Annotated in this window: 56 protein-coding genes and 2 pseudogenes (2 of these 58 cut by a window edge); 30 read left to right on the top strand and 28 right to left on the bottom strand. The window is 71.1% G+C overall.

The window, feature by feature from the left end; all coding sequences use genetic code 11:
• From ABD269_RS33840 to ABD269_RS33890, 11 genes are all read right to left on the bottom strand, one after another.
• Positions 1–1,113 carry the 5' portion of an ATP-grasp domain-containing protein gene (locus ABD269_RS33840; protein ID WP_344124268.1) on the bottom strand. 135 nt of this gene lie to the left of the window's left edge, so 1,113 of the gene's 1,248 nt are visible here — the first part of the coding sequence; its start codon is at positions 1,111–1,113; the stop codon falls past the left edge of the window.
• Between the two features lie 44 nt (positions 1,114–1,157).
• Complete coding sequence (locus tag ABD269_RS33845) at positions 1,158–2,168, bottom strand: isopenicillin N synthase family dioxygenase (protein ID WP_344124270.1); 1,011 nt, start codon at positions 2,166–2,168, stop codon at positions 1,158–1,160.
• Positions 2,169–2,242: 74 nt separating this feature from the next.
• Positions 2,243–2,836, bottom strand: coding sequence for a GTP cyclohydrolase I (gene folE / locus ABD269_RS33850; RefSeq protein ID WP_344124272.1), 594 nt, complete (start codon positions 2,834–2,836; stop codon positions 2,243–2,245).
• 3 nt (positions 2,837–2,839) lie between these two features.
• The gene (locus ABD269_RS33855; RefSeq protein WP_344124445.1) at positions 2,840–3,490 is read right to left on the bottom strand and encodes a 7-carboxy-7-deazaguanine synthase QueE; all 651 of its coding nucleotides are present in this window, start codon (positions 3,488–3,490) and stop codon (positions 2,840–2,842) included.
• A 128-nt stretch (positions 3,491–3,618) separates the two neighbouring features.
• On the bottom strand, positions 3,619–3,984 hold the full coding sequence (locus ABD269_RS33860; protein ID WP_344124274.1) for a 6-pyruvoyl trahydropterin synthase family protein: 366 nt from the start codon (positions 3,982–3,984) through the stop codon (positions 3,619–3,621).
• Entirely contained in the window at positions 3,981–4,676 is a 696-nt protein-coding gene (locus ABD269_RS33865; RefSeq protein WP_344124276.1) for a 7-cyano-7-deazaguanine synthase, read from the bottom strand. The genes ABD269_RS33860 and ABD269_RS33865 overlap by 4 nt, the downstream gene beginning before the upstream one ends.
• Positions 4,677–4,714: 38 nt before the next feature.
• Positions 4,715–5,953: an ATP-grasp domain-containing protein gene (locus tag ABD269_RS33870; RefSeq protein ID WP_344124278.1), complete on the bottom strand. Its 1,239-nt coding sequence runs from the start codon at positions 5,951–5,953 to the stop codon at positions 4,715–4,717.
• A gap of 88 nt (positions 5,954–6,041) precedes the next feature.
• Positions 6,042–7,268 (bottom strand): ATP-grasp domain-containing protein, encoded by a 1,227-nt coding sequence (locus ABD269_RS33875; RefSeq protein ID WP_344124280.1) that lies wholly within the window; start codon positions 7,266–7,268, stop codon positions 6,042–6,044.
• The gene (locus tag ABD269_RS33880; protein WP_344124282.1) at positions 7,265–8,593 is read right to left on the bottom strand and encodes a Rieske 2Fe-2S domain-containing protein; all 1,329 of its coding nucleotides are present in this window, start codon (positions 8,591–8,593) and stop codon (positions 7,265–7,267) included. Before ABD269_RS33880 ends, ABD269_RS33875 begins: the two co-directional genes overlap by 4 nt.
• A gap of 68 nt (positions 8,594–8,661) precedes the next feature.
• Positions 8,662–9,012 carry a hypothetical protein gene (locus tag ABD269_RS33885; protein ID WP_344124284.1) on the bottom strand — a complete coding sequence of 117 codons (351 nt, stop codon included), beginning with the start codon at positions 9,010–9,012 and terminating at the stop codon, positions 8,662–8,664.
• 11 nt (positions 9,013–9,023) lie between these two features.
• Positions 9,024–9,245, bottom strand: a complete 222-nt coding sequence (locus tag ABD269_RS33890; protein WP_344124286.1) for a hypothetical protein — start codon at positions 9,243–9,245, stop codon at positions 9,024–9,026.
• A 305-nt stretch (positions 9,246–9,550) separates the two neighbouring features.
• On the opposite strand from ABD269_RS33890, the gene ABD269_RS33895 reads away from it, so the two are divergent.
• The 3 genes and pseudogenes from ABD269_RS33895 to ABD269_RS35495 all read left to right on the top strand — a co-directional run.
• On the top strand, positions 9,551–10,528 hold the full coding sequence (locus tag ABD269_RS33895) for a LuxR C-terminal-related transcriptional regulator (protein ID WP_344124288.1): 978 nt from the start codon (positions 9,551–9,553) through the stop codon (positions 10,526–10,528).
• Positions 10,529–10,558: 30 nt separating this feature from the next.
• Complete coding sequence (locus ABD269_RS33900; protein ID WP_344124290.1) at positions 10,559–10,810, top strand: serine hydrolase; 252 nt, start codon at positions 10,559–10,561, stop codon at positions 10,808–10,810.
• Positions 10,807–11,076: pseudogene (locus ABD269_RS35495) on the top strand (serine hydrolase); the annotation flags it as partial. The gene ABD269_RS33900 and the pseudogene ABD269_RS35495, both read left to right, overlap by 4 nt.
• 157 nt (positions 11,077–11,233) lie before the next feature.
• Here ABD269_RS35495 and ABD269_RS33905 read toward each other — a convergent pair.
• Both ABD269_RS33905 and ABD269_RS33910 read right to left on the bottom strand, forming a co-directional pair.
• The gene (locus ABD269_RS33905) at positions 11,234–12,106 is read right to left on the bottom strand and encodes an SAM-dependent methyltransferase (protein ID WP_344124292.1); all 873 of its coding nucleotides are present in this window, start codon (positions 12,104–12,106) and stop codon (positions 11,234–11,236) included.
• A gap of 152 nt (positions 12,107–12,258) precedes the next feature.
• On the bottom strand, positions 12,259–12,615 hold the full coding sequence (locus tag ABD269_RS33910; protein ID WP_344124294.1) for a DUF805 domain-containing protein: 357 nt from the start codon (positions 12,613–12,615) through the stop codon (positions 12,259–12,261).
• A gap of 617 nt (positions 12,616–13,232) precedes the next feature.
• Between ABD269_RS33910 and ABD269_RS33915 the strand changes: the two genes are divergently transcribed.
• Complete coding sequence (locus tag ABD269_RS33915) at positions 13,233–14,306, top strand: cytochrome P450 (protein ID WP_344124296.1); 1,074 nt, start codon at positions 13,233–13,235, stop codon at positions 14,304–14,306.
• Positions 14,293–15,489, top strand: coding sequence for a cytochrome P450 family protein (locus tag ABD269_RS33920; RefSeq protein ID WP_344124298.1), 1,197 nt, complete (start codon positions 14,293–14,295; stop codon positions 15,487–15,489). Before ABD269_RS33915 ends, ABD269_RS33920 begins: the two co-directional genes overlap by 14 nt.
• A gap of 35 nt (positions 15,490–15,524) precedes the next feature.
• Here ABD269_RS33920 and ABD269_RS33925 read toward each other — a convergent pair whose 3' ends face one another.
• Positions 15,525–16,256: a thioesterase II family protein gene (locus ABD269_RS33925; protein ID WP_344124300.1), complete on the bottom strand. Its 732-nt coding sequence runs from the start codon at positions 16,254–16,256 to the stop codon at positions 15,525–15,527.
• Between the two features lie 157 nt (positions 16,257–16,413).
• Here ABD269_RS33925 and ABD269_RS33930 point away from each other — a divergent pair, with 157 nt between their 5' ends.
• The gene (locus tag ABD269_RS33930; protein ID WP_344124302.1) at positions 16,414–23,877 is read left to right on the top strand and encodes a beta-ketoacyl synthase N-terminal-like domain-containing protein; all 7,464 of its coding nucleotides are present in this window, start codon (positions 16,414–16,416) and stop codon (positions 23,875–23,877) included.
• A gap of 164 nt (positions 23,878–24,041) precedes the next feature.
• Positions 24,042–25,115 (top strand): PP2C family protein-serine/threonine phosphatase, encoded by a 1,074-nt coding sequence (locus tag ABD269_RS33935; RefSeq protein ID WP_344124304.1) that lies wholly within the window; start codon positions 24,042–24,044, stop codon positions 25,113–25,115.
• Between the two features lie 42 nt (positions 25,116–25,157).
• Here ABD269_RS33935 and ABD269_RS33940 read toward each other — a convergent pair whose 3' ends face one another.
• On the bottom strand, positions 25,158–25,658 hold the full coding sequence (locus ABD269_RS33940; RefSeq protein WP_301890773.1) for a DUF1003 domain-containing protein: 501 nt from the start codon (positions 25,656–25,658) through the stop codon (positions 25,158–25,160).
• 194 nt (positions 25,659–25,852) lie between these two features.
• Here ABD269_RS33940 and ABD269_RS33945 point away from each other — a divergent pair, with 194 nt between their 5' ends.
• Positions 25,853–26,506 (top strand): cysteine hydrolase family protein, encoded by a 654-nt coding sequence (locus ABD269_RS33945; RefSeq protein WP_344124307.1) that lies wholly within the window; start codon positions 25,853–25,855, stop codon positions 26,504–26,506.
• 225 nt (positions 26,507–26,731) lie between these two features.
• On the opposite strand, the gene ABD269_RS33955 is transcribed toward ABD269_RS33945, so the two are convergent.
• A complete protein-coding gene (locus ABD269_RS33955) occupies positions 26,732–27,208 on the bottom strand; it encodes a DUF1453 domain-containing protein (RefSeq protein WP_344124309.1) in 477 nt (158 codons plus the stop codon).
• Positions 27,209–27,276: 68 nt separating this feature from the next.
• Here ABD269_RS33955 and ABD269_RS33960 point away from each other — a divergent pair, with 68 nt between their 5' ends.
• Both ABD269_RS33960 and ABD269_RS33965 read left to right on the top strand, forming a co-directional pair.
• On the top strand, positions 27,277–27,894 hold the full coding sequence (locus tag ABD269_RS33960) for a TetR/AcrR family transcriptional regulator (RefSeq protein ID WP_344124311.1): 618 nt from the start codon (positions 27,277–27,279) through the stop codon (positions 27,892–27,894).
• A gap of 559 nt (positions 27,895–28,453) precedes the next feature.
• Positions 28,454–28,939, top strand: a complete 486-nt coding sequence (locus tag ABD269_RS33965; protein WP_344124313.1) for a hypothetical protein — start codon at positions 28,454–28,456, stop codon at positions 28,937–28,939.
• On the opposite strand, the gene ABD269_RS33970 is transcribed toward ABD269_RS33965, so the two are convergent.
• Positions 28,936–29,064 carry a hypothetical protein gene (locus tag ABD269_RS33970; RefSeq protein ID WP_344124315.1) on the bottom strand — a complete coding sequence of 43 codons (129 nt, stop codon included), beginning with the start codon at positions 29,062–29,064 and terminating at the stop codon, positions 28,936–28,938. The genes ABD269_RS33965 and ABD269_RS33970 overlap by 4 nt on opposite strands.
• A 209-nt stretch (positions 29,065–29,273) precedes the next feature.
• On the opposite strand from ABD269_RS33970, the gene ABD269_RS33975 reads away from it, so the two are divergent.
• A complete protein-coding gene (locus ABD269_RS33975; protein ID WP_344124317.1) occupies positions 29,274–29,633 on the top strand; it encodes a hypothetical protein in 360 nt (119 codons plus the stop codon).
• Between the two features lie 483 nt (positions 29,634–30,116).
• Complete coding sequence (locus tag ABD269_RS35500; protein WP_425573038.1) at positions 30,117–30,485, top strand: hypothetical protein; 369 nt, start codon at positions 30,117–30,119, stop codon at positions 30,483–30,485.
• Between the two features lie 96 nt (positions 30,486–30,581).
• Here the strand turns inward: ABD269_RS35500 and ABD269_RS33985 are convergent, their stop codons facing one another.
• Positions 30,582–31,781, bottom strand: a complete 1,200-nt coding sequence (locus ABD269_RS33985; protein WP_344124319.1) for a helix-turn-helix domain-containing protein — start codon at positions 31,779–31,781, stop codon at positions 30,582–30,584.
• 115 nt (positions 31,782–31,896) lie between these two features.
• On the opposite strand from ABD269_RS33985, the gene ABD269_RS33990 reads away from it, so the two are divergent.
• The 6 genes and pseudogenes from ABD269_RS33990 to ABD269_RS34015 form a co-directional block, all read left to right on the top strand.
• Positions 31,897–32,148, top strand: coding sequence for a hypothetical protein (locus ABD269_RS33990; protein ID WP_344124321.1), 252 nt, complete (start codon positions 31,897–31,899; stop codon positions 32,146–32,148).
• A 292-nt stretch (positions 32,149–32,440) separates the two neighbouring features.
• A complete protein-coding gene (locus tag ABD269_RS33995; protein ID WP_344124323.1) occupies positions 32,441–32,782 on the top strand; it encodes a DUF7848 domain-containing protein in 342 nt (113 codons plus the stop codon).
• Between the two features lie 25 nt (positions 32,783–32,807).
• Positions 32,808–33,059 (top strand): hypothetical protein, encoded by a 252-nt coding sequence (locus ABD269_RS34000; protein ID WP_344124325.1) that lies wholly within the window; start codon positions 32,808–32,810, stop codon positions 33,057–33,059.
• Between the two features lie 156 nt (positions 33,060–33,215).
• Entirely contained in the window at positions 33,216–34,700 is a 1,485-nt protein-coding gene (locus ABD269_RS34005) for an asparagine synthase-related protein (protein ID WP_344124327.1), read from the top strand.
• A 99-nt stretch (positions 34,701–34,799) separates the two neighbouring features.
• Complete coding sequence (locus tag ABD269_RS34010) at positions 34,800–35,348, top strand: GNAT family N-acetyltransferase (protein WP_344124329.1); 549 nt, start codon at positions 34,800–34,802, stop codon at positions 35,346–35,348.
• A 187-nt stretch (positions 35,349–35,535) separates the two neighbouring features.
• Positions 35,536–35,646 (top strand): annotated as a pseudogene (locus tag ABD269_RS34015) (glutathione peroxidase); the annotation flags it as partial.
• A gap of 20 nt (positions 35,647–35,666) precedes the next feature.
• Here ABD269_RS34015 and ABD269_RS34020 read toward each other — a convergent pair.
• From ABD269_RS34020 to ABD269_RS34040, 5 genes are all read right to left on the bottom strand, one after another.
• Positions 35,667–36,242, bottom strand: coding sequence for a CGNR zinc finger domain-containing protein (locus tag ABD269_RS34020; protein ID WP_344124331.1), 576 nt, complete (start codon positions 36,240–36,242; stop codon positions 35,667–35,669).
• A gap of 98 nt (positions 36,243–36,340) precedes the next feature.
• A complete protein-coding gene (locus tag ABD269_RS34025; protein WP_344124333.1) occupies positions 36,341–37,189 on the bottom strand; it encodes an MBL fold metallo-hydrolase in 849 nt (282 codons plus the stop codon).
• A 93-nt stretch (positions 37,190–37,282) separates the two neighbouring features.
• Positions 37,283–37,726 (bottom strand): nuclear transport factor 2 family protein, encoded by a 444-nt coding sequence (locus tag ABD269_RS34030; protein WP_344124336.1) that lies wholly within the window; start codon positions 37,724–37,726, stop codon positions 37,283–37,285.
• A gap of 100 nt (positions 37,727–37,826) precedes the next feature.
• The gene (locus ABD269_RS34035; RefSeq protein WP_344124338.1) at positions 37,827–39,083 is read right to left on the bottom strand and encodes a hypothetical protein; all 1,257 of its coding nucleotides are present in this window, start codon (positions 39,081–39,083) and stop codon (positions 37,827–37,829) included.
• A 4-nt stretch (positions 39,084–39,087) separates the two neighbouring features.
• Complete coding sequence (locus ABD269_RS34040) at positions 39,088–39,915, bottom strand: alpha/beta fold hydrolase (protein WP_344124340.1); 828 nt, start codon at positions 39,913–39,915, stop codon at positions 39,088–39,090.
• A gap of 220 nt (positions 39,916–40,135) precedes the next feature.
• Here ABD269_RS34040 and ABD269_RS34045 point away from each other — a divergent pair, with 220 nt between their 5' ends.
• Complete coding sequence (locus tag ABD269_RS34045; RefSeq protein WP_344124342.1) at positions 40,136–40,669, top strand: hypothetical protein; 534 nt, start codon at positions 40,136–40,138, stop codon at positions 40,667–40,669.
• Here the strand turns inward: ABD269_RS34045 and ABD269_RS34050 are convergent.
• Positions 40,662–41,486: an alpha/beta fold hydrolase gene (locus tag ABD269_RS34050; protein WP_344124447.1), complete on the bottom strand. Its 825-nt coding sequence runs from the start codon at positions 41,484–41,486 to the stop codon at positions 40,662–40,664. The genes ABD269_RS34045 and ABD269_RS34050 overlap by 8 nt on opposite strands.
• A 134-nt stretch (positions 41,487–41,620) precedes the next feature.
• On the opposite strand from ABD269_RS34050, the gene ABD269_RS34055 reads away from it, so the two are divergent.
• The gene (locus ABD269_RS34055; protein ID WP_344124344.1) at positions 41,621–42,502 is read left to right on the top strand and encodes a helix-turn-helix transcriptional regulator; all 882 of its coding nucleotides are present in this window, start codon (positions 41,621–41,623) and stop codon (positions 42,500–42,502) included.
• Positions 42,503–42,515: 13 nt separating this feature from the next.
• Here ABD269_RS34055 and ABD269_RS34060 read toward each other — a convergent pair whose 3' ends face one another.
• A complete protein-coding gene (locus ABD269_RS34060) occupies positions 42,516–43,427 on the bottom strand; it encodes a LysR family transcriptional regulator (RefSeq protein ID WP_344124346.1) in 912 nt (303 codons plus the stop codon).
• Between the two features lie 119 nt (positions 43,428–43,546).
• On the opposite strand from ABD269_RS34060, the gene ABD269_RS34065 reads away from it, so the two are divergent.
• The 4 genes from ABD269_RS34065 to ABD269_RS34080 all read left to right on the top strand — a co-directional run bounded on the left by ABD269_RS34065 (position 43,547) and on the right by ABD269_RS34080 (position 46,671).
• A complete protein-coding gene (locus ABD269_RS34065) occupies positions 43,547–43,897 on the top strand; it encodes a DoxX family protein (protein WP_344124348.1) in 351 nt (116 codons plus the stop codon).
• 82 nt (positions 43,898–43,979) lie between these two features.
• Positions 43,980–44,633: a GmrSD restriction endonuclease domain-containing protein gene (locus ABD269_RS34070; RefSeq protein ID WP_344124350.1), complete on the top strand. Its 654-nt coding sequence runs from the start codon at positions 43,980–43,982 to the stop codon at positions 44,631–44,633.
• A 35-nt stretch (positions 44,634–44,668) separates the two neighbouring features.
• Positions 44,669–44,923 (top strand): hypothetical protein, encoded by a 255-nt coding sequence (locus tag ABD269_RS34075; RefSeq protein WP_425573039.1) that lies wholly within the window; start codon positions 44,669–44,671, stop codon positions 44,921–44,923.
• Positions 44,924–45,051: 128 nt separating this feature from the next.
• Complete coding sequence (locus tag ABD269_RS34080; RefSeq protein ID WP_344124354.1) at positions 45,052–46,671, top strand: purple acid phosphatase family protein; 1,620 nt, start codon at positions 45,052–45,054, stop codon at positions 46,669–46,671.
• A gap of 59 nt (positions 46,672–46,730) precedes the next feature.
• Here ABD269_RS34080 and ABD269_RS34085 read toward each other — a convergent pair whose 3' ends face one another.
• Positions 46,731–47,270 (bottom strand): hypothetical protein, encoded by a 540-nt coding sequence (locus ABD269_RS34085; protein WP_301890791.1) that lies wholly within the window; start codon positions 47,268–47,270, stop codon positions 46,731–46,733.
• Between the two features lie 126 nt (positions 47,271–47,396).
• Between ABD269_RS34085 and ABD269_RS34090 the strand changes: the two genes are divergently transcribed.
• The 3 genes from ABD269_RS34090 (at position 47,397) to ABD269_RS34100 (ending at position 50,246) form a co-directional block, all read left to right on the top strand.
• Entirely contained in the window at positions 47,397–47,906 is a 510-nt protein-coding gene (locus ABD269_RS34090) for an HAD domain-containing protein (RefSeq protein WP_344124357.1), read from the top strand.
• Positions 47,907–48,045: 139 nt separating this feature from the next.
• Positions 48,046–49,368: a TolB-like translocation protein gene (locus ABD269_RS34095; protein ID WP_344124359.1), complete on the top strand. Its 1,323-nt coding sequence runs from the start codon at positions 48,046–48,048 to the stop codon at positions 49,366–49,368.
• Positions 49,369–49,418: 50 nt separating this feature from the next.
• Positions 49,419–50,246 (top strand): methyltransferase domain-containing protein, encoded by an 828-nt coding sequence (locus ABD269_RS34100; RefSeq protein ID WP_344124361.1) that lies wholly within the window; start codon positions 49,419–49,421, stop codon positions 50,244–50,246.
• Positions 50,247–50,299: 53 nt separating this feature from the next.
• Here the strand turns inward: ABD269_RS34100 and ABD269_RS34105 are convergent, their stop codons facing one another.
• Complete coding sequence (locus ABD269_RS34105) at positions 50,300–50,797, bottom strand: hypothetical protein (protein WP_344124363.1); 498 nt, start codon at positions 50,795–50,797, stop codon at positions 50,300–50,302.
• 381 nt (positions 50,798–51,178) lie between these two features.
• On the opposite strand from ABD269_RS34105, the gene ABD269_RS34110 reads away from it, so the two are divergent.
• Entirely contained in the window at positions 51,179–52,840 is a 1,662-nt protein-coding gene (locus ABD269_RS34110) for an ABC-F family ATP-binding cassette domain-containing protein (protein WP_344124365.1), read from the top strand.
• Positions 52,841–52,882: 42 nt separating this feature from the next.
• Here the strand turns inward: ABD269_RS34110 and ABD269_RS34115 are convergent, their stop codons facing one another.
• Entirely contained in the window at positions 52,883–53,776 is an 894-nt protein-coding gene (locus ABD269_RS34115) for a glycoside hydrolase family 16 protein (RefSeq protein WP_344124367.1), read from the bottom strand.
• Positions 53,777–53,922: 146 nt separating this feature from the next.
• On the opposite strand from ABD269_RS34115, the gene ABD269_RS34120 reads away from it, so the two are divergent.
• A complete protein-coding gene (locus ABD269_RS34120; protein ID WP_301890798.1) occupies positions 53,923–54,906 on the top strand; it encodes an STM4015 family protein in 984 nt (327 codons plus the stop codon).
• Positions 54,907–54,926: 20 nt separating this feature from the next.
• Positions 54,927–55,629 carry the 5' portion of an STM4014 family protein gene (locus ABD269_RS34125; protein WP_344124370.1) on the top strand. 434 nt of this gene lie beyond the right edge of the window, so only the first 703 of its 1,137 coding nucleotides appear in the window; it begins with the start codon at positions 54,927–54,929; its stop codon lies beyond the right edge, outside the window.

The raw sequence follows: 55,629 nt of genomic DNA on the forward strand, positions 1-55,629 counted from the left end.
GACGTGGTCCCCCGGCTCGTAGGAGACGAGCACCTTGTCGACCGCGGGGTGCTCCCGCACCTTGTCGATCCCGTGCACCGCGACCAGGGTGCCGGGGGCGTCGTCGTTGCGGATGGCGATCGCCCCGAACAGCGCACGGCTGCCCAGCGGCTTGTCCATGATCTCCGGGCGCCGTCCCAGGTAGCACTCCAGGGCGTCGTGGAACGGGCGGATGTCCGTGTACTCCACCCACTGGTCGGTCGCGGGGCCGCCGGGGAGCCGGGCACCCACCTCGATCAGGTACACGCCGTCGGAGGCGACCTTCACCTCGGTGTGGCTGGGCCCGCGCCGCACGCCGAAGGCGGTGAGCACCTGGGCGACGTGCTCCGCCACCCGCTCCCAGTCGGGGTCCTCGGGGGTGGCCTGCACGTTGTCCCAGAGCGGGAAGTCGTAGTCCCGGGAGTCGGGCTGCCGGTACTCCCACATGTCGATGACGCGGTGGTCGCCGTCGCTGCTGAAGCAGTTGACCGCGAACTCCCGGCCCCTGATGTACTGCTCGACCAGCCACTCCTTCGGCGAGCCGAACAGGGCGTTGTCGTCGTCGATCGTGACGTTCTCCGCCGCCCGGGCGTCGCTGATCAGCGTGACGCCGTTGGCGCCGGCGTCCATGGTCGGCTTGACGATGGCCGGGTACCCGACCTCCGCGGCCGCCGCCGGGACCTGGGAGAAGTCGTGCACCAGGCGGAAGGCCGGGATGCGGACCCCGGCCTCGGCCGCGTGGGCCCGCATCGCGGCCTTGTTGCGCCGCGCCCAGGCGAGCGAGGCCTCGTTGCCCGGCAGGCCGAGCTCGTGCGCGATGGCATCGGCCAGGTGCACCGCGGACTCGAAGGCGGGGACGACGGCCCGGAACACGTAACCGGTGCCGCGGAGGGCGGCCAGCGCCCCGGCGGCGTCGGGCGCGTACAGCGAGACGTCGTCGCCGTCCGTGTGGTCCGGCCAGCGGGCCTTCAGCTCCTGGGGGTCCAGGGTGTAGACGGCGACGACGGCCAGTCCCATGTCCAGGGCGGCCTTCTTGTAGCCCGCCCCGTTCTTCAGCGGGTCGAGCAGAACAACGGCGGGCTCGGTCTCGTTCAACGGTGTCCCTCCTCGGGGAGTCGGCTCGCGGTGGTCCGCGGGCGTCATGCGGACGGGGTCAGCAGGTCGGGGTGGTGTGCCGCGATGACCTCGGGGAAGGCCCGCAGCATCCCCTTCATGACGTTCTCGCCGTAGCCGGCGAAGAGCGGGTTGGCGGGGTCGTGTGCCACCCCGTCGGCCGCGTTCACATACGGACTCGGCAGAGGCTGCATCGCCGCCTCCAGCCGGGGGTTGTAGAAGAACGGCGCGGAGTAGCGGTCGACACCGGGGGCCGACCGCCGCACGCGGTGGGTGGTGGCGCTGAGGTATCCGCGGGTCGCCACCTCCAGGAGCTCACCGAGGTTCACCACGAACGCGCCCGGCACCACGGGGACGTCCACGAACCGGCCTTCGCCCACGTCGACCTGGAGGCCTCCGGTGTCGTCCTGGAGCAGCAGGGTGAGCAGGCCGTAGTCCTTGTGGACGCCCACTCCCTGGCCCTCGTCGGTGCCCTCGGCGGTCGCCGGGCCGGGGTAGTGGAGGAGTTTGAAGTGGACGTGGGGGCTCGGTGCGACCACCTCGTCCAGGAAGTCGGCCGGGGTCTCAAGCGCCTCCAGGATGAGGCGGAGCAGCCGGTGCGAGACCTCGGTGAGCCGGTTCATCCACTCCAGTACGGCGGGGCGCAGGTCCGGCAGTGCGGACGGCCACTGGTTGGGGCCGGCCAGCCACCGGTAGTCGGGCTCGTCCGGGCCGGGGCGTGCGGCGGGGTATTCCGGGCCGACGTCCAGCTGGCGGCGGTGGTCCGGCATGCCTTGCGTGTACTCGCGGCCCACCTCCGAATAGCCGCGGAAGTAGGGGGATTTGAGGATGCTGAGCTCGGCCCGCTCCTGCTCGGGCAGGGCGAAGAACTCGCGGGCGAGGGCGAGCAGTTCCCCGCCGCCCTCGACTCCGTGACCCACGAGCTGGAAGAAGCCGATGTCGTGGACGGCGGTGCGCAGGGTGTCGAGGAAGTCGGCGCGGGATTCCGCGCTGCGGTCGGCGTCCCGCAGGTCGAGCACAGGAAAGATCTCTGACATGGTGTGTTCCTTGGTCGGGTGATGGGTTCGCGGAACGCGCCGCCCGGACTCCGCGGCACCGGGCCGCCGCTGGCTCAGACGCCCCGCACGAGGGCGAACAGCTCCGACCGCGCGGTGCTCTCCTTCGCGAAGGCCCCGTGGAACGAGGTCGACGTCATCCGCGCACTGGTCCTGATCCCGCGCATCGTCATGCACAGGTGCTCGCCCTGGCCGATGACGGCGACGTCCTGCGCGCCGGTGATCCGCATGATGTCCGACGCGATGTCCGACACCAGTCGCTCCTGGACCTGCAGCTTGTGGGCGTGCCGGTGGGCGATGCGGGCGAACTTCGACAGCCCGAGCAGCTGCTCCGCCGACTGGTAGGCGATGGTCAGCGAACAGTTGAAGGGAAGGAGGTGGTGTTCGCACAGCGACCACACCTCGATGCCCGAGACCAGCACCAGCTGTCCCGCGGACGTCGTCTCGAAGAGCGTCTCGATCGTGCCCGGGTCGTAGTTGGTGAACTCCCGCCACCAGCGGGCGTAGCGCGCCGGGGTGTCCTTGAGCCCGTCGCGGGTCACATCCTCCCCGATCTCCACGAGCAGGCGGCGCGCCAGATCCTCCAGGGGATCCGCGTCGGTTCCCTCGACGATGTCCCGCAGCTGGACGTCGATCTCCGTATTGAGCATCGCTCAGACACCCCTCTTGTGTCCCCAGACCAGGGTGTGCAGCCTGGTCGTGATGTTCCAACCTCGGTCGATGACCTCGGATACGAGTTGTTGCATGTGCTTGTCGATCTCTTCGGTGCTCTGTCCCTCCGGCATGATCCAGACGGATTCGATGCCGTGTTCCTCCACCAGTGCGGCGACCTCGTCGAGGTCGGCGGTGTCGCGGCAGACGAACTTGAAGGTGCTGGAGGGGAGCCGGGCCATGGCGCGCAGTGCCTTCGGCACGATGCGGCGCCCGGCCGGGTCTCCCGCGTGCGAGAGCTTCGGGGAGACGTTGAAGCGGACGTCGGCCTCGATCAGTCGCTCGTCGGGCGCTCTGGTGCCGTTGGTCTCGATCTCGATCTCGACGCCGCGACCGTTGAGCTCGGCTACCAGCGGGACGAGCCGCTGCTGCTGGTTCAGGGGCTCTCCGCCCGAGATCACCACCATGCCGACGCCGAAGGCGAGCAGTTCCGCGGCGACCGCGCCGACCGGCATGCGGCGCAGCTCGGTCTTGGGGTCGAACGCGATCCCCGTATCGCTCTCGCCGGCCCAGTCCCAGGTGTACGGGGTGTCGCACCAGCGGCAGGAGAGGTTGCAGCCGCCCAGCCGGACGAACGCGCAACGGCGGCCGATCGATCTGCCTTCACCCTGGAAGGCCGCTAGGTGGGGCCGAAGATCTCATTGACCACGAGTTCCGGTTCCACAGGGCACCACCTCTTTTCCATCTCGGGACGCGGTGTTCCCACGTCGCAGGGGGTTGGTCAGGGCCGGTACTCGGCCCAGGTCTTCGGTGTCTCGGACACGCGCACGGCCGTGAGTTCGGGGTAGACCGTGTGCCACTGCTCGTAGATCCACACCGCGAGGTTCTCGGCCGACGGGTTCTGTTCCTTGACCACGTCGTTGAGGTGCCGGTGGTCGAGCCACTCGTCGATCCAGCCCTTGATGCCCGAGAGCTCTCCGTAGTCGCGGACGAAACCGGGGGCGGTGAGCCGGTCGCGCTCGGCGCTCAGCTCCACCTCCACCACGTAGTTGTGGCCGTGCATGCGCCCGCACTGGTGCCCGTCGGGCAGCCCGTCCAGCTGGTGGCTCGCGGAGAAGGCGAACTGCTTGGTGATGCGCAGGGTCATGACCTGTCCTCCTGAGGAGTCGTCGTCTGATAGCCCGTCGGGTCCTCGACCCCGGCTTCGTGGAAGGCTTCCTGCCGCTCCCAGCAGGGCGCGCAGCGTCCGCAGTGGGTCTCCTCGCCGCGGAAGCAGGTCCATGTGCTGGTCCACGGCACTCCGAGCTTCTCGCCCAGCAGGACCACACCGCTCTTCGCCATCCCCGACAGGGGAGCCAGGAGGGCGAGGTCGGGGTGGGCGTACCCCTTGGTCGCGAGCCGCTCCATCGCGATGAAGGACTCCAGGAACTCGGGTGTGCTGTCGGGTACGGAGGCGACATCGCCCGCGATGGAGCCGATCGCGACCGCCTCGGCCTTCTCCACGACGGCGATCGCGAAGGCGACGGCCAGCAGCAGGGCGTTGCGGTTCGGGACGATGTTCGGGCTCTCGCCGTAGCCGTTCCAGGTCTGTTCGGGGACGTCGACCGTGGGGTCGGTCAGGGACGAGCCACGGAACATGGCGCCCACCGCCCGCAGGTCGGCGACCTGGTGCACCGCGCCGAGCCGGTCGGCCGCGGCCGCCGCGAAGGTGTGTTCCTTGCGGTGGCGCTGGCCGTAGTCGACCGACAGCAGGTGCACCTCGTTCCCCTGCTGCGCCAGGTGGTGGGCCATGGTCACGGAGTCCATTCCCCCGGAAACAATGGCGATGATCTTTGGCATGGTTCTCCTTGCTCGGTCCGTGTGCTCGGCGGTGGCCGTCAGGACAGTGGGGTGCCGTGGACGGTCACCGCGGCGGCAGCCTCGTCCAGCGCCGCCGTACAGCTCTTCTCCGTGCCGCCCACCGCGATGACGAACGCGTACCGTGAGCGGACGGGGTCCTGGGGCGGCAGCCGGAGCTCCTTGCCCGGCTCCGCGAGGATCTTCACCTCGTGCGTCCCGGCCGGCAGCCGGCCGGTGTCCACCTCGACGGACTCGCAGGTCAGGTCCTCGTCGGGGTAGAGGAAGCGGATCCCGGCGACCTCCGAGCGCGTGGCGTGGAGGTCCGGGACCGCGCCGACCGCCAGATCGGCCGCGACCAGACCGATGTCCACACCGGTGGCGAGCCCTCCCAGGTAGGGGATCCGGTCCCCGCCGACCCGGGCGTTGATCTCCACGACGCGCGGCCCGGTGACGGTCAGCCGCAGTTCGGTATGGGTGACCGTGTCGGTGAGCCCGACCGCGCTGTGCGCGTCCTGAAGGACTTTCAGCAACGTGGCGTCGTGCAGCAGCGACTCGTCGGCCCGTACGAGGTGGCCGGTCTCCTCGAAGCCGGGGGCGTACCCGAGCGACTTGTGGGCCACGAACAGCGCGGTGACGTGCCCGTCACGGCACACGGCCTCCACACTGATCTCCGGCCCGTCGAGGAACTCCTCGACCAGGATCGGGCGCTCGTACGTGGGGACCTCGTCGAACCAGATCCTGCCCGCCTCGTGGAAGGCTTGCTCCAGTTCCTCCGGGCCGGCCACGAACGTCACACCACAACTGGCGGACAGCGCACGTGGCTTGACGACCACCGGGTACCCGATGCGCGCGGCCGCGACCCGGGCCTCCTCGAGCCCTGCGACGGCGACCGACTCGGCCTGCGGCACCCCGGCGCGCTTCAGTGCCTCCCGGCCGGTGAACTTGTCCCGGCAGGCGTGGACGGCCTCGGGCGGGCTGGTGCGCAGCCCCAGCGCGGTGGCCAGCCCGGCGGCGGCCTCCACCCGTGTCTCCTCGTAGGTCAGCACCCCGGCGAAGTCACGGGACGTGGTCCGGGCGAGTGCGGTCATTGCCCCGACGTCGAGTGTGTCCACCACAGCGAAGTCGTCGATGTAGGGAAATTCCCAGGTCGGAGGGGACGGGCAGAACAGGTGCAGTCGGTACTTCGCCGCCATGGACCGGAGCATGTACTCGCGCCACATCTGCCCGCCGCTGCCGACCAGCAGCAGGACCGGCCGTTCGGCGTCATGCGTTGTCATACGTTTTCTGTCGCTTCCCACTCGCGCCGGCACTGCTGTTTCTTTTCTCGCGGTTTCTTTTCTCGCGATCCGCGGTACGGGGAGGTGTTCACGGCTCCACGTCTCCGGCCGGCTCGATGTCCACGGCGAAGCGGGCGACGGCTTCCTTCGCGCGGCGCAGGGCGGTGTCCGCGTCGGGGCCGGTGGCGAGTGCGTCGCCGTGCCGGTCGTCGGAGCTGCGGACGGGGGGAATCACATCGCCCGCCGACGCCGTGAGGAAGGCGCTCTCCACGCCTTCACAGGCCTGGGCCTCCGCCAGCCCGCCGACGGCCGTCACCCGGCCCTGCGGGGGCGTGAAGAACCAGATGGCCGCGGCGCCCGCCGACGGCCGGGGCGTCATGTCCACCGGCTTCCCGGCCAGCCAGGAGAGGTGCAGCTGGTGGATGTCGAAGCCCGCGGCGAGCCGGACGAGTTCCACGATCGCGTCGCCGCCCGGGCGGGTGTGGGTCTCGATGAGGCGGGGCCCCTTGGCGGTGAGGACGATCTCGGTGTGGCCCGGGCCCTCCTCCACGCCGAGGGCGGTCAAGACGGCGTTCACCTCACCGGCGATCGCGGCGCGCTCCTCGGCGGTGATCCGGGCGGGCACCACGTGACCGATCTCGACGAAGTTGTCGGTCGTGAACTTCTCGGTGACGGCGAGGAGATGGTGCTCACCACCCGTGCTGTGGGTCTCGACGCTGAACTCCCTGCCCACCAGAAACTCCTCGACCACCCACGGCTCCGTACCGCCGCCGACGGGGTCCAACTTCTCCGCGGCGGCGTCGAGACCCGGCGGGCCGGAGACGATGTGGATGTCCCTGCTCGCGCTCCCCCGGGCGGGCTTGAGGATCAGCGGGTACCCGTTAGCCGCGGCGAACTCCCGCAGGTCGTGCGGGGTGCGCACCTCGGCGGAGGCGACCTGGCCCACCGACTTCTCGCGCAGGATCTCCCGCATGAGCGCCTTGTCGTTGACGGCCGAGACCGTCCGCACCGCGTTCGCGTGGAGACCGAGCTCGTGGTTGATCTGCGCGACGGCCTGGAGGTACTGATCGCCCACCGTCACCGCCACGTCGAACGGGACCACCGCGTGCAGGGCGATCGCGGCCCGGACGGCCAGCTCGGGCGTGAAGTCGGGCAACAGGACCGCGGAGTCGACCAGTTCGCGGTGCCGCCCGGTCAGCGCCTCCTTCGGCCCCGCGTAGACGATGTGCAGGCCGGCGTCCCGCGCCGCCTCCAGGGCCTCTGTCCGCCGCCCTCCGACGAACAGCACACTCTTGACAACGGATTTCCGGATCACTGGGTCTCCTCGGCCATCGACGTGTCCGCGATGCCCGCGATCTCCTCGTACTGCCTCTGGAGGTGTTCCGGGCGCCCCGCCTGGACGGACAGGAACCCGCCGATCCCGAACAGTCCGCTGGCCTTGCGGGCGGCGAACTTCTCCTCGAAGACGGCGCGGGGCATGCCCTCCGTGTAGAAGGACTTGCTGTGGATCGGCAGCTGGATCTTCACATTGGCCTCGGGGTCGCGGACCGTGCCCGGCGGGTCCTCGCCCTTCGCGACCTGCTCGATCGCCTCGAAATACTTGCGCCGCAGGAGGGTGATCCCGGCGTCGCTGCGCCCCAGGTGCTCAACACTTCTGTCCGTGACGGGCCCCTGGCTGGTCCAGGCGGCGAAGTCCTGGTTGAGGGTGTGCGACATGACGGTCTCGCCGGTCTCCGGATCGGTGAACGGGCCGTACCAGAAGGGGATCGTGTCCGACTCCCGATCCCCCAGGTCCACATCGTCCGGGAGCACGGAGTACTGCCAGGTGATGTTGAGGGTGCGCTGGTCGTCCATCGGCACACGGAACTCGATGGTGCTGCCGGAGACGAGCGTGTACGGCCACATGCAGAGGATGCCGCCGTCGGCCACGTTGCTCGTGCGGGCGTACACACCCTCCGGGGCGTTGACGGTGTCGATCTCCCGGCCGTTGATCCAGCCGTGCTCGAACTCCAGGAAGTCGATGGCCAGATGCCGGGCGACGTACTTGGGGTCGTCGGGGGCGCTGCGCGCGGCGTTGCCGTTGGAGTGCAGCCACTCGAAGTGAACGGGATCCATGCCGTTCTCATGGCACTGGAACCAGTTGCACGGGAGCTCGGTCATGATGATCTCGACGAAGCCGTGCCCCCAGCTGAAGGGCTCGAAGTCGGGCAGCAGCGGTGCGGGGTCCGGGCCCAGGTAGGCCCAGATCAGGCCGCCGAGCGTGGCGGTGGGATAGGAGGCCACCCGCACCTTGTCGCGGAATCCCCCGGCCGGCCCGGCCTCCTCGAACGGCTGGTGGGCGCAGCGGCCGTCGGAGTCGAAGGCCCATCCGTGGTAGGCGCAGCGCATCAGGTCGCCGTCGACCCAGCCGATGCCGAGGTCGGCGCTGCGGTGCGGGCAGTACCGGGAGATCAGGCCGTGGTCTCCGTCCGGCTTGCGGAACAGTACGAGGTCCTCGCCCAGCAGCTTGACGGTCTTGACCCTCCGCTCGCGCAGCTCCATGGCCGGGGCGACCGGGTGCCAGTATCTGCGCAGCAGTTCACCCATGGGCGTACCGGGGCCCACTTCGGTGAGGGTGCGGTTCTTTTCCGCCGAGAGCATGTCGGTCCCTTCGTCTTGCAGTGAATGTGGTCGCCTGCGCGGCACGGCGGGCGGGGCGGTCTCTCCGGTCAGGGGCCTTCGGGTGCCGGAGGGGGTGGGGTCGCCCGGAGCCCGGCCGGTGTCCGGTCCGGTGGGCGCGGACCGCCGCTGGCGACGGCGACACTCCAGCCGCGCAGCAGGGGGGAGGTGGCCAGCGCGCGGTGGCAGATGCCGAGTGCGGCGGCCACGGCGGCGTGTTCCGGCAGCGCCGCGGTGAAGATCCCCAGACGGAAGTGGCCGGGGACCGATCTGGTGCTGATGTGTTCGAGGCGGTCCTCGGCGTCGGCCGCGGCCCACATCGCGGCGGCGACCTGTGCTCCGTCAAGAACCTGACGGGCTCGGTCTTCGGCGGCGGTCAGGGTGATGACGGTCAGTTGCATCGCGTGGCACGTCAGTCCCAGATGAAGCCGGCCGGAACCGCACAGGCGACCGGGGTGTTGCCGACAGCGGGCGGGAGATCCCGCGCGGGGGCGGTCCGTACGGGCCCGCCGGCGGAGCCTGTGCCTGCCGCGCCGACGGGCCCGCCGGGGGTCCGGGCGCCGGTACCGGTGGCACCCGCCGGGGCGGGCGGGACCGAGACGGCGGTACAGGGGATGCGGGTGGGCACAGCCATGGGAACGCCTTCTCTGATCGGTTTCGGTTCGCCGGCCGGGTCTTCCCGAGCCACGGTCCGTTCCGGCTCTTCCGCGCCGTCCCGGTGATCACCATCTTGCTGAGCGGCACTACCGGAAGGAACGGCTCCATCGGGGGCGGAAGCGTCCAGGCCGCTTTGTGACAGGACGCCGGGGCCACGGAACCGCCCCCGCCGTTCGCCCGTCGGCCCGTGCCCGGCCTGGATCAACGCACGTTGACCCGATGTTGACCGCGACCGCGCAGACTGTCCCGCACGAGGAAATGGCCACCTCGAAAGGGGAATGTATGTTCACGACACTCGGCCTGGCGGCGGCGGACGAGGAGGTCTACCGGGAGATGCTGGAGTCTCCCGGGCGGGGGGTCGACGAGATCGCCGCCCGCCTGGCGACCTGCCCCGACCGGGTCCGCTCCTGTCTGGACAAGCTGTTCGAGCTCCGGCTGATCCAGGAGTCCTTCGAGGCGCCCGGCCGCTTCTTCGCGGTGGAACCGGCCATGGGGTTCCAGCAGTTGCTGGCCCGTCAGTACGAGGAGCTGATGGAGCGTCAGCGTCAGATCGCGGAGAGCCACGGCTCGTTCATCCGCATGCTCGCCGGGACCGGGCCGCGCCCTTCCGAGGGCGGGAGCGTCGAGCGCCTGGAGGGCATGGACGCGGTGCAGCGCCGGCTGCAGGAGCTGGCCCGCGACGCCGTCCACGAAGCCCTGACGTTCATGCCCGACGGCCCGCAGTCGGCGGCCGCCCTCGACGCGGCCCGGCGCAACGACGCCCGTGCCCTGGAGCGCGGCGTCACCATCCGCACGATCGGGCTGCACAGGGTGCGCGAGGACGCCGCGACCCGGGAGTACGCGCGCCGGCTGAACGACCGGGGCGGCGAGTTCCGCACCGCGGCCAGCCTCCCGCCGAGGATGATCCTGGTCGATCGCGCCGTCGCCCTGGTGCCCATCGACGCGGCCGACACCCGCAAGGGGGCGCTGTGCCTGTCGGATCCGGGCCTGGTCGCCCTGCTGGTCGCCCTGTTCGAGCAGACCTGGTCACTGTCCACCCCGCTGGACGCCGAGCGGCAGCTCCTGGGCGAGCCCTTGGCCGAACCGGAGCGCGCCCTCCTCTCCTTCATGGCCCAGGGCCACACCGACGAGTCCGCCGCCGGCCAGCTCCACGTCTCACCCCGCACGGCCCGCCGGATGATGGCCTCGATCATGGAACGCCTGGGCGCCCGCAGCCGCTTCGAGGCCGGCCTGAAGGCCGCTCAGCTCGGGTGGATCTGACGCCGCTGGGCGGCCGCGCTGCAGCGCGTCGTGGACTCGGGGGCGCCGGGGGCGTTCGCGGTGATCCGGGATCACGGCAACCCCGGGCTGGGCCGGTCGCCGGCCGTCGGCAAGGCCGACCTCGACGGCACGCCCATGAACGCCGACTGGCGGTTCCGGGTGGGCAGCAACACCAAGATGTTCACCTCGGTCCTCGTGATGCGCCTCGTCGAGCGGGGACGCATCGACCTGGACAAGCCCCTGCGTGACTACCTGCCGCAGGGGACGCTCCCGGAGAGGTGAAGCACGGTCCGCAGTACACCCCGGGGGCCGCGTACTCGTGCTCCAACACCGACTACGTGCTGATGGGTCTGGCCGCCGAGCACCTCACGGGGCGCCCGTACGCCGATCTGCCGCGTGAGCAGATCTTCAAACCGCTGAAGCTGCGTCAGACCTCCTTCACCGTGCCCGAGAAGGGCATCGGCGGCCGGCACGTCACCGGCTGTCTGACCAATGACGACCGCAGCAAGCCGCTGCTGGACTCGACCGAGCAGACCGCGTCCTGGATCTGGAGCGCGCCGCACCGCGCAACTCGCTCACCGGCAACTGCAACGGCAGCCGCTGAGTCCCCGCCGTCGAGGACTCACGCATCTGACGGTCGGCGGGTCACGCGAGCCGGGCTGTCACCGCATCACGCGGTGGCGGCCCGGCTCGCGTTCCTCGGGATCACGGTCGGTGGGCGAAGGCGAACGCGGCACCGGTCATGGAGGAGGCGGGGTCCAGCGGGCGTCCGTAGCCCTCGGCGGCCTCCACGGCGGGTACGTCCCGTGTCTCCCAGCCCAGGGCGGCCAGGCGCACTCCCGGTGCGGGCCGCCGGTCGGTGTGGAGCATGCTGCCGATGTCGGCGTCCATGTGCCGGGCGTGGTCCCCGACCGCGTAGGCGTCCAGGACCTCCTGCACGTCACTGATGTACTCCACCGCCAGCCGGCTGCCGGGGGCGGAGAGCCGGTGGATCTCCTGGAACAGGTCGTCCTCGGCCTTGGGCGGGAGGTAGGGCAGGAGGCCCTCGGCGAGCCAGGCGGTCGGGCGCGAGCGGTCGAAGCCCGCCTCTCCCAGCGCCGCCGCCCAGTCGTGCCGCAGATCCACGGGCACCGGCCGGTGGTCGCACACGGTGGTGGCGCCGTACTTCCGCAGGACGCGCATCTTGAAGTCCAGCACCTGCGGCTGGTCGATCTCGTAGGCGACGGTGTTCTCCGGCCAGGGCAGCCGGAACGGCCGGGTGTCGAGACCCGACGCCAGCAGGACGATCTGTGTGACGCCGGCGTCGACGGCCCGCTGGAAGAAGTCGTCGAAGGCACGGGTGCGCACGGCGAGGTAGCCGGTCATCGCCGACCAGTCTTCCTCCCCCTCCCTGGCCATCGCCTCGGCCACGGTCGCCGGCAGGGGTGCCGGAGGCCGGGCCTCCTCGAGGAAACGAGCCGCGTACGGGTCCTTCGCCAGGGCGTCGGGCCGGACGGTCTCGATGGCTCTGCCGACTGCCACCGCCAGGGCTGTGATGCCTATCCCCGAGACGATGTCCCACTCTTGTTCCGTGCTCACGAGCGCCTCCCCACGATCGGGCTGCCGGCTTCCCCGTGCAGCGACCACGGGACGACAGCCGTTGAAACGTCGACCATGCTAGTCCCGCCCGGACGCCCGGGCCGAGGCCAGTGATCGCGATCGTGTCGACGCCCGCCACAACGTGCGCGAGGTCAGTGAGCCGGAACCTCCTGCGGGTTCGGACCGTAGGCGTTGTCGTGCGGCTTGCCCGCGCCGGCCCAGAAGACCAGCAGGACGATCGCGCCCACGATCGGGATCAGGGCGATGAGCAGCCACCAGCCCGTCCGGTCGGTGTCGTGCAGGCGGCGGACGCCGACGGCGAGGCTGGGGAGGAGAACGGCGAGGCTGTACAGCGCTCCGAGGAGAGGGCTCGTACCGAGCGCGGCGTCGACGACGGCCAGCACGATGCTGATCAGGAAACTGATCAGGGTGAACATCCAGAATTCCGGGCGGTCCGCCCGCCCGCTGAACATCGTGTATTTCTTGAGCACATCCACATACCAGTGCACCTGCGCCCCCAACAACCACAGCGGGCCCCGTCCTCGTGGATGGGGCCTCAAGCCGAAAGTAGGCGGCCCGAGGGGGGCGGTCAACCGTTGTCCGGAGGCGGCCGACGGGCGCCCGGGGCGTACGTCCGGCCTCCGGCGCACGGCGGCATGCGTTCCCTTGACGGACTATCGCATTCCGGTGGACGAATGGCGGCTCCGCACGACTCCCTCGCGGGAATAGTGCCTATATATACGGACAACACATCCCGTGGAGCTGCCCAAGGAGCATTGACAGCGTCCGGCACAGGCCGCTTCACTCCACCTCAACAGCCGGGCGTGGCAATTCCCCACCTCCCAAGTGGAGAACAATTGCCTTTCCCGGAGCGCCGATTGGCGCGATCGCCACCACGAAAGGAGGTGTATGGCCATGTCGAAGTTTCTCACCGCCATACGCAGCACAGGAAACCCGATCTGCCGCGACATTCCGTTCTTCAAGAAGAGCGAGCCCAGCCTGAAGCAGAGCGCCTGGTACATCTGGTACTAGGCCCAGCCGGTTTCCGCACCGGGCCCGCACGCGGCAGAGCCGATCGGCCTCCTGCCCGTGCGGGCCCTCCGCATCCTCCCCGGAGCCCGCATTCATGCCACCCGCAATACAGCACCCGGCCGCCCGCCGGACCACCGTATTCGCCCCCCGTCTCCAAGCCCTTTTCGACGACCATCTCGGCAAGGACCTGGTCCGGCTGGAGCCCGACACGATCGGCATAGCCGGAGCGGAGCTGTCGGACCGGATCCTCGCCGCCCGCAAGGCGACGGAGACCGAGCGGCCCACGTTCAAGCCCCTGCACGGGCGGTCGATCCCCAAGTCCGAGGCATCCGCGGGAATCCGGACGATCGGCCAGGACATCCGCGAAGCCCTCACGCATCCGATTCCGGAGTGGACCGACCTGTCGGGGCCGTGGCCGCTCACCGGGCACATGTTCCTGCGGGACATGGTCCTGCGCGACGACCCGTACCGGCTCCGCATCCTCATGAGCCGCAAACTGGAGATCGACCCGAAGCTGACCTGGACGACCATCACCGTCGGGGCGGCCCTGCCCGGCCGGCCGGCGCCGGGTCCGCACCTTACCCACACAGCGAACCTCTTCGCCGGGGCGGAGGGCTATCACGACCGCCGGTACGCGATGGGCATGTACCGCCGTCTGGCGGCGCCGGTGTGCTTCACCATTTCCGCCCTCGTAGCCAACGCCCTGTGGCTCGGCTCCCCCTTCGACGAAGGCGTACCGAACCGCAACCTCCTCCATGAGGCCCTGCGGCTGCTGCCCCCGTCGTGGAATCTGCTGCGCAATCGCTCGCCCGAGTACCCGGCGGTCGACGGCCGGATCGGGCCCGGTGACGACGTGCTGATGCTGCCGCTGCTCACCCACCGCGACCCCGCCCTGTGGGACGCGCCGGACGAGTTCCGGCCCGGGCGCTGGGACACGCTCGACCCGGACAACACCCCCGGGTACATGCCCTTCGGCCACGTGTCCGAACGCTGCTGGGGGCGGCACATGGTCATGCCGCTCGCCGAACTGCTCCTGGAGCACGTGCGCCGGACCGGCCTGGTCGTCGCCCCCGGGCAGCGTACGGCCGAGGTGCCCCTCCTCGGGCTGCTCGGTGTGAAGAAGATCCATGTAGGGCCGAAGAGCAAGGTGCGCCATGCCCGGGATTGAGACCCTGTCCCCGTCGTACTTCGACCGGGCGCACGCCGTCCACCACCTGTGGCGCGAGGAGGGCGGCGTCCGCCACGTCCGCTACCCCGGCCCGGCGGCGATCGAAGGGTGGGTCGTCACCCGCTACGACGACGCCCGGGAGCTGCTGGCCGATCCGCGGCTGTCCAAGCAGGACGCGGTATGGAAGTTCGGGCAGCACGTCGGGCTCACCGAAGGGCCCGGCGGTGCGCTGTTCACGCACATGCTCAACTCCGATCCCCCGGAGCACACACGGCTGCGCAAGCTCGTGCAGAAGGCGTTCACCGCCCGGCGCGCGGCGGCGCTGCGCCCGATGATCGAGGCCCACGTGACCGCGCTGCTGGACGCGTGGGGGGACAGCGAAGAGGCGGATCTGATAAGCGAGTTCGCGCTGCCCCTGCCGGTGGCGGTCGTCTTCGACCTGTTCGGCGTCACCGACGCGGACCACGAGGTGCTGCACGTGCGGGGCAACACGCTCGGCGGGGGTCAGGGGGACGGCGAGGTGTCGGTGTTCACCGCCGAGAACATGCTCGCCTACCTCAAGGCGTTGATCGTCCTCAAGCGCGAGGCCCCCGACGACGGGATGCTCTCGGCCCTGATAACGGCCCGGGACGCGGGCGACGCGCTGAGCGAGGACGAGATCACCTCCATGGCCTTCCTCCTGGTCGTGGCGGGGCATCAGACGACGGTCAACCTCATCGCCAACGGCGTCCACACCCTCCTCACCCACCCCGGCCAACTCGCCATCCTGCGCGCCGACCTGTCGCTGATGCCCGGGGCGGTCGAGGAGATCCTGCGGTACGAGTCGCCGTCGAGCCTGGCGTCCCTGCGCTACACCACCGAGCCCGTCACGGTGGGCGAAGTGACGATCCCCGAGGGCGAGTTCGTACAGATCTGCCCGCTCGGCGCCAACCGCGACCCGGCCGTGTTCGACGACCCGGACCGGTTCGACATCCGCCGCGAGACCGCCGCGAAGCACATCGCCTTCGGGCACGGCATCCATCACTGCCTCGGTGCGCCCCTCGCGCGGTTGCAGGCCGAGATCGCGTTCACCGGTCTCCTCCGGCGGTTCCCGGACCTGCGGCTCGCCGAGGGGCACGAGGTGCGGTGGCAGCCCAACCCCAGGCACCGCGGACTGCTCGCCCTGCCGCTACGGCTGCGGTAGCCGTCCCGCTCGGCACGCGGAGCCGCGCAAACCGCTCAGGGGTGTGCGGCGAGCAGCACACGGGCGACGGGGGCGATGGAGTGGAGGAGGTAGTCGTGGCCTCCGGGGAAGCTGTGGCTGATCAGCGGGTGGCGGCTCATGGCCGCCCATCGGCCGGCCGAGGACGGCGGGATGACGCGGTCGTCGCGCGCGGTCAGCACGGTGACGGGGTAGTCCAGGGGGCGGGGCCGGGACCCGTACCGGTAGGCGTCGATGAGGGAGAGGGCGTACCGGGCCGATCGCAGGGCCTCGTGATGCATCCGGTCCTCCTCGGGCAGGGGGATGCCGATGTCCCGCGCGAGGCCGACGATGGTCTCGGCGGTCATCGTCCCGACGCCCAGGTCGATCTCGGAGTACTGCGGCGGCGAGAAGGCGGCGGAGGCGTAGAGCGCGACGGCCGGCTGGCGCAGTTCCTGGAGCCGCCAGGCGAGTTCGTAGCCGATCAAGGCGCCGAAGCTGTGGCCGAGGACGACCAGCGGTTGCGGTACGTGTCTCGTCACCTGCTCGGCGAGCGCCTCGGCCGTGCCCGTGACACTCGCGTCCGCGGCCGTCCCCCCGTAGTGGCCGGCCAGGACGCGGAAGCGCCGGGCCAGGTGACGGGGCCACAGCGCGAAGTCCATGGCGCTGCCCCCGGCCCCGGGCAGCAGCAGGAGCGCCGTCTGCGCGGAGGCCGCCGCACCGGCGGCCGGATCCAGGTCCCACAGCGAACCGTCGTCCAGAGCTCTCATGCCGGCCTCCTGCTCCTTGTCGCCCTACCGTCGACCGCAACGCACGTTCGACCGGTCGCTCGTTCGCGAAACCCGTGCGGGCAGTCGTTTTCCCTCCGTACCCAGGGAAGGCTTCTTTCACCGCCCGGGGAGCATCCGGGCGTCTGAGGGGGGCGGGATGCGGGAACAGCGGCACGCGTACGGGCGCGACATCGCGATCACGGGGATCGGGTGCCGTCTTCCCGGTGGCCTGGGCAGCCTCGAAGCCCTGTGGTCGGCCCTCGAACAGGGGCGGGACCTGGTCGGGGAGATCCCTCCCGAGCGGTTCGACCCGCAGATCTTCGCCGATCCCAACCCGCGCCGCCCGGGCAGGACATACACGGCGTCGGCCGGTGTGCTGGACGACATCGCCTCCTTCGACGCGGAGTTCTTCGGCATCTCGCCGCGGGAGGCAGCACGGATGGACCCCCAGCAGCGGCTGCTGCTGGAGCTGACCGCGGAGGCGGTCGACGACGCCGCCCTCGCGCCCGACGCGCTGTCCGGCACGCCCACCGGTGTGTTCGTGGGCATGTCCGCCCACACGTACGCCAATCTTCAGCTGAGCCGTCCCGAGGCCATCGACCAGCACACGATGACAGGCATCGCGGGCGGCAACACCGCTAACCGGATCTCCCACGCCTTCGACCTGCGCGGCCCGAGCCTGGCCGTCGACACCGCCTGCTCCTCCAGTCTCGTCGCCCTGCACCAGGCCTGTGAACTCCTGCGCTCCCAAGGGGGCATCGCCCTGGCGGCCGGTGTCAACGTCCTGATCGGGCCTCATGAGTTCATCGGGTTCTCCAAGGCGTCGATGCTCTCGCCGACGGGCCGCTGCCGGGCCTTCTCCGCCGCGGCCGACGGTTTCGTGCGCGCCGAGGGCGGTGTCGTGCTGGTGCTCAGACCGCTGGCCGAGGCCCTCGCGGACGGCGACCGCGTCCACGCGGTGATCACCGCCACGGGTACCAACAGCGACGGCCGCACCCCGGGGCTCGCCCTGCCCAGCGCCCGGGCCCAGGCCGAACTCCTGCGCGGGGTGTACGAGCGGGCCGGTCTCGACCCCGGCGACCTGCTCTACGTCGAGGCTCACGGCACGGGCACACCGGCCGGCGACCCGCTGGAGTGCGAGGCCATCGGTACGGCGCTGGCGGGTGGCCGGCCCGCCGGCCGGCCGCTGCCCATCGGCTCGGTCAAGACCAACATCGGGCACCTGGAGCCCGCCTCGGGGCTCGCGGGACTCCTCAAGGCCGTCCTCATGCTGCGCCACCGGACCGTCCCCGCGTCCCTGCACGGCACGCCCGTCAGCGAGGCCATCGACTTCTCCGGGCTGGGCCTCGCCCCTGTGCACACGGCCACTCCCCTGCCCGCTTCCGGAGGGCTGGTGGGTGTCAACTCCTTCGGTTTCGGCGGGTCCAACGCCCACGCGGTCCTCGCGCCCGCCCCCGTCCCCGCCCGCACTGCCGGACCGGGCGATGTCCCCCGGCCGGGCCTTCCCGCCGGGCCGCTGCCGCTCCTGGTCTCCGCACGCACCCCGGCCGCGCTCGCCCAGGCGGCGGACGCCCTCGCCCGGCGGCTGGAGAGCGTGCGGGAGCGGGCCGACTTCTACGACATCGCCCACACCGGTGTCGTCCGGCGCGGCCGTCACCCGTACCGCACGGCCGTCCTCGCCACCGACGCCCCGGACGCCGTGGCCCGGTTACGCGCCGCCGCCACGGTCCCCGCCGTCCCCGCGCTCGCCCGCGGGGAAGTGGCCTTCGTCTACAGCGGGAACGGCGCCCAGTGGGCCGGCATGGGGGCACGGCTGCTGACGGAATCCGCTCCCTTCCGCGACGCCGTCGCGCAGGTCGACGAGGCTCTGCTGCCGCTGCTCGGCTGGTCCGTGAGCAAGGAGCTCGCCACGGCCGACGGCAGCCGGCAGGCCCTGACCGAGGTCGCGCAGCCACTGCTGTTCGCGGTGCAGGCGGGGCTGACCGCCGCACTGGCCGAGCGGGGCGTGCGCCCGGCAGCGGTGTGCGGGCACAGTGTGGGCGAGATCGCCGCGGCCCACGCCTGCGGCGCCCTGGACCTGGCCTCCGCCGCCCGGGTCGTCGCCGAGCGCAGCCTCGCCCAGGCCCGTACGGCCGGGTCGGGCCGCATGGCCGCCGCGGGTCTGACCCCCGAGCGGGCCGAGGAGGAACTCGCCGCCTTTGACGGCCGGCTGGAGCTGGCCGCCGTCAACAGCCCCCAGGACGTCACCCTCAGCGGGGACGAAGCCGCACTGGAGGCCCTGGCCCGCGCGCTGGCGGCGGAGGGGACGTTCTTCCGGATGCTCGGCCTGGACCACGCCTTCCACAGCCGCCACATGGACACCGTCGAGGACGTCCTGCGCGCCCGGCTGGCCGGTCTTCGCCCGGGCCCCGGACGTGTGCCCTTCGCCTCGACCGTGACCGGCGCCCTCACCGAGGGCACAGAGCTGACGGCGGACTACTGGTGGCGCAACGTGCGCCGGCCCGTCCTGCTGGCCGACGCCGTCCGCACCCTCCTCGACCACGGCTGTGACGCGTTCGTGGAGATCGGCCCGCAGCCCGTGCTCGGCCACTACCTGCGCCGTACCGCGGCGGCGGGCCCGGCCGGTCCGGCCGCCGTGCTGTCCACGCTCTCCCGCGACCACGACGGCGCCGACGCCGTCGACGACGTCCTCACCGCGCTGCTCGCCTCCGGTGCCCGCGTCGACCGCGCCCGCTGGTTCCCCGTGCCCGGCCGGGTGGCGGATCTGCCCGCCTATCCCTGGCAGCGCGAGAGGCACTGGCACGGCACGCCCCAGTGGTGGCTGCGCGGCTGCGGCGACGGGATCCCCCTCCACCCGCTGCTGGGCGAACGGGCCGACCACGCCGAACCGTTGTGGCACACCGCCCTCGATCCCGGGCGGCACGGCTGGCTGGCCGACCACGTCGTCGGTGACACCGTCGTCATGCCGGCCGCGGCCTTCGCCGAGGCGGCCCTGGCCGCGGGGCGCCTGCACCACAGCACTCCCGTCCAGCTCCAGGCCCTGGCCGTCGACCGCGCCCTCGTCCTGCCCTTCGACGACGACGCGCTCGACCTCCGTCTGCAAGTGGCCCTCGACGCCGCCGACGGCACCCTGCGCGTCTCCAGCCGTGAGGGCACCGGCCCGTGGCGCGAACACGCAAGGGCCGTCGTACGGCGTCTGACCCGCGACCGCGACCGCCCCCTGGACCTCCAGGCGCTGCGCGACCGCCTGCCCCAGTCCATGGGTGCCGCGGAGCACTACGCCCGCCTCGCCGGGACCGGCATCCGCTACGGGCCCGCCTTCCGGGTGCTGACCGAACTGCGCACGGGGCCCGGCGAAGTGCTCGCCCGCTACCGCCTGACCGTCCCCGACAGCGCTTCCGGGCCGGCCGGCGGCTACGGCGTCCACCCGTCCCTCCTCGACGGCGCACTCCAGGCGGGGGCCGCGCTCCTGCGGTGGCCCGAAGGCGGGGCGGACGGCACCGGACCACGCCCCGCCCCTTATCTGCCCGCCACCATCGAGTCCGTGCACGTGTGGGACCGCCCTCCGGCCGAGGGCTGGATCCATGTGCGCCACCGGGAGACCACCGGCCGTGAGGCGTGCTGGGACATCAGCCTGCTCGACGACCGCGGCAATGTCACCGCCGCCCTCGGCTCGTGCAGGCTGCGCCGGTTCGAGACCGGCAGCCCGGAGGCCGTACGCCTGACCAACGTCCTGCGTGCCGCACCCCGGGGCCACGACCCCGACGTCCCGCCCCACCGCCTGCCGGGCCCGGGTGAACTGGCCCGCGCCGCCCGGCAGGGCACCGAGCGCCCCGAACCCGCCCTGGACAGTGCCCACTACACGCGCGCCGCCGGTCTGGTCGGGCTGCTGAGCGGCCACTTCACCCTGCGCGCCGCCCATGCCCTCGACCCCGCGGCCACCTCCTACTCGGCCGACAGCCTCATCGCCGCGGGCGCCCACCCTCACCGCCGCCGCCTGCTGGACGCGCTGCTGGCCCACGCCGCCCGCAACGGCCTGCTGCGGCCCGTCCCCGGCGGCTGGTCCCCGACCGAAACCGCCGACCCCGGCGGCGCCCTGGCCGAACTGCTGCGCGCGGCACCGGGCCAGATCGTGGAAACCCTGCTGCACACCAGGGCCGGGACACACCTCACCGACATCCTGCTCGGCCACCGCGACCCCGTCGAGGTGTTCTTCGACGACGCCGGGCGGCAGCTGATGGCCGACTTCTACAGCGGCTCCCTGGTGCTCAGGCACTACAACGCCCTGGCCGCGGCGCTCACCCGCCAGATCGTCCACCACTGGCCAGCGGGCCGGCCGCTGCGTGTCCTGGAGGTCGGAGCCGGCACCGGCGGGCTCACCACGGCCCTCCTCGACGCCCTGCCGTCCCAGCGCACCCACTACACCTACACCGACGTCTCGGAAGGCTTCCTCCCCCAGGCCCGGCACCGCTTCGGCGCCCATGACCACGTCCACTACGCCACCCTGGACCTCGACCAGGACCCCGAAGGGCAGGGCCTCCACCCCGCCTCCTACGACCTGGTCGTCGCGGGGAACGCCCTGCACACCGCCGCCGACCTGCGCCGGAGCCTCGGCCACCTCACCGGCCTGCTCGACGACGGCGGACACCTCCTCGCCCTGGAGGCCCACAACCCCGACCGGCTCCTGCCCGTCTTCGGCCTGCTGGACGGCTATTGGAACTCCCGCGACGACCGCCTTCGCGCGCCGTCCCCGCTGCTGACCTCCCGGCAATGGCACGCGCTGCTCACCGACAGCGGCTTCGAGGAGACGGCCCGGATCGGTGCGGAGGACTCCGGCGGTGACTACTCCGTCCTCCTCTCCCGCCGCGCCCACCGCCCCCGTCCCGCCGTCACCGCCTCACCCCGTCCGGCCGACGCCACCGCGACCTCCTGGATCATCGCCACCGAGGGTCCTCCGAGCCCGCTGGCGGAGCATCTGGCCACCGCCTTGCGCGAGTCCTGCGCCGCGCCCGTCACCGTGGTGAGCGCCTCCACCGACGCGGAGCAGTGGGCCGCACACCTGCCGGCGCGGCAGACCCGCCCCACCGTCGTGCTGTTGCCGGACGCCCCCGTGCCGACGGACGCCGACGGCCGCGGCGACGAGGACCCGGCCGTACTGGAGCAGGCCGTCACCCGTACGGCGGTGCTGCGCGCCGTGGCCCGTGCCTGCGTCCCCCTGCCCCCGGAGAGTGCCCCCGTCCTGTGGCTCGTCACCCGCCCCTCAGGAGCGGTGCCCGCGCCCGGGCAGTCCGTGACCCCGCGCGACGCCGTGCCGTGGGCCGTGGCCCGGACCCTGGCCAACGAGCAGGTCAAACCGTCCGTCCGCAGGCTGTCGCTGGAGCGCACCGGCTCCGCCGAGTGCGACGCGCGACGCCTGGCCCGTGAACTGCTGGCCGGTCCGCCGCCCGACGACGAGATCTCCCTGACCTCCGGCGGCCGCTTCGTGACCCGGGTCCATGAGCTGCCGCCCGCCACCGCTCCCGCCGGCACCCGCCCGTACCGGCTGCGCCTGCGGCGCCCGGGGCTCGCCTTCGCGCTGGACTGGGTGCCCGATCGTCCACGCCGTCCCGGCCCCGGGCAGGTCGCCATCGAGGTACGGGCCGCCGGCCTCAACTACCGCGACGTCATGCTGGCCACCGACCTGCTGCCGCCCGGAGCGGAGAGCCCCGCGCCCGACGAGCACAGCCTCGGGCTCGAGTGCGCCGGCGTCGTCACCGCGACCGGTCCGGACACCGGTCTCACCGTGGGCGACCGGGTCTTCGCCTTCGCCTCCGGGTCGCTGGCCTCGCACGTCATCGCCCCCGCCGCCTTCACCGGCCGGATCCCCGACGAGCTCGGCTTCGCCCGGGCCGCGACCATGCCCGCCGTCTTCTTCACCGTGCACCACGCTCTGGAACACCTGGCCCGGCTGGCCGCCGGGGAGACCGTCCTCATCCACGGGGCGGCCGGCGGCGTCGGCCTCGCGGCCCTGCAGTACGCGCTCCACACCGGCGCCCGCGTCATCGCCACCGCGGGCACCTCCGCCAAACGCGATCTGCTGGAACTGCTCGGCGCCGACCACGTCCTGGACTCCCGTACCCTCGCCTTCGCCGACGACGTCATGGAGCTGACCGGCGGCGCCGGCGTCGACGTCGTCCTCAACTCGCTCTCCGGCGAGGCCATCGCCCGCAACCTCGACATCCTGCGCCCCGGTGGCCGCTGCATCGAGCTGGGCAAACGCGATATCCACGGCGGCGGCCGGGTCCAGCTGCGCCCCTTCCGCAACAACCTCTCCTTCCACGCCGTGGACGCCCATCAGATGCTCTCCCGCCAACCGGAGCTGGCGGCCGCCCACTTCGCGGAGCTGACCCGCCGCACCCACCAGGGCGTCTACCGGCCCCTGCCGCACCAGGAGTTCCCCGCCGCGGAGGCCATGGACGCCTTCACCGCCCTGCGCCACTCCCGGCACGTGGGCAAACTCGTCATCGGCCTGCGGCCACCGCCGCCTCTCACCCTGGCGCCCGGGCGTCCGGCCTGCGACCCCGACGCCACCTATCTCGTCACCGGCGGCCTCACCGGCCTGGGGGCCGCCACCGCCGAGTGGCTCGCCGGGTGCGGGGCCCGCCACCTCGCGCTGGTCGCCCGCCGCGGCGCGGCCACCCCGGGCGCCGGTGCCCTCGTCGCCCGGCTCGCCGACGCCGGGGCCACGGCCACCGTCCACGCCGCCGATGTGGCCGACCCCGCCTCGATCGGCGCGGTTCTCGACGCGATCGGCGGGAGCGGCCGCCCCCTGCGCGGCGTCGTCCACTCCGCCATGGCGCTCCAGGACGACCTGCTGACCGGGCTCGGCGACGACGCCGTCCGCACCACCCTGGGGCCGAAGCTGCGCGGCACCGCCGTCCTGGACGCCCTCACCCGCGGCACGGAGCTGGACTTCTTCGTCGTCCACTCCTCCATCTCCGCGCTCGTCGGCCACCGCGCCCAGGCCTCCTACGCCGCCGCGAACCTCTATATGGAAGGGCTCGTCCGCCGCCGCCGGGCGGCCGGGCTGCCCGGCCTCGCCGTAGGCTGGGGCCTGATCGGCGACGTCGGCAGCGCCGCCGACGAACGCATCTCGGGGCCGCTGCAGCGCATGGGGCTGGGCCCGGTGTCACCCGGCGAGGCCATGCGGATCCTCGGCGACCTCCTCACCCGCGACCTGGACGTCGTGCAGGCCGCCTACGTCGACTGGCCGCGCCTCGCCGACCTGCTGCCCGCCCTGCGCAACCCCGCGTTCGGCGCCGTCCTGCCGCCCGAGGACCGGGCGGACGAGGAATCCGCCGGGCTGCGGCGCACCCTGGCCGACAACGACCCCGAAGCAGCCACCGCCGCGCTCGCCGACCTCCTCGCCCGCCTCCTGGCCCGCGTCACCCACAGCACCCCCGAACGGGTGGACCGCACCACCCGCCTGAACCGGCTCGGCCTGGACTCCCTCATGGCCACCGAGCTGGTCGTGGCCCTGCAGCGCGAACTCGACTACGAGATCCCCGCCCTGGAAGTCATCAACGCCGACAGCATCAACGACCTCGCCGGCCGCATTCTGACCATCCTCAAACCCCGCTGAGCCCGTCGCGACCCGTGCGGGCCACGCGCGCCGATCCGGTGCGCACCCGTACGGCCGCCCCATGACTGGCAGCCGTCATCCGGCCCGAGGATGCTTGAGCGTGTCGACCAGCGCGGAAGAGCGGGAGCGGGTACGTGAGGGCACCGGGCGCGAGGCGCACTGCCGTGGGGCGCTGGTGCCTGCGCCACCTCCAGCTGCTGCCCGTCCTGCTGCTCGCCGCCGGCGCCCTCCTCGACTACAACACCTCCCCGCACTTCAGCGCCGAGGCCTTCTACACGGCGGCACCGATGACGGCCGCCGCCCTGCTGTCGCTGCGCGCGACGATCCTGGCGGGCATCGGCGCCTGCGCCGCCGACGCCGTCCTGCTCATCCACTTCGGTTTCCTCGGGGATTCCGGCGGCCGGAGCGAGCTGGCGGCGGTCGCGACCGTTTCGGCCTTCGCCGTCGTCGTCAACCGCCTCATGTACTACAGCGCCGTACGGCTGCACTCCGCGCGCAAGATCGCCCTCGCCGTGCAGCGCGCCGTGCTGCCGCAGCCGCCGGACTCGATCGGGCACCTGAGGATCGCCGTGCGCTATCAGTCGGCGGTGAAAGGCGCGCAGATCGGCGGTGACCTGTACAGCGTGCAGGACACTCCGTACGGCGTGCGCTGCCTGGTCGGCGACGTGCGGGGCAAGGGCATGGAGGCCGTCAAGGCGGTGGACGTGGCGCTGGGGGTGTTCCGGGAGGCCGCCGAGGACGAGCCCACGCTCGTCCGGCTCGCGGCCCGGCTGGAGCGGTCGCTGGTCCGGGAGGCGAGGCGGCGGGCGGGACCCGAGCGGACCGAAGGGTTCGTCACCGGTGTGCTCGCCGAGATCCCGCACTCCGGCGACGAACTACGGCTGCTCAACCGCGGCCATCCGGCGCCGCTGCTGCTGCACGGTGGCGACGTGCGCAGCGCGGAACCCTCCGAGCCGACCCTCCCCCTGGCGCTCGGAGAGCTGGGCTCCGACGAGGACCGGACGGACACCCTGCCGTTCCCTCCGGGTACGACGCTCCTCCTGTACACCGACGGCCTCACCGAGGCGCGCAACCGTGCCGGGGTCTTCTACGACCCCGGCGCCCGCCTGACCGGACAGCATTTCCCCGGCCCGGACGCCCTCCTCGACGCGCTCCTCACCGATGTCCGCCACCACACCGGCGGCCGCATCGAGGACGACATGGCGCTGCTCGCGGTGACGCGCGACGGGGGCCGCTGACTCCGGGCGCAGCCGCCGTCGTCCTGGAGTGAGGCGCGGCGGTCAGCCCGCCGGGAGTTCGCCTTCCGGCTCGGCGGCCGTCGGGGGGTCGATGACCGGTACCGGTTCGAGGCCGATCTTCTCGGCGATCCGGGTCAGCAGCACGTCCTGCGCGGCGAGGTGGCCCTGCAGGTGCGCCATTTCGTGCAGGGTCGCGCTCGCGTCGTGGAAGGTCGCCTCGGAGCGCTTGTCCGACGCGGCCGCCTGCACGTTCTGGCCCACCATGATGACGGACAGCAGGACGAGCTGCAGGAAGGTCTGCGCCACCCAGGACACGATGGCCGCGGAGCCGGCGTCGATGGCGTCCGGGAGGCTGATCAGGTCGAACAGCGCGAAGGCGTAGGCGCACCACATGCTGCCGACCGCCCGCGTGACGACGATCGCGACCTTGGTGTTGAAGCGCGTGACCGCGCTGCCGCGCGGGTGCTGGTCGGTGACCTTCACCGGTCCCCGGGCGTCCCGTGCGGCAATGTGCGGGTGGGGCAGATGCTGATAGATCGTCATGATCTGACTTCCTGTCGAGGGGCCGATGCCCCACGGTCGCGTTCAGCGGGATGAGGGGCTCACTTCGCCCGCATTGCGGTTGTACCCCGCAACGCGCGTGCTCGGGGTGTGAGTTCGGTCAGGACTGTGCAAGTTCCCCACCGCGTCCGCGCGTATGCGCCGCCGCGCGCGGGACAGCGGATAGCGTCGCGCCCATGGATGAACGAAGTGGGCTGGCCGTTCCCCGTTCGCTCGAGGAGGCGTGCGACCCGCGGCGCCTGGCGCTGCTGGTGTACGACATGCAGATCGGCATCCTGGAGCAGATCGGTGAGCGCGACCGCGTCGTCGGCCGGGTGACGGAGGTGGTCGGGGCCGCCCGCGCCGCCGGGGTCCGTACGTACTTCCTGCGCCACGTCACGCTTCCCGTCGAGCTGATGGGCATCTCCCAGCTGCGCATGTGGCGAGGGTGGCAGCGGGCCGAGCGGGCGGCCGATGTGGTGTCCCCGTTCCCGCCGGACGCCGCGCACACCCAGCTCCTCCCCGAGCTGCGGCCCACGGACCGCGAGGCGGTGGTCGACAAGATCACCATGTCGGCGTTCGAGGGGACGTGGCTCGACATCGCGTTGCGCGACTGCGGGATCACGACCGTGGCCGTCGTCGGTGTCGCCATGGAGATCGGGATCGAGCCCACCGTGCGCCACGCGGCGGACCTCGGCTACATCCCGGTCGTGATCACCGATGCCTGCGGGGCGGGCGATGCGGAGGCCGGCGAGCGGTCGTTGGCGGCGCTCCGCTTCGCGGGCGATGCCGTGCTGACCACGGCCGAGGAGTTCCGCTCCGTGCTCTCCCGGGCATCGACGCGGACCTAGCCCGGTCTGCCGTTCGTCCGGGTGCCCGGCTGGGCACTGTCCGCCGGGTCGCGTGACCAGGCCTACCCGTGGACGGCACCGCCGGCCTGTTCAGCATCGTTCTCGTCCTGCCGGAACCGCCGGTACCTATGACGTCGGCAGATCAAGCACATCATCCCCGAACGCAAGGACCAGCGGGCCAACCGCCAGCGCCGCGGCAGCGCGGGCGCGGGGCGTGGCGATGGGTCAGCGAGTACGCGCCGGGGCGAAGGGGATCCCCGAAGCCATGCCGCGATAGCCGACCATGAGGGACTCGCCGAGGAAGCTCACACCGATGGAGAGCTGGAGGGGGCGTGCGTTCTCGTGCATGCCCATCTTCGCCGCCAGGATATTGAAGCCGGCCGTGACCGCCAGGGTGCCGATCAGGGTGAGGAAGGTGCGGCCGGTGTACCGCTGCCACAGGACGCCTCCCTTGTCGCTGAGTTGAACGGTGGCGCCGCGGAGTGCGCCGAGTGCCGCACCGAGGACGGCGCCCGTGATGACCCAGGTGAGGTCGGTGCCGGTCAGATCCGTGTTCTTGACGAGGGACAGGATGCCGATCCCGGCCAGGATCGCCGGGGTGATGAAGAGCTCCTTCGCATTGACCGGTTCGCCGGTCAGCCGTTTGACCACGACGACGATCACGACCGCCGCGATGATCGCAGCGAGCAGCCAGGGGTTCACGCAGATACCACCCATCCTTGTAGCACGGTTGCGCTAAAAAATTTAGCTCGATCGTGCTATAAAGGCAGATGCCAAAGATCGTCGATCCCGTGGCCCGCCGCAGGGCGGTGGCGCAGGCCGTCCTGTCCGTCGCCGCCCGCCATGGACTGGAGCATGCATCACTGCGCAACGTCGCCGACGAAGCCGGACTCGCCATCGGCTCGGTCCGCCACTACTTCGCCGACCACGACGAGTTGATGACCTTCACGATGAAGGAGCTCAGCCGGCGCATCGGCGACCGCGTCCGCACCCACGCCGAGCAGCTCCTAGCCCCCGACGGCCGCACCGACCGCCGGGCCGAAACAGAAGAGCTCCTGGCCGAACTCCTCCCCCTGGACGAAGCCCGCCGCCAGGAGTCCGCACTCTGGCTCGCCTTCACCACCGCAGCACACACCCGCCCCGAACTACGCCCCTGCGCAGCCGAGATGCAAACCGACCTGCACACCCTGATCTCCCGTGTGCTGCACGAAGCCCGGTGCGTCGGCGGGCTGCCAGGCAGCACGGACATCGAACTGGAAAGCACGCGACTGGCCGCCCTCCTCGACGGACTCAATCTCCAGGCAACACTGCTCCCGGACCGCTATCCACCCAAGCTGCTCCGGCAGGTACTGCGACGGCACCTGGACACCCTCAGGACCGGCAACTGACCTCCGGCCAACGCGTTTAGCGTGCACGCTTCGCAGGCATCAAAGGTGCACCGATCACCCGGCCGGCATTTCCTCGCGGCTCGCCACCGTACCGGTGTGACAGGGCAAAAGCCCGCAGTCTCCACACCGGCTGTCGACCAGCGCAGGGCAGTATCGCGGCGCGATGCCGCCCGTCGGCCCTTCCCCCCTCACCGAGGACGGGCAGCGCAACCTCAGCACGCTCGGCGTCGGCCATATGCGTCCGAGCCGCTCGGCATGAGGGTCAATCCCCGGTCGGCCCGTCGCCACTGGCATGACGCCGACGGCGGCTCACTTCGGCACGCACAGGTGCAGCCAATGCGGCCTGGCCAGCTCGACGTTGGCTGCATGTTCGACATACGCCTCGTTCGAGGGATCGCGTCAGCCGAGCACAGGAGCTAAAGTGCCACGGCAGTCAGGCAGAGCTGGCCGATCACATCGAGGTCCCGCTCCGTCACCGGCCCGTCCTTCGCAAGTGGGGGCTTGATTGGGAGCTTCTGACGCACCGGCAGGAAGAAAACTTCTCCTTGGGATTGCGGTCGTGGACACACTGGCCGGGGTTGCGGGGCCGGTATTCGACAATGTGTGGCCACGGCCACTGCAATACAATGCCGCCGACGTTGGCTACATGATCGCAGCAGGAGTGATCGCCCCGGTCACACTCCTAGGGATCTGGTACTACGAGATTCGATACTTGTCCAAGGATCTGGCGGACGCTATGCGCGATGCGATCGCTGCGGCGTTTGTACTGCTCTATCTCACCATCGTCAGCTGGTCGGCTTTCTTTAGATACCGCACCGATAAAGCGGACCTCTCTCCTTTGACTCACGACGTGATGGGCAATTTCGGGACGCTGACAGGCGTGGTTGTCGCCTTCTTCTTCGGGTCGAACGCTGTCGGAAAAATCCTTGAGGCTGCGCAGTCGAGAGGAAGGGCTGAAGATACGCCGCCCGGGCAGGCGCGGGCAGTGCCGGCGCAGCACTCGCCAGAGTCGAGCGGCGATTCCACTGCATCCGCCGGGGGCTAGAGGCAGGGCACGGACCCTTGGGTCACGAAGACGCGGCTGATGCCGAGCAGTTCGGCGATCGAGGCGACGGTGCCCTCGGGACGGGTGAGCAAGTCCCGGGCGTGGCACGCATGCTTCTCGTTCATGGCCGACGGTCGGCCGGGGCGGCTCGTCTGCCACGGTGCCGGTTCGGGCCGGGCCGACCGTACTCCTTCGTCGCCGTCCTGGAGGCGGGCTTGGCGAGGAGAACGCAAGGATCAGCGATCCGAAGCCACTCGCAGGGCTATCGCTGGGCAGCAACTCACCTTAGTTTGAAGTGATGGTGAGAATGATTCGGGCGACAACCATCGGCGCCGTGGTCTCAGCGGCCGTCGCGGCGTGGCTGCTGCGCCAGTACCGGTCGCAAGCCCCTACCGGCAGCGGCGGTGACGCGCATAAGAGGCACACGGCTGAAGAGGATTCGCCCGCGCGCAAGCGGCAGCAGTCCAACGTCCAAGGCTTCTTCTCGGGCCTCCTGGGCGGCGGCACGAGCAGCAGCGACAACTCCGGCAGCAGCTTCGGATTCTTCTCCTCGCCCAGCGAGGACAACAGCTACCACAGCACGAACCACAGCACCGATTCCGGGCACCACCATCACCACCACGATTCCGGGCACCACCACCACGACTCGCAGAGCTACGGTCATGACGGGGCATCGCAGAATGATCAGTTCTGAGGGCCGCACTTCGATGCTGCTCCTCGGACTCGGTTGCTCTGTCGGAGCATCGCCTGGTCGACGGCCTCGCCGATGAAGTCGAAGCCGGGTGCCCGCCAGCCGGCGGCGCCAGGCGGCTACGGGGCGCTTCTGGTCCAGGCGCGATCCACGCACCGACGAGCCGCTGCCCTCGCCGCCAACCGTAAGCTGATGGCTCCGCTCAACCGCCACGCCGACTGACAACGCGGCGGACATCACGCCCTGGTGAGGTGCTGCGGCTGAACGTGGGGACGGGCGTCCAGTGCGTCGCTCGATGACACAAGGGCTGCATGCCCATGCCACTGCCGGGGATGCTCGCACAGGGGATCCGGCCTGTGCCGAGTCTTCGAGAGGATCAGCGAGAACAGCCGCGGCTTGTGAACTCGTGTGATCACAGCGAAGGCCGCCATCCGCATTGGCATGGCCCCTGCGACGTGCCAGGAAGGCGCGCGTGGAGGAGCAGATATGCGTACATGGAGGGCGGCGGTCGCCGCCGCGTCGATGGCGGTGCTGGCGTTCGCAGGTGGCACTTCCCCCGCGGCGGCTGCCGCCCCGTCCATCCCGGCCACCGTGCCGCAGGGAGGCGACGCCTACGGCGGCAGCGTGGAAGCCAGCAAGGCCGGCTCGACCGCCGGCGCGACCGCGGTGATCCGATGTGAGAGCGCCCTCGCACCCCTGGTCCAACGGTCCGATCAGACCGACAAAGCCATTGCCGACCACGAGACCAGCCTCGACAGCCTCGAACGGGCCCGGTGGCCCCTGCCATCCCTCGCCGCCCTGGTCAGCCTCGCCGCAGTGATCGTGTCCATCTGGCAGGCAACCGCCGCACACTGAACCTCGCCCGTCGTCCGTGACCCGTCACGCCCAGAACAGCGACAATGGCCCGCCCCCGCATCCCGGGGGCGGGCCGCTTTTGTCGTATCCAGAGGCTCAGATCGAGATCTTGACCCGCTTGGCAATCTTGTTGAGCCGCGGGTTACTGCGCTTGTGCAGCGACACCATCACACGGAACAACTCCTGACTCGTCGGGTGAACCTTGGCGAGCTGCGGAGCGACTTCCCAAGCCTGCTCCAGCGATTCCAGAGCGCCATCCCGATCCCCGAGGGCCAGCCGGGCCCGCGACGTGTCCAAGTACATCGGACCAACCCGCGTCGCAGGAAGTGTGATCTCCTGCCTCTGAAGATCCTGGGAGACCTGAAGCGCCTTGCTGTGCCTCCGGAGGTCACCCGACGTCGAGATGATGTGGACGGCCGTATTCTGCGGGCCGAAATGCATCTCATGCTTGATCACATCGGACCCAAACTCGGCGGCGTACCGTTCCGCCCGCGTGATGTGCTCGTCAGCTGACCTCTTGTCCCGCAGACGGCCCGCGAGGGTCAGGCCCCGAAGGTGAAGGCACCCCAGGCCGAATGCCCTCTCAGCTCCGGTGAGCGAAGACTCGGCCTTCGAGATGGCTTGCTCGACCACGGCCAGGCCGCCGGCGAAGTCCCCGTTGTTGAGGAACATCCCCGCGTTGTCCCTCGCCGCCACGATCCCAACCAACGGCGTGGCGCGCTCAGCAGCGAGCACCTGCTTGATGGAAGCCAACTCGCACAGGTCCAACCACCTGTGCCGGGCCGCCACCCAATAGACGGTGCTGTACGTGTCAGCCACCATCGTCCAAGCTTCCGGTGTTCCAGTGGCGTGCGCGTAGTTCTGGGCACGGCTGAGGAGGCTCGGGAGGAGTGCGAGGACTTCGGCAAGGTCGGTGTTGAACCGATGCCCGGTGAGCTTCGCAAGATCCGTCTTCAGATCTGTCAGTGAGCGTGGAGGCTCACCCGCGAGATCGAAGCGGCGCATCGCCGCCCGAAGCTCCTTGAGGTTGTCCTCACTTGTCACCGGGGCTTTGCCCAAGACCTCATCGAGAGTGATGTCCATCGCGGATGCAATGGCAGCGGCCATCCCCTGAGTCAGCGCCCGGTCGCCGATCTCGATCTTGCTCAGCATGGACAGCGACACGCCAGCACGCCGGGCCAACTGCGCTTGGCTCAGGTTGTGCTCCTTGCGGAGGACGGCCACGTTCTTACCCGGTCCGGGCGTACGTTCCTCGTGGGTCATGAGATCCCCTTCGGTGCAGTGGGTCGCTTCCATGTTCCCAAGGATCTGCGCCCTGGCGCACCACCACAGTGCAACTTCTGTGCAAGTTCGGGCGACCCGACCGGAGTTGACTAGTCGTAAGCAGACAGTCACATCAAGGGGATGAGTGATGGGAACTGCGACTCAGCAGCAGGTGCCGACCCGAGAGGAGTCGGCCCGCACCGTCGCCAGGAACGCCGTGCCGGAGATCCAGGAAGCCCTCAAAGAGATGAGGGTGATCGGCGAGGTGACGGCAGACGGCGTGCTTAACGGACACGGTCTGGTTCACATCACTCTGTGCTCGGGAGATGCGTATTCCTTCGTCCGGTGGGTTCGTGCTCGGGTCCAGGAGCAGGAGCAAGGGACGGCGACGCGCCAGTGACTGAGACTCCTCGCGAGGCCATGCCCCCGGAGGGCATGAGAGTCTGGATCGTCGGGCCGTCGCAGGTTCGCGTCGGTGACCTGTTCCGTGTCGATGGTGCTTGGCGTCCGGTGACGGACATGAGAGCCGGGCAGGAGACCCGGGTCCGGATTCTGATTTTCCAGGATCACGAGCCCGTGGCACTGAGACCGGACACGATTGTGCGCATCTGCCGGAGGATCGAACAGACGAGCACGCCAGCCCTGCATCGCCTCGCCCGTGTCGGATCATCTGTTCGGCGTGGGGGAAGGCCATGACGAGCCGACGGTTTCGGTTCATTCCGTTCACGATCGCCCAGGATCTGACGGCGTGGCCGGAGTATGCAGCTCAGTGTGTCTCGGGTGACGAATCGGACTGCGGTGAGAAGTCCGGTTGGAAGGGTCATCCGGACGGGGTCGAGAAGTGGATGAAGGAGCACACGAGACAGACGCTCCATCTCCGCTACCGCCGACTCTTCGCGGACTATGCCGAGTTTGATGCGCCCGAGGACTTCGACCCCTCGAAGGTGATACGGGGCGAGACCATAGAGCACTCCCGAGCCCTCGATGCACCGCGGCCGGCCCTCGCGCTCGAACGCGCAAGGGCAACCCCATAAACGCCCGCCCTGTCGCCCCGTTTAGGTGAGGACGGTCCCGGCCGGGCGGATCGGCAAGTGCACGACGGTACGGGGAAAGGCCCCGTACCGCACCGCACAGGAGGTGCACAGTGAACGACTTCCGTCCCCCCCGTCGTCGAAGCGAGGGAACCGCATCGAGAAGCTGTTCACGACCAAGGTTCTCCGCCGGGTCCAGCCGCCGGCCGAGACTCACGAGTACAAGAAGGAAAGCGGCTCGTCCGACGGTGCCATGACCTACGACACCACCAAGGTGTGACGTCCCTTCTCTGATCACCTCCGGGGCGCGACCGCTCGGCCGCGCCCCGGCCCATCTGGAGGCACTGTAATCAAGCTGCGTCTCACGCCCTACGCCAACGACTCCGTTTGGTCGTGGAACGGAAGCAGGTACAGCACCGCGAACGGGTCCAGCGAAGTGACCCCGTACACGCACCCGATGGTGGAACACCTCGCCGTCACTGACGGACACCGCACACTGATCGTCATCCGGGAACGAGTCGCCGACCGCTCCACCTGCACCCCCGACCCCCGCGCCGTCGATCCCGCCGAATACGACACCGCACGCAACCTGGCCGAACAGTGGCCAGCCGACTACGTGCTCGTAGAAACCACGCCCCAGGAGCCAGCCCGCGTCACCGTCGGCGCGTGCAGAACGACCCCGCTCTACCTGGCCCACGACGACACCACCCTTCACGGGTCCTGGGACATGGCCGACCTACGCCACCACATCACCGGCCTGAACCCCCGCGAGGTTGCCCGCCTGCTGATCTACCGCCCCCGGTACAGCAACGACACCCTGTTCCGCGGAATCCACCGGCTCACCGAACGCGCAACCGCCCACTACGGCGGACACCTGTTCCTGCGCTACCCCGACCCCGCTCTGCACAGCGGCCCCCGCGACCTCGCGCCGAACGCCGACGTCCTCGGCGCGTTCGTCGAGGCCATGGACGACGCCATGGACCTCCGGCCGCTCGACCCCGCCAAGACCGTGTTCCACCTGACGGGCGGTTTCGACTCCGGCACCCTGGCCACCCGCGCCGCCGAACGCTTCCCCGGGCAGCTCAACACGTCCGCGCTCCTGATCGGCGGCCCCGGCCGCACACAGCAGATCCGTCGGCGGAAGGAGATACGTGCTGCCGTGCCCTTCGCAGAGCGGGACGACCTGATCGACGCCATGGCGGACACACCGCTTCATCCCGACTGTGCCCGGGTACGCGGCGACCTGATCAGCCCCTACGAGGAGCCGCTGCACCACCCCTTCACCCGCATGACCAAGGCCCTGGCCGCTCACGGCGCCCACACCGTGGTGACGGGGCTCTGCGGAGACGAAATGGTGGCACTCTCACAGGCGGAGTACCCCCACAAAGCCATGGGAGAGCTCAAGGACGTTCGGATTCTCCCGTGGATCGGCAAACGCGCGACTGCCGCCCTGGAGTTCACCGATGACGGAATCGCACCGCCGGCCGTCGTCAACTCCATGAGCCTCCTCTCTCTGGAAACGACCGCCCCCGTCCTGCTCCGCGAAGGAATCTGGCCGGTCCACCCCTTCGCGGACCCCGGCATGATCCAGCTCGGCGAGTGGCTCCCGATGGACTGGCGCGAACTCAAGCAGCTCCAGCGACGCCGCCTCGCCGCGCTCGGCCTCAGCGATGACGTCACCCAGCCCGAAGAACGCGAGTCTTTCGCCGAAGTGGTCCAGCACGCCCTGACCACCCACGGCCGGCCACTCTTCGCCCGGATGCTGCACGAGGGATCAGCGCTCTTCGACGACAAGCTCGTCAACCCCGACGGACTCCGTCAGGCCGTACGACGGCTCAGCGAAGGGACGTACCGCGAGGACGGCGACGCCCAACTCCTCCAAGTCATCGACCTACACCTCGCTACCCGGGCATTCCTGTAACTCCCAAGGGGGTTCCGCCCCGCGACCGAGGCGGAACCCTCCACACCCGGGCCCCGACCGTGGGAGGCTGCCACAGCCCCCCGAAGATGCGGAGTCACAATGTTCGCCATGCGCCCGGCCACATCGGCCGACATCCCCGCCGTAGCGGCCATGATCCGCTCCCGTTCGACGTGGCTCGAAGAGCGCGGCATGCCGACGTGGCGCGACAGCGCGGATAACCTCGCCGACCAGGCCGAGAACAGCCACGGCGCGATGTGGGTGCTCGAAGACCACGCCTCCCACATCGTTGGCTGCACCACCGTGCAGGAAGAAACCCCACCGTGGGGCTGGACATCCGAAGAGCTTGCCGAGCCCGCCCACTACCTGTTCACCACGGTGACAGACCCGGCCTACCGCGAGCAGAAGCCCGGAACCTTGATCGCCCTGTGGGCCGTGGACCACGCCGCCCACGAAGGGAAAGCATGGGTCCGCCGCGGCTGCATGTTCCCGGGCCTGGTCCGCTACTACGAAACCCAGGGCTTCACCCTGCTCCACGAAGTCCAACGGACCCACAACCTCATCTACCTCATGGCACGACGCGCGGAGCCGCTCGCCGAACTGGAAATGCTGTTCAAGGACCCGTCCGGGGGCGCGGCGCTTCGCTCCTGATCCGCTCCTGGGCCAGCCCGAACAGGAAGCGGCCCCGGCACTCCGCTGAGTACCGGGGCCGCTTCCTGTCTAGCCTGTGAGGCTCTGGCCTGGGCCTTCGCCGTAGTGCCTCTTTGGACCCACTGACGTGCGATGGTGGAAGCGGCACAACGCCGGACAGGGGCGAAGTTCATCGGAGGGAAAACCCGAAAAGTTCCTCGTCGCCCCCGACGGCACGGTGGCGGCCCGCTTCGCCCCGCAGACCGAGCCGGACTCCGCCGAGGTCGTCGCGGCCGTCGAGGAGAACCTGCCCGCCTGAGCAGTCCGAGCGGCGTGGCCTCAAGCGGAGGGGGATGCGCGCCGGGCGCGGGAAGCGCGGAGGTTGGCCGCGTTGCCGCAGGTATGGACGTCGTGCCAGACACCGCTGTTGTTTCGGGATCGGTCGTAGAACGCCGCCGCGCAGCGGTCGTTGCGGCAGGACTTCAGGCGGCGCCAGAGGTCGGTGCGCTGGGCTTCGTAGGTCTCGACGAGGCTCAGGGAGGCCACCCGCTGCCAGCCGGTGCCGTGGGGGTCGGCGTGGATCCGCCCGTCGGGGCCGAGCCGCAGCGTGACCGTGGTGGTGAGCGGCGCGGGCTCGGCGCCGTCGGCGCGGACCGCGCGCTGGAGGTCCGTACGGAAGGCGCGCAGTTTTTCCAGATCCCGGCCGTCGAGCGTGACGGGCGTGTGGGGGCGGCCGGCGGCCCGGGTCCAGGAGGCCAGTGCGGCGTCGAGCCACTGCTGCGCGGCGTCGAGGTCGTCCAGGAGGTCCGGCATGCGCGGCTTGCCCATGGCGACGGTGTTGAGCAGGTCCTGGACGAAGGCGAGCCCGCCCGGGGCCGGGGTGAGGGCTCCACGTGTGGTCGCCGGCCATTCCATGGGCGGGTCGCCTCCTTTTTCCTGCCGCGGTGCCTGGTCCGTACGCGGTCGGTACCAGTGTCACCGATCCCCGGCGGCGCCCCCGGGCCGGGGCCGCCTCAGCCGAGCAGTCCGAGCGCGCCGTACCAGAGCGGGCCGGGGTTGAGCCGGTCGCCGTGGAGCCCCATCATGCGGTCGAAGAACTCGCGCGGGGCCGGCTTCTCGGCGAGCAGCCGCTGGGCGTCGCGCAGGTACTGCCGGGTCTCCTCCAGGATGGCCGGGTCGTCGGCGCGGGCCCTGTCCTTGTGGCCCGCGACGACGGCGCGCGGCCGGAGCGCGGCGATGCGGTCGATGCCCTCCAGCCATGCCGCGAGGCCGCCGTCGCCGCCTTCGAGGATGTACGGGTGCACGCCGTTGTAGGCGATGTCACCGGCGACCACGAGGCCGATCGACGGCACGTGCAGGAACGTGGTGTCGTCGGTGTCGGTGTGTCCGGCCTCGTATGCCTCGATGACGTTGCCCTCCAGCAGGAACCCCTGCTCGGGGATGGGCCGGGCGAGCACCGTGGTGTCGCCGATCAGGCCGGGGAAGACCTTGTCCCACAGCTGTTCACGGCCTTCGGCCGCTTGTCGGCGCATGAGCCGGATGGTGCCTTCGGTGGCATACACGGTGGCGCCGGGGAAGCGCTCGACGAGCTGCGCGGCACCGAACCAGTGATCGCCGTGCCCGTGGGTGGCGTAGATGTACGCGAGCCGCTTGCCGGACCGCTCGATCCAGTCGCCGACCTTCTCGGTCTGCTCGCGGGTCAGCGGCGGATCGACAAGGACGGCGTCCTTCTCTCCGTGGATCAGGGTGGACGACAGCGGCGACGACACGATCGAGTCGCCGTTCGGCATGCGCTGGTCGCCGGCTCTCGGTGTGCCGTCCGAGACGAAGACCTCGTACGACAGGGGTGTGGGTGTGGTCATGACGGACCGTCTCCTCGGCTTTCGGTGTCTGCGGTGCGTGAAGTGCCGTGTCGGGCAGGGCCGTTCGGCTGCCGCCGGAAGGCTCCGTACGGGTCAGGCGCCGGCGTGGAAGTGTCCGGCTTCGATCCTGCCGCTCAGGCGCCTGCCGAGCTCGGCGGAGAAGGCGATCAGGTTGTCGAGCGGGCGGTGCTGGATGACGGCCCGGACGATCCTGCCGTCCTCGTTCACGGTCAGGATCGTGCTGCCGCGCAGCTCCTTGCCGCCGAGGGCCGTGGCCTCCCACTCGATGCAGCTCCGGTCCCCGGCGGTGATCTCCTGGGTGAAGACCAGGGACTCGTAGATCCCGCCGGCCGCGCCCATGACCTGCTTGACGTTGTCGCGGCCCTCGACCGGGCGGCGCAGGGCGGATGCCTCCAGGACGACGTTCTCGTCGAACGCGGCGGCGAACGCTTCCGGGTCCTTCGCGGCGAACGCCCTGGTCCAGGGCTGGGCCTCGACGTCGCCCGTGACGTCGGCGAACCGGGTCCTGTCGTTCATGGTGATCAACTCCTGTCCGCGGTGGCGGCCGGGCGCCCTGCCCGGCGCCGGTCCGGCGGCACCTCGACCATACGACATAACCGTAACACTTATGGCTATGTCATTCAGGATGGGCCACGATCCCGGCCATCACCGAGGAGAGCGGATCACCGTCGAATACGTCCCGGAGCTCCTCGACGCCTTGGCGCCGCTGTGCCGGGGTGAGGGAGACGTAGTGCTCGATCCGTTCGTTGAACGTGCGCCGGAATCGCGCGTAGAGCCCGTCGTCCTCCCGGATCCGCCCCGCGATCTCCACGAGGGCCGCCGTCCCGGCGAGATCGTCCTCGGGTATCCGGTGATGCGGCAGGACGTCCGCGAACCGGCCGGCGGTCCGGCCGAAGAGCGTGCCGTCGAGCTGCCGCACGGTGAAGACGTGCGCGTAGTGCTGTTCATGGATGGCCAGGGGCAGCCGCCCGAGAGCGAGCGCCTCGTGGAGCGCCGTGAGTCCGGGGGCGAGCAGGTAGTGAGGGGCACTCGCCACCTGTCTCAGCAGTTCGCGCTGGGGAAGGAAACGGCAGTCGGCCCGCCTTCCGGCGACGGAGACGGTCCGCTCCCGATGCTCGCCGAAAGGGCCGCCGCAGACCAGGACGCGCGGGAACCGGTGCCAGTCGCGCAGCAGGTCCGCGATCCACCGGTGGAGCAGTCGCACGTAGTCGTTATTGGCGTCGAAATCCAGGAGGAAATTCTTGAATCCGCCGACGTTGATCAGCAGGTCGTATTCCGGGGCGGCATCGCCCGGCACCTTCCGCAGACCTTCGAGGTCGACGATCGAGCCGGTCACGTGCATCGCACCGCCGGTGCCGAGAGCGGCGAATTCCGCCGCTCTTCGCGCGACGCCGGGGAAGTTCTGGACCACGCTGTGCGTGGCGAGCAGATGGGCCGCGACGACGCGCTCGTGCGGCGAGAGGACCTCCAAGTGCCGGTCGGCAGCGGCGAAGGAGGAGCGCGGCATGCTCGCGCACAGGTCACGGATCTCGGCCAGCGGACGTCCGAGCTGCCAGAAGCTCAGGAGGCTGTCCACCATGACCACCGGCCGACGCGCCACGACGGACCGCACGACCAGGGCGGCATCCATGACCGAGACCACCAGATCAGCGGTCCCCAACAGGTCGCCGACCATTGCGGAACCGGCCGCCGCCGTCTCCTGGGTGGCGGCTTCGCGTATGCCGTCGAAGGCGTCGGCGTTGCGCCGCGCAAACACCGCCGACACACCGTCGCCCACGAATACCCGCTCATGGCCGCGGAGCAGCCGGGAGACCGCGACGAGTTCGGAAGCCGGGCCGAAACCGCAGTTCTGGGCCCCCATCAGGATGCGCACGGCTTCAGCCCTGTAGCGGTGAGGCGGCCGGAGCCGTCGCGGCGGGGAGCAACGCGACGAGCCGCTCGGCGAATTCGGCCGGGTGCTGCGCATAGCCGGTGTGGCCGCCGGGGAATTCCGCGAGTTCGCGGCCGAGCCGCCCCGCGAGGACGGCCGCCGGACGGCGGATGAGATGCGTACGGGAGTCGCGGCCGCCCGCCATGACGATCCGGTCCGCCGCAGCGGCGAGCGCGGTGAGATCGGGAACGAAGCGCGTGGTCGGCCGGATGATGTGGGCCAGGAAGAACGCGTTGTTGTCCTGCGCCTCGGGCAGCGGCGGCGCGCGGTGGCCGCCGAAGACGGGCCGGAGCTTGCGCAAGGCCGGTGCGACTCCCTCGCGGAGGAATGCCGCGTGGGCGTCTTCGAAGAATGCCAGGCATCTCTCGGCGTCCGGCAGGATTGCCATCGCGGGCGGTTCGTGCGCGATCACCGACCGGACGCGGCCCTGGTGGTGAAGGGCGAGTTCGAGCGCGACCAGCGCCCCCGAGCAGCTGCCGAACACATGCACCGGCTCGTCCGCCGCGGCGAGGTGATCCAGCAGACGGCGGGCGTCGTCGGTGTGCACCTCGATCTTCTGGTCCTCCGGCGGGCCGTCGAGCAGGCTGCGCGAGTTGCCGCGCGGGTCGTACGTGACGACGCGGTGGTCCGTGGCGAGGACGGCGGCCAGGCGCCCGAAGACGGCCGCGTCGAGGCCGCCGCCCGCGATGAGGAGCAGGAGCGGCCCCGCGCCGCGCACTTCGAAGTAGAGCCTGGCGCCGGGCACTTCCAGCGTGCCGATCTCCAAGGCGTCCATCACACTCCAGGGCGGGAACCGTGCGGCATCGGAGGGTCACCACCAGGCTACTCACAGCGAGGAGTTCACAGAACAGGCCCTCGCCATCGCCGGGCGCGCGCATGGCGTCGCGCGCCCTCCACGAGTCCGCCCGTGTTCTCTCACTCCTGAGCGCCCGTCTCGCGCGTACGTGAACGGGGCATCGCATACCTCACGTCACTCGCCGCGAAGGAGACCACGCATGGCGGTCAGCAGAACATGGATGCGTTCCGTAGCCCTGGCGGCCGTCACCGCGCTGGTCACGTGCGCGCCGACCTCGGTATCCGCCCACCCGCACCCGCGCCCGCCCGCGCAACTGCAGTGTCAGGGAACCGAATCCGTCACGTACGACCCGGGAGTCACCCTCTGGCCGAGAAAATTCGACGTCAGGACCGATGGGCAGTTCGACTGCACCGACAGCGCGGGCAAGGTGAAGAGCGGATCGTACGGGGAGCATTTCAGCCTCACCGCCGGCTGCAACGATCTCCTCGGCGGGTTCGAGGAACAGCGGACCTTCTCGTGGAGCACCGGCGACACCAGCGTTGTCGACGCCAGCGGCAGCAGCACCGCCGTGGCGGGTCAGGTGATCACCACGATCACCGGCACTGTCACGCAAGGCCGCTTCCTGGGCCGGACCGCGGTGCAGGTCATCACGCTTCCGCAACCGGGGGTGCTGCAGTGCCTCACCACCGGGTTCACGGGCGCGAAGGGCGTGACCACGCTCGTCATCACGTGAGGCGACCGGTCCGGACGGGACCGGAGACGAAGTCCTCCAGTGCCGCGGCGACCGCTTCGGGAGCCTCCAGAGGCAGCAGATGCCCGCTGCCCGGGACAACGCTGAACCGCGCCTGGGGGACATGGGGCAGCAGGTGACGGCGCAGGACGTGCGATGGTTCGACCTTGTCGTGTTCGCCGGCCAGGACGACGACGGGGACGTCGATCGCCCTGGCGGCGTCCGTGACGTCCGCCGCGATGCCCCGCAACGGCCACTCCCGGCGGGCCGAGTCGTCGCCGGCCAGGCTGTCGCGCACGACGGCGCTCTTGACGGTGTCCTCCAACGGGGCGGCGGTGAGGGCGTGGTCGAGTGCCTGCCCGACGGCCTGTGCCGAGTCGTAGGCGTGCGCGAGCGAGCGCCGGTGCTCGGCGGTCAGCCCGGCGGGCGGCTCCGGCGGCGCGGGGGCCAGCAGCACTAGTCCTGCCAGGCCCGCCGGGCGCCGGGCCGCGACGAGCTGGCAGACCTTGCCGCCCATCGAGTGCCCGACGAGGACGAACCTGTCGAGGCCCAGGCCCTCCACCAGGCCGATGAGGTCGTCGGCAAGCTGGTCGAGGTGGTACGGGCCGGGCAGTGCCCGTGACGAGCTCCAGCCGCGCTGGTCGAAACGGACCGTGTCGCGATCGGCCGGGAGCCGCTCCACGACCGCGTCCCATGTGCTGGCGGACCCGCCCCAGTAGTGCGCGAACACCAGCGTCGGCCCGCGCTGTCCGCGCCTGTGCACGTCGAGTGCGCCGCCTGCCACGGGAACCCGGCGGATTGTGGTTTCTGTCGTCACGATGACCTCCGTCCAAAGGGACGGGGAGCGCACTCGGCGCTACTCCCGCCCGAGTTCGCACCCCTTTCCTGCGGGGTACGGCGGAGACGCTACAGTCGGCCCGCTATGGAACCTCGGTCGAAAGGCGCACACTTCTTGTGGAAAGCGGTCAGATCCCCGGAGTCCGGCAGCTGCGCTACGCCCCGGCCGTCGGGGCGGCGTTCGGCGTGGAGGTGCTCAGCTTCGAGCGGCTGCGGCGCATGGACGGCGGCCGTCGCCGGACCTGGCCCCAGCGCCCGGACTTCCACGTCCTGGCCCTGGTCGCGTCGGGCGCCGGGCAGCACATGGCCGACTTCGTCGACCACCCGCTGAGGGAGCGGAGCGTCGTGTGGATCCGGCCGGGCGTGGTGCACCGCTGGACCGACGTCGAGGATCTGGACGGCCCCTTGATCCTGTTCGCACAAGGCTTCCTGCCCGCTCCGGGCCCCGCGGCGCACGCGGCGGGGGACGTCTTCGCCCCCAGTTGCTGGCAGTTGGAGGCGGATGCCTGGGAGCTGGGCCTGAGGGCCGCGGATCACCTGGGTCACGAGCACGCGGCGGCCGTCTCGGTTCCGCGGCTCGCTTCGGCACCGCTGCTCGCCCACCTGCTGTCGGCGCTCGTGCTGCGGGTGCTGCCTCCCGATCCGGTCCCGCCCACGGCGGGGAGCGCGGAGGAGTTCGCGGTCTTCCGCCGCTACCGGGCCGCGGTGGAGGAGCGGTTCGCCCGGCAGCACCACGTCGCCGACTACGCCTCCGCGCTCGGCTACGGCCAACGGACGCTGACCAGGGCGACCCGTGCCGCCACCGGCCTGGGCGCCAAGCAATTCCTCGATCAGCGGATCCTGTTGGAGGCCAAGCGGCTGCTCGCGCACACCGGCCTTCCCGTCGCACGCTGCGCGGAGCGCCTCGGTTTCCGCGACGCCGCGAACTTCACCACGTTCTTCCAGCGCCAGACGGGGATGCCGCCGAGCCGCTGGCGCGCCGGGCACGGCAGCCCTTGACCGGTCCCCCTGCTCAGGGGCCCTCTCCCCCGGCCCGGGTGCTGTTGTCCAGGCAGCTGCGGACGAAAGCCTGAACGGAGAGGTCGGTGTCGTCGGCGGGGGCCCAGGCGACGGCGACCCGGCTGGGGCTGACGCCGCTGACGGGGCGGTAGGTGATGCCGGGGCGGGCGTAGTAGCGGGCGGCGGATTCGGGGGCGAGGGCGATGCCGTAGCCGTTGGCGATCGCGCTGAGCCAGTCGTCGGGCCGGTCGGTGACGGCGCCGATGCGGACCGGCCGGCCCTCGCGTTCGTCGGCGGCCAGCCAGTAGTCCCGCCACCGGCCCGTCTCGGGCGGGGCCGCGACGAACGGCTCGTCCCAGAGGTCACGGAAGGGGATCAGCTCGCGCGCGGCGAAGGGGTGTGCCGTGGGGAGCGCGACCCAGCGGGGCTCGGTGAACAGCGTCTCGACCCGCAGGGCGTCCTGGCCGGGGAAGGGCAGCCGCAGCAGGGCGACGTCGGTGTCCCCGTGGGCGAGTCCGGCGGTCGGGTCGGACCAGGCGGCCTGCCGCATGTCGGCCCGCCAGCCCGGCCGTCGGCGGGCGAACTCCGCGATGATGTGCTGGGTCGCCTCGTTGGCGGCACTGGCCACGAAGCCCACGCGCAGCACGCGTTCCGCCCGGCCGGCCGCGCGCCTGGTCTCCCGCAGCGTCCCGTCCCAGTCGGCCAGCAGGGCGGGCGCCCGTTCCGCCAGGGCCCGGCCCGCCGGGGTGAGGGTCATGCCGGTGCGGGACCGTACGAACAGGGGCACGCCGAGCCGGGTCTCCAGCTGCCTGATCTGTTTGGTCAGCGCCGGCTGGGAGACGAAGAGCCGTTCCGCGGCGCGGGTCAGGCTCCCTTCGTCCGCCACGGCGACGAAGTAGCGCAACAGCCGGGTGTCGACATCCATGCCATCAGGTTATGGACGCAGGTATTGGACGCCGATCCGGGGCTCGTCGAGGCTTGTCGAGGCGAGCGCGGCAACGCCTCGCGGACGCACGCGCTGTGCTCGAACGGAAGGGGAGGCGCATGTTCATCGCCTATGTGGTCATCACCGTCGTCGCGATCGTGGCGAACGCCGGGATCGCCGTCGCGGACTTCTCGAAGGCCGAGTTCGTCCTGGCCAACTCGGCCGAGGTGAGAGTCCCGCGGGCCTGGCTGCCGTGGCTCGCCGCGCTCAAGGCCGCCGGAGCCGCCGGGCTCCTGCTCGGGCTCCTGGGCCTCCGGCTCGTCGGCGTCGCCGCCGCGACGGGACTCGTCCTGTTCTTCTGCGGTGCCGTCGCCGCGCACGTCCGTAGGCGCGTCTACCGCAACATCGCGTTTCCCGGCGGCTTCCTGGGGCTGGCCACGGCGTCGCTCGTGCTCGCCGTCGCGCGATAGACATCCCGGAGCCACTGCTCCACCCGAGTGGCCTTCGCCCGTTCTGCCCGGCCCGACGGAGCACGGTCGGTACTTTCGCCCCGTGATCACCACCTATGTAAGGCGATCGGCCACGGCCGTCGCCCTCGCGCTGACCGCCCTCCTCAGCCCGGTCGTCGCGGTTCCCGCCGCGGCCGCGCCCCTCCAACTCCCCGAGCCGACCCCGGTGGACACCGCCCGTGACGAGCTCGCGGACCTGACCGTCGAGGCGCCGCACCCGATGAACGGCTACTCGCGGGCGAAGTTCCCGCACTGGGCTCAGCAGGGCAACAACTGCGACACCCGCGAAGTCGTCCTGAAGCGTGACGGCAAGGACGTCGCCACGGACGCCCAGTGCCGCGCCGTCTCCGGCTCCTGGTACAGCCCGTACGACGGCAAGACCTTGAACTCGGCGTCCCAGGTGGACATCGACCACGTGGTGCCGCTCGCCAACGCCTGGCGGTCCGGGGCCGACGGCTGGACGACCCCCGAGCGCAAGATGTTCGCGAACGACCTGGAGCACTCGCAGCTGATCGCGGTGTCCGCGGCCTCCAACAGGAGCAAGGGCGACCAGTCGCCCGACAAGTGGAGTCCGCCGAACCGCGCCTACTGGTGCACGTACTCCCGCGCCTGGGTGGACATCAAGCACCTCTACGGGCTGTCGGTGACACCGCCGGAGGAGGAGCAGCTCGTCACCATGCTCGACACCTGCGAATGACGGCTGACGGGCCCGGGCAACGGTATGCCGACACGGTGACCGCCGGTCCCGGTGGCGCGATGACCGACGAGGTCGGCGTCATCAGCGGCGACGTCACCGTGGTCACCGCCCTGGGGCCGGACGGCCGGGCGGTGGTGCGGATCCAGTACCTCGGGGCCGACGAGTGGTACACCCTCACCGGCAGCCCCGCCGCCGTACCGCCGGAGGGGCTGCGGCCTTTGCACGACGCGGTCGTGGAGGCCGTACGCCGCGGCGGCGAGGCCGTCGTCCCCGGGCCCGGCCGGCGGTAGGGCCGCTCGCCTCGGTCTCGCCCGGGGCGAGTCGTACCCCGTGGCTTCGGTCATAGGTGGATCGGCGAGTGATCACTTACAGTGCGGTGCTCTGGAGCATCAACTCCCCACTGTGAAAAGGGTGTTTCATGGCGATCACGCGCAGATCCGTACTCAAGGGCTCGTCGGCCGTGGCGGCCGTCTCGGTCGTCGGGGCCGCCGGGGAGGCGACCGCCGCGCCGAATGCCGGGCAGCCGTCCGCCGGGCCGTTGCTGCAGTCCAAGCCGCACCGGCTGGGGGCGCCCAGTGTGCTGGGCATACACCTGCAGTTCGGCTCGGATCCCTCGTCCGAGATGACCGTCTCCTGGATCACCCCGCAGTCGGTGCGGCGCCCGCAGGTGCGGCTGGGCTCGCCCGACGGCGGGCACGGCCGGGTGATCGACGCCGAGACGAAGACGTACCGGGACGGCCTGTCGAAGGACGAGGTGTACGTCCACCACGCCCGGATCACCGGCCTCCGCCCGGCGACCACGTATCTGTACGCGGCCGGGCACGACGGGGCGAGCCCGGAGACCGGTTCGTTCACCACGGCGCCGCGCGGCCGCAGCGCGTTCACCTTCACCAGCTTCGGCGACCAGGCGACGCCCAACCTGCGGCGGGTGATCCACCTCCCGGACGGCGTCCCGTCCCCCGTCAACCGCTTCCCGCTGCACAGCAGCAGCCAGGTCGGCTCGCCCGCCTCCGCGGACATCGTCTCCGCCGTGGAGCGGGTCGGTCCGCTGTTCAACCTGATCAACGGCGATCTCTGCTACGCGGCGATCGCCGGTGCGTGGGGGATGAGCCGGACGGCGACGTGGGCGGACTGGTTCATCAACAACAGCCGCTCCACCCGGCTGCGCCCGTGGATGCCGTGCGCCGGCAACCACGAGAACGAGAAGGACAACGGCCCCATCGGCGCCGCCGGTTACCAGACGTACTTCGCGCTGCCGGAGTCGGCCGCCTCCTCGGACGAGGAGACCCGGGGCATGTGGTACGCGTTCACCGTCGGCGCGGTCCGCTTCATCAGCCTCGCCAACGACGACGTGGCGCTGCAGGACGGCGGGGACACCTATGTGCACGGCTACTCCGGCGGTGCCCAGCGGCGCTGGCTGGAGCGCGAGTTGAAGGCGGCGCGATCGGACCGCGGCATCGACTGGATCGTGGTGTGCATGCACCAGCCGATGATCTCCAGCACCAGGTCGGCGGGCAGCGACCTGGGGGTGCGCGAGGCGTGGGGTCCGCTGTTCGACCAGTACGGGGTCGACCTGGTGGTCAGCGGGCACGAGCACCACTACGAGCGGTCGCACCCGGTGCGCGGCACCCTCCCGAACGACGCCCGCACCCCGATTCCCGTCTCCACCCGGACCGATGTGATCGACACGGGCAAGGGCACCGTCCACATGATCATCGGTGGCGGCGGGAACATCGCCACCACTCAGGACGACCTCTTCGACACCCCGAAGGCCCGGGTCCTCGTCGGGCTGAGCGACAAGACGACGCCCTCGGGCCACAAGGATCCCGTCTGGATCTCCGAGGACGCGCCGTGGGCAGCCGTCCAGGACCGTAAATACACCCACGGGTTCGCCGCGTTCGATGTCGACCCGGGCGACCGGCGCGGCGGCCGGACCCTGATGCGGGTCACGTACTACACCTTCGACGGCCCTCACGGTGATCTGACGCCGGTGGACACCTTCACCCTGGAGCGCTCGCGCTCCGACGCGCGCTCCTGAGCCACGGCAGAACGGCCAGCGGCGCCGGGTTCCCTTCATGGGCCCGGCGCCCCGGGCGGTCAGAGCCAGCTGACCCGGGCGCTGCTGACCGGCTCGTCGCCGGGCGCCACCGCGAGCTGTCCCGCGTGGACGCCGTCGAGCAGGCGCCCGACGGCGTCCACGATCTGCGGTACGGCCGCGTGGAGATCGGCCGGGTCCGTCGGTGCGATCTCTTCCGGGGACAGCCCGATCTCCTCCAACAGGGCGGCGACGTCGGAGAGTTTCCCGGTCAGCCACTGCACGGGGTCGGCGGACAGTTCCTTGACGAACACCCTCGAACCCGGATTCCAGCCCCGGAAATTCGGGTGGTGGTGGGTGCGGTCGAAACTCCCGGGGGCGGAGTCCACCGACTCCAGCAGGTCGACGCGCCAGAGCGGCCTGTCGATGGCGATGGGCCGTGCGGAATAGATGTCCCCCTTCAGCTCCCCGCGCTCGAGGAGCCGAAGCTCCAGACGGACCCCGCGCTCGGGGCTCTCCTGCCCTGGCTCCGGGTCGGGATCGACGAAATAGAGGTCGCTCACCACGACGCCGATGCGCTCGAAGCCGAATGCGTACAACACGGCGACACCATCCTGAAGGTCGGCTGCTCCTGTCACACGGATCCAGCATGCCCGCGACGACGGCCGCGGTGAAGCGCGCCCGGGCGCCGGTGCGGCGGCGGCCCGCACGGCCACTACGGTGGAGTGGTGATCAGCTCCGCGCAGCACCCCCTCCTCTTTCTCGACGTCGACGGACCGCTCATCCCGTTCGGGGCGACGCCGCAACAGCTTCCCGGCGGGTATCCCACGTACGGGACGGGACCCGAAGACGCGAATCCGTTGCTGGCCAGGATCAACCCCGCGTACGGGCCCCGGTTGACGGCGCTGCCGTGCGAACTGGTGTGGGCCACGACATGGATGTCGGAGGCCAACGAGTGCGTCGCGCCACGGCTCGGTCTGCCCGAGCTGCCGGTGGTGGTCTGGCCGGAGTCGTCCGACGAGGACGAGTGGGACGGCCTGCACTGGAAGACCCGGGCCCTCCTCGCCTGGGCGGACGGCCGTCCCTTCGCCTGGGTCGACGACGAGATCACCGAGGCCGACCGGGCCTGGGTGGCGGCGCACCACCCGGGACGGGCCCTGCTCCATCGCGTCGATCCCCGGCAGGGCCTCACGGACGGGGATTTCACCGCTCTGGACGAGTGGCTGCGCGCGGGGTGACCCCCGGCCGGGGGCGCGGCGCGCCGTGTCCGACAACTGCCGTATCCGCGGCGGAGGCTGCTCCTCCCCATTGACCGGGCCGGTCGGCGCGGCTTGGCTGCGTTCCTGACCTTTCGTGTCCCGTCCCAGAGGGGGAACCATGCGTTGTCTCGCACGAGCCGCCATGCTGGTCACCGCGTTGAGTGCCTGCGCGGCAGTCACCGTGCCGGTGGCATCCGGCGCCGAGCACCAACGGCCGCGTACGGAACGGGTGAGCGTGACCGCCGACGGCGCCCAGGCCAACGGCGAGTCGTACACCGGCGGCATCAGCGCCGACGGCCGCTACGCCACCTTCAGATCCCGGGCCACCGATCTGGTGCCCGGTACCCATGACGGCGTCAACCTGTTCATCAAGAACTTACGGACCGGCGCGGTCGAGCAGGCCAACGTCGCGAGCGACGGCACCGCGGCCGACGACTCCTCGTTCGACATCGCGCTCAGCGGCGACGGGCGGTACGCCGTCTTCGAGTCGAGGGCCGACAACCTGTCCCGGGACAAGCGTCCCGGGGACACCGATCTCTTCGTCCGTGACCGCAGGACGGGGCGGACCGAGCTGCTCCTGGAGAACAAGAACCAGCAGCAGGGCACCTCGTACGAACCGGCCATCAGTGCCGACGGCCGGTTCGTCGCCTTCTCCTCCGACCGGACCGATCTCGTCCCCGGGCCGAGCACCGATCCGATGGCCGTCTACGTACGGGACCGCTGGAAGGGCACCACGCGGCGGGTGAGCGTCCGGTCGGACGGCAGCCAGGCGGGTACCCGCTCCGCGGCGCCGGTCATCAGCGCCGACGGCAGCAAGGTCGGGTTCCTGTCGCTCGGCGGCCTGGACGAGGGGCAGCGGGCCGAGGCAGGTCCGGGGCTGAACAAGCCACGGCTGAGCACCTTCTACGTCCACGACATGCGCACCGGCCGGACCGAGCTCGCCGCCCGGCAGCTCGACGGCCGCGGCGTCGGGGCGACCGACATCGGCCTCAGTCCCGACGGGCGCTACGCGCTCTTCTCCAGCCGCAGTTCCGACGTCGTGCCGGGCAAGACCACGCACACGTCGGACGCCTACGCCAGGGACCTGCTCACCGGCACCACCCGCCGCCTGAGCCTCGCCCACGACGGCGCCGAGGCCCAGGGCGAGTCCCGCGGCCCTGCCATGAGCGCCAACAACCGGAAGGTGTTCTTCACCTCCACCGCCACCAACCTCGTCCCCGGCGGAAGCGACGGGCACTCGGCCGTCTACGCCCGGGACCTGACGACCGGCTCCGTCGAACGGCTCGACGTCGCGGACAACGGAACCCCGGCCAACGGCGATTCGGACGGAGTGGCGGTCGACCACTCCGGACGCACGGCGGTGTTCACCAGCGCCGCCGACAACCTCGTCCCCGATGACACGGACAAGACCGTCGACGTGTTCCTGCGCCGCCTCGGGTGACCTGCGCGGGGCCGGATGCGCAGCGGCGGCGCCCGGCATAGGGTCCCGCCATGAGCAACCGCTATGCGCCGCACGCCTTCTCCCACATCGACGCGCACCATGACCCGGTACGGCTGGTCGACGCGCTCCACCGCTTGGAGAGCGAGCCGTTTTTCGTCTCGTACAAGCAGCGCGTACGCGACCTGCTGCGGGCCCGGCCCGGGCGGCGGTTCCTCGACGTCGGGGCCGGGACCGGGCACGCCGCCCGCGAGCTCGCCGCCGGGACCGGTGCCGAGGTCGTCGCCTGCGACCTCTCCCGGACCATGTGCGCCGAGATGAAGAAGACCGGCCTGCGGCGGGTGGCCGTGGCCGACAGCCACCGACTTCCCTTCGCCGACGCCTCGTTCGACGGCGCCTGGGCCGACCGCGTCCTGCAGCACGTCGAGGATCCCGGCCGGGCCCTGGACGAAATGCTGCGCGTCATCCGCCCCGGAGGCCGGATCGTCGTCTGCGACCCGGACACCGCGACCCAGGTCCTCGACATCGAGGACCACGACCTGGCCGACAAGATCCTCGCCCTGCGCCGGACCGCCGGCATCCGCCACGGCACCTTCGCGCGGCGCGTGCCCGGCCTGCTCACCGCCCGCGGCCTGGTCGAGGTGGAGGTCGAACCCCGCACCCTCGTCGTCCGCGACCAGCGCACCGTCGACGGCACGATGGGCATCCGCGACTGGGCCGGCGCCTTCGCCGACCGCGGCCACCTCGACCGCTCCGAGGCCCAGCGCTTCGACGCCCTCGTCGACGACGCGATCCGAGGCGGGCGGTTCCTCTACGCCGTCACGTACTTCCTCACCTCCGCCACCCTGCCGACGGCGGACCGGGCGGACGATCCCCGCTGACGTACGGGGAGACGTTTCACTCCGGCCGTTCCCCCTGCGGCACGGCGTATTGCTCACCGGGGCGGAGGCACGGCCGGTCCGGGTTCGATGTCGAGGTAGCGGTGGTGGCGCGGGCCCTGGTATTCGAGGGCTTCCCAGCCGAGTCCGCGCAGGACGTCGGCGCAGCGCCGGAGTTCGGTGTGCTGCTGGTATTGGGCGCCGCTGCCGGGTGGGCCCAGCCATTCGACGCGGGCGGCGGCGGGCGGGGTGCCCGTGGTGACGTGGTAGCCGGTCGCGGTCCGTTGTCCGTCGGGACCTACGGCCGAGGGCGGGATGCCGGCGGCCTCCAGGCTGAGGGCGACGGCGCGGACCGGCCGGCGGCACTCCCACGCGGCGGGTACCGCGAGGGGGTCGGCGGCCTCGCTGTTCATCAGCCGCCGGATCTGCAGCAGCCCGTCGAACGCGGCTCGTACCGCCGCCTCGCGCGCTTGCGGGGACGTGGCGGCGGGAGCGTGGGCGCCGGTCGCCGCCTCGAAGACCGCGGGGCCGGGGGTGCCGGGATCAGCTGCCATCAGGTCACCGCGGGCATGCGGAGGGCCGGGATCGCTTCCTCGTCCATGCGCCCATGGTCCCACCCGCCAGGGTGGGTGCGGAAATTCGGTCGCACCGGCGTGAGCGGTCGCGTTACAGTGTCGGGGTCCTGTTGTCTCCGATAGAGGTGGACGTTGCGCATCTGAGGTTCGCGATCATCACGCGGTACGGCTTCGTCCGTACGCCCGTCACGCCGTCGGCATTCCTGCCGCCCGTGACCCCGCGTGGATGCGACCTCGGTGCATGAGCCGTCCCCCCGCTCTCCAGAGGACCGGACCGCACCCCCTTTTTCGGCCTGGTCGCCGCGTGGTGCTCGCACACGAAGCCCCCAATCCACAGCGCTTACGACTGCGAGAATCCCCATGGCCGACACCATCACACCCGGCACCTCCCTGACCTGCTCCGCCCTCTCCTTCCGGTGGCCGGACGGCACACCCGTCCTCGACGGGCTCTCCCTCAGCATCGGCCGGGGCCGCACCGGCCTCGTCGGAGCCAACGGCACGGGCAAGTCCACCCTGCTGCGGCTGCTGGCCGGACAGTTGCGTCCCTCGCAGGGGTCGGTGACCGTCGGCGGCAGCCTCGCCTACCTCCCGCAGAACGTCACCCTCGACACCGCGCTGCGCGTCGACCAGGCTCTGGGCATCGCCGGGCGCCGCGCCGCGCTGCGCGCCATCGAGGCCGGAGATGTGCGCGAGGAGCACTTCGGCACGGTCGGCGACGACTGGGACGTCGAGGAGCGGGCGCTGGCGACGCTGGGCTCGCTCGGGCTCGGCGGCGTCGAACTGGACCGCACCGTGGGGCAGATGTCCGGCGGTGAGACCGTTCTGCTGCGCCTGGCGGCGCTGCTCCTGGAGCGTCCCGACGTCCTGCTGCTCGACGAACCGACCAACAACCTCGACCTGTTCGCGCGCCGTCGGCTCTACGAGGCCGTCGACTCCTGGCGTTCCGGTGTGCTGGTCGTGGTGAGCCACGACCGTGACCTGCTGGAGCGGGTGGACCGCATCGCCGAGCTGCGGTCCGGGTCGGTGAACTGGTACGGAGGCGGCTGGTCCGCGTACGAGGAGGCCCTGGCCACACAGCAGGAGGCGGCCGGGCGGATGCTGCGCGCCGCCGAGGCCGACGTGCGCCGGCAGAAGCGCGAACTGGAGGAGACCCGGATCAAGGTGGACCGCCGCCGGCGGCACAGCAAGAAGATGGACGCCCAGCGGCGGGCCCCGAGAATCGTCGCGGGCGAACGCAAGCGGCAGGCGCAGGAGTCGGCGGACAAGCTCCGCGGCTTGCAGGAGGACCGTCTCGACGCGGCGCGCGAGCGGCGGGAGGCGGCGGCGGACGCGATCCGCGACGACGCCGAGATCCGGGTGAGCCTCCCCCGCACCGCCGTGCCCGCGGGCCGCACCGTCCTGAGTATGGACGGGCTGCGCCCGCGGTTCGGCAGGCTGCGCGAGGGGAACCTGCGGGTGCACGGGCCCGAACGCATCGCGCTGGTCGGGCGCAACGGAGCGGGCAAGACCACGCTGCTGCGCACCCTCGCCGGGGAGCTCGCGCCGCTGTCCGGCGAGGCCAGGACGTACGTGCCGCTGCGGTTCCTCCCGCAGCGCCTGGACGTGCTGGACGAGGAGCTGAGCGTCGCGGCGAACGTGACCCGGGCGGCCCCCGGCGTCGCCGACAACCACGTCCGCGCCCAGCTCGCGAAGTTCCTGTTCAAGGGATCACGTGCCGAACAGGTCGCGGGCACCCTGTCGGGCGGCGAACGCTTCCGGGCCGCCCTCGCGGCGACGATGCTCGCCGCACCGGCCCCGCAACTGCTGATGCTGGACGAGCCGACCAACAACCTGGACGTGGCCAGTGTGCGGCAGCTGACGAGTGCTCTCGCTTCCTACGAGGGCGCGCTCCTGATCGCCGGTCACGACCTGCCGTTCCTCGAATCGGTCGGCATCACGCGCTGGCTGCTCGTCGCGGAGGAGCTCCAGGAGACCACCGCCGAAGACGTCCACGACCTGCTGGAAGCGTCGGAAGCGGGCTGAGCGGCCGGCCGTGCCGCCGCGTGGACGGCGGCACGGCCGCGGTCATGACGCCGCGTAGGCCCGTACGTAGTCCACCGTCATCGTCGCCGGAAACGCCGTGGTGGCGTCCGGCGGGCCGGGCCAGTCGCCGCCCACCGCGAGGTTGAGCAGCAGGAAGAAGGGGTGGTCGAAGATCCATTCCTTGCTCGGGGCGTCGGCCGGTGTGCGGGTCTGGTAGGTGTGGCCGTCCACGGAGAAGGCGAGCCTGCCGGGCTGCCAGTCGACGGCGAAGGCGTGGAAGTCGTCCGAGAAGGGCCGCCCGTCCGGGAGGCGGTAGTCCTTGGTGAGGCCGTGTTCGCCGGAGTAGCCGGGGCCGTGGGCGGAGCCCCAGACGGTGTCGGCCTCCTTGGCCCCCACCTGCTCCATGATGTCTATCTCGCCGCACTTGGGGTCCTGGCAGGGGTGGTCCCCCTGGTCGTCGCCGAGCATCCAGAAGGCCGGCCACAGCCCCGGTCCGGCGGGCACCTTGATGCGTGCCTCGAAGCGGCCGTAGCGCTGGGCGAAGGTCCCGCGGGTGATGAGCCGGGCCGAGGTGATGTCGCAGGGGCCGACGGCGCAGCGCGTGCCCGGAGCGGGCGCGCGGCGGGCGGTGATGTTCAGGTTGCCCTTGCCGTCGAGCGAGGCGTTGTCGGGGCGGTCGGTGTAGTTCTCCCATTCGTGGTTGCCCCAGCCGTCCGCGCCCGTCTCGTGCACCCACTTCGCCGGATCGGGCCGGCTCCCGGCGGGTCCGGTGAACTCGTCCGACCAGACAAGGCGCAGACCGGGGGCGGTCGCCGTGGTCGCGGGGCTCGACGGCGCGTGCGAGGCCGGGGGGCCGCCGCAGGCCGCCAGGGTCAGGGGCAGGACGGCCAAGGCCAGTACCCAGTGGCGGGGGCGGCGCCGGTGAGTCGGGAGCATGCGGGGCCTTGTCGTTCGTCGGGACGCGTACAGGGAGCGTACGAGGCCACGGCGTGCGCCCCCACCCCGGCGTTGTCAGTGCCCCTTGGTACAACTGCCTGGCACGTCGAGCGAGCGACGGCACCGTACCCGAGGAGCAGGCAGGCATGGCCATTTACAAACACTTGCAGGAGCTGCACGGCTTGCCCGCGTTCTCCTTCCCCTTCCTCGACACCGATGGCCCGGGCGGTGAGGAGAAGCATCCCGAGCTGCTCGCACCGGAATCCGTGGCCTGGCGCGTCGACGTGGACGCGTACGACAGCGAGGAGTCGTGGCAGGACGTCTTCGCGCGGTTCGTCCGGACCGTGGACACGACGCGGGTGCGGGCGCTGATCGTGGGCGCGTGGAGCGAGCCGTACGAGACGGGGCCCGACGCCGTGATCGAGGCGCTGCTGGCGGCGCGCGACCGGCTGCCCGCGCTGCGTGCCCTGTTCCTGGGCGACATGGTGTCGGAGGAGTGCGAGATCTCCTGGATCACGCAGGGGTGTGTGACTCCGCTCCTCGACGGCTTCCCCGAGCTGGAGGAGTTCGGGGTCCGTGGGGGCGCCGGCCTCGTCTTCCCCGCCGTCCGGCACGAGCGGCTGCGTTCCCTCACGGTGGAGGCCGGTGGTCTGCCCGTCGAGGCGGTGCGCGGCATCGCGGCGAGTGAACTGCCCGCTCTGGAGCGCCTCGACCTGTGGCTGGGCACGTCCGACTACGGCGGTGACGCGGCCGTCGCGGACCTCGGACCGTTCCTCGCCGGGGACCGGCTGCCGCGCGTGCGGCATCTGGCGCTGCGCAACAGCGAGATGCAGGACGCGGTCGCGGCGGCGCTGGCCTCCGCTCCGGTCGTGGCGCGCCTGGAGGTCCTCGACCTCTCGATGGGTGTGCTGACCGACGAGGGCGCGGAGGCGCTTCTGGCGGGTCAGTCGCTCACCCACCTGAAGAAGCTCGACCTGCACCACCACTACCTGAGCGACGCGCTGTGCACCCGCATACGGGAGGCGCTGGAGCCGGCCGGTGTGGAGCTCGATCTCGACGCGGACGACACCGAGGAGTACGAGGACGAGGACGACGACACGGTCTGGCGCTTCGTCGCCGTGGGCGAATAGCGGAAGCCGGAGCGAACGTCATGTCATCACCGGGCGACATCCGGCACGGACCCCGCTTCGCGGTCGTCGGCAATCCGGAGAACCGCCGCGTGCTGCTCTTCACGGCCGCAGTGCGGGCGGCCCGGCTCCCCGAGCCGCGGATCGTCGCGTGGCGTGACGTCCTGCGGGACGGCGGCGCGGAGTTCGGCGCCGACGAGACCGTACGCCTGGACTCGCCCGGTGAGGACGCCGAGGTCGACCGGGTCCTGCGGGGTGTGGGCGAGCCGACCCGTGTGGAGGGCGGCGCGCGCTGGTACGGGCGGTTCACCGCCGCCGTGCGGTCGTTGCGCGGCGGTGTGCGGCTCGACGACCCGGACGAGCTGGCCGTGCTCTTCGACAAGCGGCGCTGCCACCGCCTGCTCGACCGGGCCGGGGTGCCGGTGCCGGCCTCGCCCACGTCGGGAGGGGCCGTGCCGGTGCGCGGCTGGGATGACGTGCGGGCGCTGATGAGCGGGCCCGGCATGCCGAGGGTCTTCGTCAAGCCCGCCCACGGCTCGTCCGCGTCCGGCGTGCTCGCCGTGGAGACGGCGGGGCCGGGCCGGATCCGGGCGACGACCTCGGTCGAGCTGTCACCGGACGGCCGGCTCCACAACTCCCTGCGGCTGCGCCGCTATACGGACGAGCGCGAGATCGCCGCGATCGTCGACACGCTCGCGCCCGACGGCCTGCACATCGAGCGCTGGC

The organism is Streptomyces blastmyceticus, assembly GCF_039521185.1.
GTDB classification, from domain to species: Bacteria; Actinomycetota; Actinomycetes; order Streptomycetales; family Streptomycetaceae; genus Streptomyces; species Streptomyces blastmyceticus.

Coding starts and splice junctions, on each gene's coding strand:
- ABD269_RS33870 (WP_344124278.1), bottom strand. CDS start 5,953: ATGACAACGCATGACGCCGAACGGCCGGTCCTGCTGCTGGTCGGCAGC.
- ABD269_RS34010 (WP_344124329.1), top strand. CDS start 34,800: ATGTTCGCCATGCGCCCGGCCACATCGGCCGACATCCCCGCCGTAGCG.
- ABD269_RS34020 (WP_344124331.1), bottom strand. CDS start 36,242: ATGGAATGGCCGGCGACCACACGTGGAGCCCTCACCCCGGCCCCGGGC.
- ABD269_RS33945 (WP_344124307.1), top strand. CDS start 25,853: ATGGATGAACGAAGTGGGCTGGCCGTTCCCCGTTCGCTCGAGGAGGCG.
- ABD269_RS33885 (WP_344124284.1), bottom strand. CDS start 9,012: ATGCAACTGACCGTCATCACCCTGACCGCCGCCGAAGACCGAGCCCGT.
- ABD269_RS34080 (WP_344124354.1), top strand. CDS start 45,052: ATGGCGATCACGCGCAGATCCGTACTCAAGGGCTCGTCGGCCGTGGCG.
- ABD269_RS34110 (WP_344124365.1), top strand. CDS start 51,179: ATGGCCGACACCATCACACCCGGCACCTCCCTGACCTGCTCCGCCCTC.
- ABD269_RS34025 (WP_344124333.1), bottom strand. CDS start 37,189: ATGACCACACCCACACCCCTGTCGTACGAGGTCTTCGTCTCGGACGGC.
- ABD269_RS33920 (WP_344124298.1), top strand. CDS start 14,293: ATGCCCGGGATTGAGACCCTGTCCCCGTCGTACTTCGACCGGGCGCAC.
- ABD269_RS33985 (WP_344124319.1), bottom strand. CDS start 31,781: ATGGAAGCGACCCACTGCACCGAAGGGGATCTCATGACCCACGAGGAA.
- ABD269_RS33865 (WP_344124276.1), bottom strand. CDS start 4,676: ATGCCAAAGATCATCGCCATTGTTTCCGGGGGAATGGACTCCGTGACC.
- ABD269_RS34045 (WP_344124342.1), top strand. CDS start 40,136: ATGGCGGTCAGCAGAACATGGATGCGTTCCGTAGCCCTGGCGGCCGTC.
- ABD269_RS34120 (WP_301890798.1), top strand. CDS start 53,923: ATGGCCATTTACAAACACTTGCAGGAGCTGCACGGCTTGCCCGCGTTC.
- ABD269_RS35500 (WP_425573038.1), top strand. CDS start 30,117: ATGCGTACATGGAGGGCGGCGGTCGCCGCCGCGTCGATGGCGGTGCTG.
- ABD269_RS34065 (WP_344124348.1), top strand. CDS start 43,547: ATGTTCATCGCCTATGTGGTCATCACCGTCGTCGCGATCGTGGCGAAC.
- ABD269_RS33915 (WP_344124296.1), top strand. CDS start 13,233: ATGCCACCCGCAATACAGCACCCGGCCGCCCGCCGGACCACCGTATTC.
- ABD269_RS34115 (WP_344124367.1), bottom strand. CDS start 53,776: ATGCTCCCGACTCACCGGCGCCGCCCCCGCCACTGGGTACTGGCCTTG.
- ABD269_RS34030 (WP_344124336.1), bottom strand. CDS start 37,726: ATGAACGACAGGACCCGGTTCGCCGACGTCACGGGCGACGTCGAGGCC.
- ABD269_RS33990 (WP_344124321.1), top strand. CDS start 31,897: ATGGGAACTGCGACTCAGCAGCAGGTGCCGACCCGAGAGGAGTCGGCC.
- ABD269_RS33930 (WP_344124302.1), top strand. CDS start 16,414: ATGCGGGAACAGCGGCACGCGTACGGGCGCGACATCGCGATCACGGGG.
- ABD269_RS34060 (WP_344124346.1), bottom strand. CDS start 43,427: ATGGATGTCGACACCCGGCTGTTGCGCTACTTCGTCGCCGTGGCGGAC.
- ABD269_RS33925 (WP_344124300.1), bottom strand. CDS start 16,256: ATGAGAGCTCTGGACGACGGTTCGCTGTGGGACCTGGATCCGGCCGCC.
- folE (WP_344124272.1), bottom strand. CDS start 2,836: ATGCTCAATACGGAGATCGACGTCCAGCTGCGGGACATCGTCGAGGGA.
- ABD269_RS33845 (WP_344124270.1), bottom strand. CDS start 2,168: ATGTCAGAGATCTTTCCTGTGCTCGACCTGCGGGACGCCGACCGCAGC.
- ABD269_RS33960 (WP_344124311.1), top strand. CDS start 27,277: ATGCCAAAGATCGTCGATCCCGTGGCCCGCCGCAGGGCGGTGGCGCAG.
- ABD269_RS34040 (WP_344124340.1), bottom strand. CDS start 39,915: ATGGACGCCTTGGAGATCGGCACGCTGGAAGTGCCCGGCGCCAGGCTC.
- ABD269_RS33940 (WP_301890773.1), bottom strand. CDS start 25,658: ATGACGATCTATCAGCATCTGCCCCACCCGCACATTGCCGCACGGGAC.
- ABD269_RS33860 (WP_344124274.1), bottom strand. CDS start 3,984: ATGACCCTGCGCATCACCAAGCAGTTCGCCTTCTCCGCGAGCCACCAG.
- ABD269_RS33895 (WP_344124288.1), top strand. CDS start 9,551: ATGTTCACGACACTCGGCCTGGCGGCGGCGGACGAGGAGGTCTACCGG.
- ABD269_RS34095 (WP_344124359.1), top strand. CDS start 48,046: ATGCGTTGTCTCGCACGAGCCGCCATGCTGGTCACCGCGTTGAGTGCC.
- ABD269_RS33890 (WP_344124286.1), bottom strand. CDS start 9,245: ATGGCTGTGCCCACCCGCATCCCCTGTACCGCCGTCTCGGTCCCGCCC.
- ABD269_RS34100 (WP_344124361.1), top strand. CDS start 49,419: ATGAGCAACCGCTATGCGCCGCACGCCTTCTCCCACATCGACGCGCAC.
- ABD269_RS33995 (WP_344124323.1), top strand. CDS start 32,441: ATGACGAGCCGACGGTTTCGGTTCATTCCGTTCACGATCGCCCAGGAT.
- ABD269_RS34105 (WP_344124363.1), bottom strand. CDS start 50,797: ATGGCAGCTGATCCCGGCACCCCCGGCCCCGCGGTCTTCGAGGCGGCG.
- ABD269_RS33880 (WP_344124282.1), bottom strand. CDS start 8,593: ATGCTCTCGGCGGAAAAGAACCGCACCCTCACCGAAGTGGGCCCCGGT.
- ABD269_RS33970 (WP_344124315.1), bottom strand. CDS start 29,064: ATGAACGAGAAGCATGCGTGCCACGCCCGGGACTTGCTCACCCGTCCC.